The sequence below is a fragment of the Marivita sp. genome (assembly GCF_051859345.1).
Classification (GTDB): domain Bacteria; phylum Pseudomonadota; class Alphaproteobacteria; order Rhodobacterales; family Rhodobacteraceae; genus Marivita.
Window position 1 is genome coordinate 1 of the sequence record NZ_JBHYFV010000020.1, and the last position, 57,158, is coordinate 57,158.

Annotated in this window: 51 protein-coding genes and 2 tRNA genes (1 of these 53 running past the window's edge); 26 read left to right on the top strand and 27 right to left on the bottom strand. The window is 60.8% G+C overall.

Annotation, left to right across the window (positions count from 1 at the left end; translation table 11 throughout):
• The 3 genes from ACTIEN_RS13390 to ACTIEN_RS13400 form a co-directional block, all read left to right on the top strand.
• Window positions 1–279, top strand: a 279-nt coding sequence (locus ACTIEN_RS13390) for a YitT family protein (RefSeq protein ID WP_439523651.1), incomplete at its 5' end; no start/stop codon positions are given.
• A gap of 236 nt (window positions 280–515) precedes the next feature.
• Complete coding sequence (locus ACTIEN_RS13395; protein ID WP_439523652.1) at window positions 516–2,051, top strand: trimethylamine methyltransferase family protein; 1,536 nt, start codon at window positions 516–518, stop codon at window positions 2,049–2,051.
• 75 nt (window positions 2,052–2,126) lie between these two features.
• Window positions 2,127–2,456 carry a DMT family transporter gene (locus tag ACTIEN_RS13400; protein WP_439523653.1) on the top strand — a complete coding sequence of 110 codons (330 nt, stop codon included), beginning with the start codon at window positions 2,127–2,129 and terminating at the stop codon, window positions 2,454–2,456.
• 57 nt (window positions 2,457–2,513) lie between these two features.
• Here ACTIEN_RS13400 and ACTIEN_RS13405 read toward each other — a convergent pair whose 3' ends face one another.
• Window positions 2,514–3,095: an outer membrane protein gene (locus ACTIEN_RS13405; RefSeq protein ID WP_439523654.1), complete on the bottom strand. Its 582-nt coding sequence runs from the start codon at window positions 3,093–3,095 to the stop codon at window positions 2,514–2,516.
• 320 nt (window positions 3,096–3,415) lie between these two features.
• Here ACTIEN_RS13405 and typA point away from each other — a divergent pair, with 320 nt between their 5' ends.
• Window positions 3,416–5,236, top strand: a complete 1,821-nt coding sequence (gene typA, locus ACTIEN_RS13410; protein ID WP_439523655.1) for a translational GTPase TypA — start codon at window positions 3,416–3,418, stop codon at window positions 5,234–5,236.
• A 69-nt stretch (window positions 5,237–5,305) separates the two neighbouring features.
• Here typA and ACTIEN_RS13415 read toward each other — a convergent pair whose 3' ends face one another.
• From ACTIEN_RS13415 to recA, 3 genes are all read right to left on the bottom strand, one after another.
• Window positions 5,306–5,593, bottom strand: a complete 288-nt coding sequence (locus ACTIEN_RS13415; RefSeq protein ID WP_439523656.1) for a DUF1330 domain-containing protein — start codon at window positions 5,591–5,593, stop codon at window positions 5,306–5,308.
• 3 nt (window positions 5,594–5,596) lie between these two features.
• On the bottom strand, window positions 5,597–8,272 hold the full coding sequence (gene alaS, locus ACTIEN_RS13420; RefSeq protein WP_439523657.1) for an alanine--tRNA ligase: 2,676 nt from the start codon (window positions 8,270–8,272) through the stop codon (window positions 5,597–5,599).
• A gap of 192 nt (window positions 8,273–8,464) precedes the next feature.
• Window positions 8,465–9,544: a recombinase RecA gene (recA, locus tag ACTIEN_RS13425; RefSeq protein ID WP_439523658.1), complete on the bottom strand. Its 1,080-nt coding sequence runs from the start codon at window positions 9,542–9,544 to the stop codon at window positions 8,465–8,467.
• Window positions 9,545–9,725: 181 nt separating this feature from the next.
• Here recA and ACTIEN_RS13430 point away from each other — a divergent pair, with 181 nt between their 5' ends.
• A complete protein-coding gene (locus ACTIEN_RS13430; protein ID WP_439523659.1) occupies window positions 9,726–10,331 on the top strand; it encodes a gamma-glutamyl kinase in 606 nt (201 codons plus the stop codon).
• A gap of 15 nt (window positions 10,332–10,346) precedes the next feature.
• On the opposite strand, the gene ACTIEN_RS13435 is transcribed toward ACTIEN_RS13430, so the two are convergent.
• The 3 genes from ACTIEN_RS13435 to guaB form a co-directional block, all read right to left on the bottom strand.
• Window positions 10,347–12,674, bottom strand: a complete 2,328-nt coding sequence (locus tag ACTIEN_RS13435; RefSeq protein ID WP_439523660.1) for a hybrid sensor histidine kinase/response regulator — start codon at window positions 12,672–12,674, stop codon at window positions 10,347–10,349.
• Between the two features lie 90 nt (window positions 12,675–12,764).
• Window positions 12,765–13,922, bottom strand: a complete 1,158-nt coding sequence (locus tag ACTIEN_RS13440) for an RsmB/NOP family class I SAM-dependent RNA methyltransferase (RefSeq protein WP_439523661.1) — start codon at window positions 13,920–13,922, stop codon at window positions 12,765–12,767.
• A gap of 18 nt (window positions 13,923–13,940) precedes the next feature.
• The gene (gene guaB, locus ACTIEN_RS13445; RefSeq protein WP_439523662.1) at window positions 13,941–15,389 is read right to left on the bottom strand and encodes an IMP dehydrogenase; all 1,449 of its coding nucleotides are present in this window, start codon (window positions 15,387–15,389) and stop codon (window positions 13,941–13,943) included.
• A 145-nt stretch (window positions 15,390–15,534) separates the two neighbouring features.
• On the opposite strand from guaB, the gene ACTIEN_RS13450 reads away from it, so the two are divergent.
• The 4 genes from ACTIEN_RS13450 (at window position 15,535) to ACTIEN_RS13465 (ending at window position 20,606) form a co-directional block, all read left to right on the top strand.
• Window positions 15,535–16,494, top strand: coding sequence for an agmatinase (locus ACTIEN_RS13450; RefSeq protein ID WP_439523663.1), 960 nt, complete (start codon window positions 15,535–15,537; stop codon window positions 16,492–16,494).
• 114 nt (window positions 16,495–16,608) lie between these two features.
• Complete coding sequence (locus ACTIEN_RS13455; protein ID WP_439523664.1) at window positions 16,609–17,760, top strand: CaiB/BaiF CoA transferase family protein; 1,152 nt, start codon at window positions 16,609–16,611, stop codon at window positions 17,758–17,760.
• A 438-nt stretch (window positions 17,761–18,198) separates the two neighbouring features.
• Window positions 18,199–20,247, top strand: coding sequence for an ASKHA domain-containing protein (locus ACTIEN_RS13460; RefSeq protein WP_439523665.1), 2,049 nt, complete (start codon window positions 18,199–18,201; stop codon window positions 20,245–20,247).
• A 285-nt stretch (window positions 20,248–20,532) separates the two neighbouring features.
• Window positions 20,533–20,606 (top strand) — tRNA-Gly (locus ACTIEN_RS13465).
• Window positions 20,607–20,744: 138 nt separating this feature from the next.
• Here ACTIEN_RS13465 and ACTIEN_RS13470 read toward each other — a convergent pair.
• On the bottom strand, window positions 20,745–20,954 hold the full coding sequence (locus ACTIEN_RS13470; RefSeq protein WP_439523666.1) for a hypothetical protein: 210 nt from the start codon (window positions 20,952–20,954) through the stop codon (window positions 20,745–20,747).
• Window positions 20,955–20,978: 24 nt separating this feature from the next.
• Window positions 20,979–21,710: a DUF4214 domain-containing protein gene (locus ACTIEN_RS13475; protein WP_439523667.1), complete on the bottom strand. Its 732-nt coding sequence runs from the start codon at window positions 21,708–21,710 to the stop codon at window positions 20,979–20,981.
• 371 nt (window positions 21,711–22,081) lie between these two features.
• Between ACTIEN_RS13475 and ACTIEN_RS13480 the strand changes: the two genes are divergently transcribed.
• Window positions 22,082–22,999 carry a hypothetical protein gene (locus ACTIEN_RS13480; protein WP_439523668.1) on the top strand — a complete coding sequence of 306 codons (918 nt, stop codon included), beginning with the start codon at window positions 22,082–22,084 and terminating at the stop codon, window positions 22,997–22,999.
• A 13-nt stretch (window positions 23,000–23,012) separates the two neighbouring features.
• Here ACTIEN_RS13480 and mfd read toward each other — a convergent pair whose 3' ends face one another.
• Both mfd and ACTIEN_RS13490 read right to left on the bottom strand, forming a co-directional pair.
• On the bottom strand, window positions 23,013–26,501 hold the full coding sequence (gene mfd, locus ACTIEN_RS13485) for a transcription-repair coupling factor (RefSeq protein WP_439523669.1): 3,489 nt from the start codon (window positions 26,499–26,501) through the stop codon (window positions 23,013–23,015).
• Between the two features lie 33 nt (window positions 26,502–26,534).
• Entirely contained in the window at window positions 26,535–27,062 is a 528-nt protein-coding gene (locus tag ACTIEN_RS13490; RefSeq protein WP_439523670.1) for a component of SufBCD complex, read from the bottom strand.
• Between the two features lie 174 nt (window positions 27,063–27,236).
• Between ACTIEN_RS13490 and thpD the strand changes: the two genes are divergently transcribed.
• The 3 genes from thpD (at window position 27,237) to ACTIEN_RS13505 (ending at window position 29,951) form a co-directional block, all read left to right on the top strand.
• Complete coding sequence (gene thpD, locus ACTIEN_RS13495) at window positions 27,237–28,178, top strand: ectoine hydroxylase (protein ID WP_439523671.1); 942 nt, start codon at window positions 27,237–27,239, stop codon at window positions 28,176–28,178.
• A 94-nt stretch (window positions 28,179–28,272) separates the two neighbouring features.
• Window positions 28,273–29,274 carry a porphobilinogen synthase gene (gene hemB / locus ACTIEN_RS13500; protein ID WP_439523672.1) on the top strand — a complete coding sequence of 334 codons (1,002 nt, stop codon included), beginning with the start codon at window positions 28,273–28,275 and terminating at the stop codon, window positions 29,272–29,274.
• A 119-nt stretch (window positions 29,275–29,393) separates the two neighbouring features.
• A complete protein-coding gene (locus ACTIEN_RS13505; RefSeq protein WP_439523673.1) occupies window positions 29,394–29,951 on the top strand; it encodes a YSC84-related protein in 558 nt (185 codons plus the stop codon).
• A 158-nt stretch (window positions 29,952–30,109) separates the two neighbouring features.
• Here the strand turns inward: ACTIEN_RS13505 and ACTIEN_RS13510 are convergent, their stop codons facing one another.
• Entirely contained in the window at window positions 30,110–30,733 is a 624-nt protein-coding gene (locus ACTIEN_RS13510; protein ID WP_439523674.1) for a thiamine phosphate synthase, read from the bottom strand.
• A 133-nt stretch (window positions 30,734–30,866) separates the two neighbouring features.
• Here ACTIEN_RS13510 and ACTIEN_RS13515 point away from each other — a divergent pair, with 133 nt between their 5' ends.
• The 3 genes from ACTIEN_RS13515 (at window position 30,867) to ACTIEN_RS13525 (ending at window position 34,291) form a co-directional block, all read left to right on the top strand.
• A complete protein-coding gene (locus ACTIEN_RS13515) occupies window positions 30,867–31,610 on the top strand; it encodes an RNA methyltransferase (protein ID WP_439523675.1) in 744 nt (247 codons plus the stop codon).
• Between the two features lie 63 nt (window positions 31,611–31,673).
• Complete coding sequence (ctaA, locus tag ACTIEN_RS13520; protein WP_439523676.1) at window positions 31,674–32,822, top strand: heme A synthase; 1,149 nt, start codon at window positions 31,674–31,676, stop codon at window positions 32,820–32,822.
• Window positions 32,819–34,291, top strand: coding sequence for a carboxypeptidase M32 (locus tag ACTIEN_RS13525; protein WP_439523677.1), 1,473 nt, complete (start codon window positions 32,819–32,821; stop codon window positions 34,289–34,291). Before ctaA ends, ACTIEN_RS13525 begins: the two co-directional genes overlap by 4 nt.
• 35 nt (window positions 34,292–34,326) lie before the next feature.
• On the opposite strand, the gene ACTIEN_RS13530 is transcribed toward ACTIEN_RS13525, so the two are convergent.
• Window positions 34,327–34,599 carry an usg protein gene (locus tag ACTIEN_RS13530; RefSeq protein ID WP_439523678.1) on the bottom strand — a complete coding sequence of 91 codons (273 nt, stop codon included), beginning with the start codon at window positions 34,597–34,599 and terminating at the stop codon, window positions 34,327–34,329.
• A gap of 204 nt (window positions 34,600–34,803) precedes the next feature.
• Between ACTIEN_RS13530 and gyrA the strand changes: the two genes are divergently transcribed.
• A complete protein-coding gene (gene gyrA / locus ACTIEN_RS13535; protein WP_439523679.1) occupies window positions 34,804–37,536 on the top strand; it encodes a DNA gyrase subunit A in 2,733 nt (910 codons plus the stop codon).
• Between the two features lie 509 nt (window positions 37,537–38,045).
• On the opposite strand, the gene ACTIEN_RS13540 is transcribed toward gyrA, so the two are convergent.
• From ACTIEN_RS13540 to ACTIEN_RS13550, 3 genes are all read right to left on the bottom strand, one after another.
• Entirely contained in the window at window positions 38,046–38,873 is an 828-nt protein-coding gene (locus ACTIEN_RS13540) for a lysophospholipid acyltransferase family protein (protein WP_439523680.1), read from the bottom strand.
• Complete coding sequence (locus ACTIEN_RS13545; protein ID WP_439523681.1) at window positions 38,870–39,640, bottom strand: GNAT family N-acetyltransferase; 771 nt, start codon at window positions 39,638–39,640, stop codon at window positions 38,870–38,872. Before ACTIEN_RS13545 ends, ACTIEN_RS13540 begins: the two co-directional genes overlap by 4 nt.
• A gap of 127 nt (window positions 39,641–39,767) precedes the next feature.
• A complete protein-coding gene (locus ACTIEN_RS13550) occupies window positions 39,768–39,950 on the bottom strand; it encodes a DUF3553 domain-containing protein (protein ID WP_439523682.1) in 183 nt (60 codons plus the stop codon).
• A gap of 33 nt (window positions 39,951–39,983) precedes the next feature.
• Here ACTIEN_RS13550 and ACTIEN_RS13555 point away from each other — a divergent pair, with 33 nt between their 5' ends.
• Window positions 39,984–40,613 (top strand): histidine phosphotransferase family protein, encoded by a 630-nt coding sequence (locus ACTIEN_RS13555; protein WP_439523683.1) that lies wholly within the window; start codon window positions 39,984–39,986, stop codon window positions 40,611–40,613.
• Here ACTIEN_RS13555 and ACTIEN_RS13560 read toward each other — a convergent pair.
• From ACTIEN_RS13560 to ACTIEN_RS13575, 4 genes are all read right to left on the bottom strand, one after another.
• Entirely contained in the window at window positions 40,593–41,696 is a 1,104-nt protein-coding gene (locus ACTIEN_RS13560) for an acetoin utilization protein AcuC (protein ID WP_439523684.1), read from the bottom strand. The genes ACTIEN_RS13555 and ACTIEN_RS13560 overlap by 21 nt on opposite strands.
• 87 nt (window positions 41,697–41,783) lie before the next feature.
• The gene (locus ACTIEN_RS13565) at window positions 41,784–43,598 is read right to left on the bottom strand and encodes an ABC-F family ATP-binding cassette domain-containing protein (protein ID WP_439523685.1); all 1,815 of its coding nucleotides are present in this window, start codon (window positions 43,596–43,598) and stop codon (window positions 41,784–41,786) included.
• A 9-nt stretch (window positions 43,599–43,607) separates the two neighbouring features.
• Window positions 43,608–44,408 carry a GNAT family N-acyltransferase gene (locus tag ACTIEN_RS13570; protein WP_439523686.1) on the bottom strand — a complete coding sequence of 267 codons (801 nt, stop codon included), beginning with the start codon at window positions 44,406–44,408 and terminating at the stop codon, window positions 43,608–43,610.
• Window positions 44,408–44,863: an outer membrane protein assembly factor BamE gene (locus ACTIEN_RS13575; RefSeq protein WP_439523687.1), complete on the bottom strand. Its 456-nt coding sequence runs from the start codon at window positions 44,861–44,863 to the stop codon at window positions 44,408–44,410. The genes ACTIEN_RS13570 and ACTIEN_RS13575 overlap by 1 nt, the downstream gene beginning before the upstream one ends.
• An 87-nt stretch (window positions 44,864–44,950) precedes the next feature.
• On the opposite strand from ACTIEN_RS13575, the gene ACTIEN_RS13580 reads away from it, so the two are divergent.
• The 8 genes from ACTIEN_RS13580 (at window position 44,951) to ACTIEN_RS13615 (ending at window position 50,568) form a co-directional block, all read left to right on the top strand.
• Window positions 44,951–45,508: a YceD family protein gene (locus ACTIEN_RS13580; protein WP_439523688.1), complete on the top strand. Its 558-nt coding sequence runs from the start codon at window positions 44,951–44,953 to the stop codon at window positions 45,506–45,508.
• Window positions 45,509–45,674: 166 nt separating this feature from the next.
• Window positions 45,675–45,881: a 50S ribosomal protein L32 gene (rpmF, locus tag ACTIEN_RS13585; RefSeq protein ID WP_085630687.1), complete on the top strand. Its 207-nt coding sequence runs from the start codon at window positions 45,675–45,677 to the stop codon at window positions 45,879–45,881.
• A gap of 25 nt (window positions 45,882–45,906) precedes the next feature.
• A complete protein-coding gene (gene plsX, locus ACTIEN_RS13590) occupies window positions 45,907–47,016 on the top strand; it encodes a phosphate acyltransferase PlsX (protein ID WP_439523689.1) in 1,110 nt (369 codons plus the stop codon).
• Window positions 47,013–47,984: a beta-ketoacyl-ACP synthase III gene (locus ACTIEN_RS13595; RefSeq protein ID WP_439523690.1), complete on the top strand. Its 972-nt coding sequence runs from the start codon at window positions 47,013–47,015 to the stop codon at window positions 47,982–47,984. The genes plsX and ACTIEN_RS13595 overlap by 4 nt, the downstream gene beginning before the upstream one ends.
• 93 nt (window positions 47,985–48,077) lie before the next feature.
• Window positions 48,078–48,380, top strand: coding sequence for an integration host factor subunit alpha (gene ihfA, locus ACTIEN_RS13600; RefSeq protein ID WP_085630683.1), 303 nt, complete (start codon window positions 48,078–48,080; stop codon window positions 48,378–48,380).
• A 5-nt stretch (window positions 48,381–48,385) separates the two neighbouring features.
• On the top strand, window positions 48,386–49,240 hold the full coding sequence (locus ACTIEN_RS13605; protein ID WP_439523691.1) for a MerR family transcriptional regulator: 855 nt from the start codon (window positions 48,386–48,388) through the stop codon (window positions 49,238–49,240).
• A 70-nt stretch (window positions 49,241–49,310) separates the two neighbouring features.
• A tRNA-Pro gene (locus ACTIEN_RS13610) sits at window positions 49,311–49,387 on the top strand.
• Between the two features lie 101 nt (window positions 49,388–49,488).
• Window positions 49,489–50,568, top strand: coding sequence for a 2'-deoxycytidine 5'-triphosphate deaminase (locus tag ACTIEN_RS13615; protein WP_439523692.1), 1,080 nt, complete (start codon window positions 49,489–49,491; stop codon window positions 50,566–50,568).
• Here the strand turns inward: ACTIEN_RS13615 and ACTIEN_RS13620 are convergent.
• The 7 genes from ACTIEN_RS13620 to ACTIEN_RS13650 all read right to left on the bottom strand — a co-directional run.
• A complete protein-coding gene (locus tag ACTIEN_RS13620) occupies window positions 50,565–50,714 on the bottom strand; it encodes a hypothetical protein (RefSeq protein ID WP_439523693.1) in 150 nt (49 codons plus the stop codon). The genes ACTIEN_RS13615 and ACTIEN_RS13620 overlap by 4 nt on opposite strands.
• Window positions 50,715–50,816: 102 nt before the next feature.
• Window positions 50,817–51,428: an SMC-Scp complex subunit ScpB gene (gene scpB / locus ACTIEN_RS13625; RefSeq protein ID WP_439523717.1), complete on the bottom strand. Its 612-nt coding sequence runs from the start codon at window positions 51,426–51,428 to the stop codon at window positions 50,817–50,819.
• Window positions 51,429–51,468: 40 nt separating this feature from the next.
• Entirely contained in the window at window positions 51,469–52,263 is a 795-nt protein-coding gene (locus ACTIEN_RS13630; protein ID WP_439523694.1) for a segregation and condensation protein A, read from the bottom strand.
• Window positions 52,260–53,273, bottom strand: a complete 1,014-nt coding sequence (locus ACTIEN_RS13635; protein ID WP_439523695.1) for a glycoside hydrolase family 3 N-terminal domain-containing protein — start codon at window positions 53,271–53,273, stop codon at window positions 52,260–52,262. Before ACTIEN_RS13635 ends, ACTIEN_RS13630 begins: the two co-directional genes overlap by 4 nt.
• Window positions 53,270–54,256 (bottom strand): SPOR domain-containing protein, encoded by a 987-nt coding sequence (locus tag ACTIEN_RS13640; protein WP_439523696.1) that lies wholly within the window; start codon window positions 54,254–54,256, stop codon window positions 53,270–53,272. Before ACTIEN_RS13640 ends, ACTIEN_RS13635 begins: the two co-directional genes overlap by 4 nt.
• A 74-nt stretch (window positions 54,257–54,330) precedes the next feature.
• A complete protein-coding gene (gene argS / locus ACTIEN_RS13645) occupies window positions 54,331–56,076 on the bottom strand; it encodes an arginine--tRNA ligase (RefSeq protein ID WP_439523697.1) in 1,746 nt (581 codons plus the stop codon).
• A 56-nt stretch (window positions 56,077–56,132) separates the two neighbouring features.
• On the bottom strand, window positions 56,133–57,158 hold the 3' portion of the coding sequence (locus ACTIEN_RS13650) for a cation:proton antiporter (protein WP_439523698.1). 804 nt of this gene lie beyond the right edge of the window; only the last 1,026 of its 1,830 coding nucleotides appear in the window; its start codon lies beyond the right edge, outside the window; the stop codon is at window positions 56,133–56,135.

Sequence of the window (57,158 nt, forward strand, 5' to 3'; positions counted from 1 at the left end):
GGGGCCGTGCTGGGCGGTGTGCTGGCGGGCATCGGTCTGCTGTCGCTGTTCCGGCACGGGGCGACGCTGGGAGGTGTCGGGATCGTTGCGCTATGGTTGCAGGACACGCGCGGCATTCAGGCGGGCAACACGCAACTGATGTTCGATGTCTTCGTGTTCGGTTTGGCCTTCTGGATTCTGCCCGCGCCCGTGGCGATCTGGTCGCTTCTGGGGGCGGTGATTCTGAACATGATCGTCACGGTGAACCACCGCCGCGACAGGTATGTGGCGCGGTCCTGACTCTGTTCTGCTCAGAAAACTGTCAAAAACGACACATTGTCGCAATCAGCACAGATTGCACGCATCGCTGAAGGCAGCATTTCCGCAACATGACGGAGAAGCAGATGCGCGGTGATCGTTCCGCCCTGACACTTGTTCTGCGCACCATCGGGGCGCGACGGGGACGCGCGGCACGCGGACGGCCCTGATCGGGGTCTTTCCGTCACCGTCCCCATCCCCTTCAAAAGAGTTTTCCCATGACCGATCTGTCCCCTCGTCGCGCCGGTGGCCGTGCTGCCCGGCGTCATGCGCGTGCCAACCCGCTGGCCGACAACCTGCGCCCGATCCGCCCGGGCATGTCCGGTGGTCGCTATGATCCGCTTGATGCGGCGGATCTCGACCGCATCCACAACGCCGCCCTGACTGCGCTTGAAGAAATCGGCCTGTGCGACGCACCGCCTTCGGGCATCAAGATCATGACCGACGCCGGTGCGATCCTCGGCGACGATGGCCGCATCCGCTTTCCGCGCGCGCTGGTCGAAGACATGCTGGCCTTCGCCAACCGATCGGTCACTCTGTGCGGCCGCGATCCGCTTTATGACCTCGACCTGTCGGGCACGCGGGTGCATTACGGAACCGCCGGTGCGGCGGTGCATATGGTCGATGTGGACACCGGCCATTACCGCGAAAGCACGGTTCAGGATCTGCATGATGCTGCCCGCATCGCGGACCAACTGGACAACATCCATTTCCTGCAACGCCCGATGGTGGCGCGCGACATTCCCGACAACAAGGAGATGGATCTCAATACCATCTACGCCTGCTGTTCGGGCACCTACAAACATGTCGGCGTGTCTTTTACAGAACCGTCTTTCGTGCCGGATGCGTTTGAACTTCTGCACCTGATCGCGGGCGGCGAGGACGCATGGCGCGCCCGACCGTTTGTGTCGAACTCCAACTGTTTTGTCGTGCCGCCGATGAAATTCGCCACCGAAGCCTGTCAGGTCATGGAGGCCTGTATTCGGGGTGGCATGCCGGTTCTGCTGCTCAGCGCGGGTCAGGCCGGGGCCACCGCGCCCGCGTCGATCGCCGGAGCCATCGTGCAGGCGGTTGCGGAATGTCTGGCGGGCGTCGTCTATGTCAACGCGATGGCGCCGGGCTATCCGGTGATCTTCGGCACATGGCCCTTCGTGTCCGACCTGCGCACGGGCGCGATGTCCGGGGGGTCGGGCGAACAGGCGCTGCTGACGGCGGGCTGCGCGCAGATGCACCGCTATTACGGGCTGTGCGGCGGTGCTGCGGCGGGGATTGCCGACGCCAAGCTGCCGGACATGCAGGCAGGCTGGGAACAGATGTGTTCCAACGTCATGGCGGGGCTGTCGGGCCTCAACATGGTCTACGAGGCCGCCGGCATGCATGCGTCGCTTCTCGGTTTCTGCCACGAAAGCCTGATCCTTGGCGATGACCTGATCGGCCAGGCGCTGCGCTGTGTGCGCGGCATCGACGTGACCGAGGACGATCTGAGCATTGAGGTCATGCGCGCCACCTGCCTTGGCGGTCCGGGCCACTACCTTGGCAGCGATGACACGCTGAACCGGATGCAGCGCGACTACGTCTATCCGGCACTTGGCAACAGATCCTCACCAAAGGAATGGGTTGAACAGGGGCAACCGATCCTGGTGAACAAGGCGACCGAGCGCAAGGAGATGATCCTGTCGAAACCCGCCCGCGCCCGTCTTGCGCCCGATGTCGATGCAGCGATCCGCGCGCGGTTCAACATTCACCTGCACTGACAGCAGATAACGGTTCGGGGGCTGGCCCCCCGGCCGCTGATGCGCCAATAAGACCCGGTCGGTCAGGAGGTCGCCATGCCCTATCTCATTCTCATGTTCGCCGTTCTGGCGGAAACCATCGGCACAACCGCGCTTCAGGCCAGCCAACAGTTCAGCCGCCCCTTGCCGTCGGTCATCGTGGTGGTGGCCTATGGTGCCGCGTTCTACCTGCTGGCCATTGCGCTCAAGACGTTTCCGGTGGGTATCGCCTATGCGATGTGGTCCGGCATGGGGATCGTGTTTATCGCGATCATCGGCTTTGCGGTCTTCGGTCAGAAACTGGATATGGCGGCCATTCTGGGCATCGCCCTGATCATAACGGGAATCGTGGTGATCAACCTCTTTTCAGGCACCGCCATGCACTAAAAAACGCGCACCCGAGGGAAGGTGCGCGTTTCAGTGCCTTACGAAAAGCAGCAGACGTTAGAAGCGGAAGCTGCCCCGGAGAGACACTGTGTCCGCGTTGACGTCAACGCCAGTGTCGTCAAAGTCGTCGAATTTGTGTGCGAGGTATTCGCCACCCAAGGTGAACCGCTCGGTTACCTTGTATTCAACGCCCAGACCGCCAACAATACCGGTGTCGTCACCGACATTGGTGTTCAGCTGTGCCGCGCCAAGCGTGCCGTAAACCAGTGTACGGCCAAGATCGTAACCGCCGCGGACTTTCGCACGCAGGATGTCGTCAACCTCGATGCCACCCAGTTCGATGCTGTCGCCGGTCTGGTAGTCAAGTTCGCCACCAACGACAAATTGACCAAAGTCATAGTCGTAACCGCCATAAACCCCGTAGACGCTTTCATTGTCGTCAAAGTCATCTGCGTCTGCGGACAAGTTGCCAAAGCTCAGACCGCCATAGCCACCTGTCCAGTCACTCCCCATTGGGGCGGGGGCGGCGGCCACCGGTTCTACAACCATCGGCTCGACCACTGCGGTGTCAGCGCTGCCCGCATATCCTGCGGAACCGGCTGTCGCCAAAACGGCCGTGCTCAATAGAAATCGTTTCATGAGATGTCCTTTCTCTCGGGTTTGTCTCTTGCTGCGACCACAGAACACGGCTGTGTCCTGCGCCTCGTTGGATCAACGTCGGATGTCTTGGACTGGTTTCAATGGGAGCGCCTCAACATCCCGCGCGCACCCTGGTTTCAGGCTGTTCCCCGCCGAAAAACCCCACGGCATCAGAGCATTATTGCCGGTTCCGTGTCACGGTCCTGTGAGGCCTCTGTGGTCTCTCTGCGGCAACACAAAAATGCGCGGGCTTTTTCGCTGGTGTTCCCGGACTGGGCCTTGTAACCCCCGGCCAAATCATTCCTGCACGAGATAAAGACATGGACCTTCGCAACATTGCGATTATTGCTCACGTTGACCACGGCAAGACGACCTTGGTGGATGAGCTTCTGAAACAATCCGGTGCGTTCCGCGCCAATCAGGCTGTGGCCGAACGTGCCATGGACAGCAACGACCTCGAACGCGAACGCGGCATCACCATTCTGGCCAAGGCAACCTCGGTCGAATGGAAAGGCACGCGCATCAACATCGTCGACACTCCCGGCCACGCCGATTTCGGCGGCGAGGTGGAACGCATCCTGTCGATGGTCGATGGTGTTGTCCTGCTGGTGGACGCCGCAGAAGGCCCGATGCCACAGACCAAGTTTGTGACCTCCAAGGCACTGGCCCTGGGGCTGCGCCCGATTGTGGTGCTGAACAAGGTCGACAAACCTGATGCCGAACCCGACCGTGCGCTGGATGAATGCTTCGACCTCTTTGCGAACCTCGATGCAAACGAAGACCAGCTTGATTTCCCACATATGTACGCCTCGGGCCGGTCCGGCTGGGCTGACACCACGCTGGAAGGACCGCGCAAGAACCTTGATGCGCTGTTCAAACTGGTTGTGGATCACGTCCCCGCGCCGAAGCAGATCAAACATCAGGACGAAGATTTCCGCATGCTGGCGACCACGTTGGGGTCTGATCCGTTTGTCGGGCGCATCCTGACAGGGCGCGTTGAATCCGGTCGTCTCAAGGTTGGCCAGACCGTTCAGGCGCTCAGCCGCATTGGCCAGAAGATCGAACAGTTCCGCTGCACCAAGATTCAGGCGTTCCGGGGTCTGGGTCCGCAAGACATCGAAGAAGCGCTGGCAGGCGATATCGTCAGCCTTGCAGGCATGTCCAAGGCCACTGTGGCCGACACGATCTGCGCCTTGGCGGTGGACGAACCGATCGAGGCACAACCGATTGATCCGCCCACCATCACCGTCACGTTCGGCATCAACGACAGCCCGCTCGCGGGTCGTGACGGCAAGAAGGTGCAGTCCCGCGTGATCCGCGACCGCCTGATGAAAGAGGCGGAATCCAACGTCGCAATCAAGATCAAGGACACCCCTGGCGGCGAAGCTTTCGAAGTGTCGGGCCGTGGCGAACTCCAGATGGGTGTTCTGATCGAAAACATGCGTCGTGAAGGCTTCGAACTGTCGATCTCGCGCCCGCAGGTGATCATGAAGGAAGGCGAAGACGGCAAGATGCTGGAACCCGTCGAAGAAGCCACAATTGACGTGGACGATGAATATTCCGGCGCCGTGATCGAAAAACTGACAGGTCCGCGCAAAGGCGAATTGGTCGAAATGCGCCCCGCCGGTGCCGGCAAGACCCGCATCATCGCGCATGTGCCGTCGCGTGGCCTCATCGGGTATCACGGCGAATTCCTGACCGACACACGCGGGACAGGTGTTCTCAACCGCGTGTTCCACGGCTGGACACCACACAAGGGTCCGATTCCGGGCCGTCGCGCTGGTGTTCTGATCTCGATGGAAAACGGCACCTCCGTGGCCTACGCCCTGTGGAACCTCGAAGACCGGGGCCGCATGATGATCGGCGCGCAGGAAGCGATCTATACCGGCATGATCATCGGCGAGCACAGCCGCGAAAACGATCTCGAGGTGAATCCGCTCAAGGGCAAGAAACTCACCAACGTGCGCGCCTCCGGCACCGATGACGCGGTGCGTCTGACCACGCCGATCACGCTCTCTCTGGAAGAGGCGATTGCCTATATCAACGATGACGAGCTGGTAGAAGTGACGCCGAATTCGATCCGCCTGCGCAAGCGCTATCTTGATCCGCATGAACGCAAGCGGATGTCGAAAGGCAACTGACGCTTTTCAGGTTCAAGACCGGAAAAAAAGCGGCGCGCACCATCCGGTGTGCGCCGCTTTCGTTTGGCGCTATTCCGTCGTTTCGACGATCAGCAATTCGCGCTTGGACGCGTCGCGGGCGTGGTTCAGCGCGATCTGGTATTCGGCGCTGTGATAACAGGTCTCCGCAGCCTCGACCGACGGAAACTTGGCCACCACGTTGCGTGGCCGTTCCTGCCCTTCAAGCTGCACATACCGCCCACCACGGGCGATGAAATGCCCGCCATGTTTGGCAATCGCCGGTCCCGCAAGTTCAGCGTATTTCGCGTAGGCGTCCGGGTCCGTGACGGTCACATGGGCAATCCAGAGTGCAGGCATGTCTTATCCTCCCAAAACAGCTTCGGCAGCCTTGATGGCGGCGTCGGCATTCTCTGCCGATGCCCCACCGCCCTGCGCCATATCCGGACGACCACCGCCGCCCTTGCCGCCCAATTCTGGCACGGCCGCTTTGACCAAATCAACAGCCGAAAGCGTTCCTGTCAGGTCCGACGTCACACCCGCCGCGACTGCCGCCTTGCCACCGGTATCCGCGATCAACAGAACCGCCCCCGAGCCAAGACGTTGTTTATGCTCGTCGATCAGCGGCGGAAGGTCTTTTCCGGACACCCCGGACAACACCTGAGCAAGGAATTTCACCCCATTGATCTCGCGCGCCTCGGCACCGCCGCCCTGCCCGGACCCACCGGCCATCGCCAGTTCGCGGCGCAACTGCGCCACCTCGTTGGACAGCGCCTTGCGTTCGTCCAGCAGCGCCTTGACACGCGCCGGGACATCCGTGGCCTGAGCCTTCAACTCCAGCGCAATCTCGGCCAGGCGATGATCCTGCTCGGACAGATACCGGAATGCATCCGCCCCGGTCAGCGCTTCGATCCGGCGCACACCCGCGCTGGATGCGCTGTCGCCCAGCGTGACGAATACACCGATATCGCCCGTTCGGCGCACATGGGTGCCGCCACACAACTCCAGCGAATAGGTGTTGCCATTGGTGCCTTTGCCGGACCCCGACTGTTCCCCCATCGACACGACGCGCACCTCGTCGCCGTATTTCTCGCCAAACAGTGCCTGTGCGCCAATCGCACGCGCATCGTCCGGTGTCATGATCCGGGTCTCGACCGGCGCGTTCTGGCGGATGTAGGCGTTGACCTCTGCTTCGACCTGCTTGAGTTCATCCATGGTCAACGCCTTGCCGTGGCTGAAATCGAACCGCAACCGGTCCGGCGCATTGAGAGAGCCGCGCTGTGCGACATGATCGCCAAGCGCGCGGCGCAGCGCCTCGTGCAGCAGGTGGGTCGCCGAATGGTTCGCCCGGATCGACGCGCGGCGGGAATGATTCACCTCGAGCTGGACCGCTTCGTTCTTTTTGAACGTCCCGCGTTTGATGGTGACGTGATGCGCAAACACCTTGCCGCCGCCCATCCGCTGGGTATCCGTCACCTCTGCCTGATCATCTTCGTTCTCAAGACGCCGCAGCCAGCCGGAGTCACCCACCTGGCCGCCAGATTCGCCATAAAACGGCGTCTGGTTCAGAACGATCCAGCCGCTCTCTCCTGCGGACAGGCTTCCCACCTCGGCGCCGTCCTTGATCAAGGCGAACATCTGCCCTTCGGCAGCTTCGGTGTCATACCCAAGAAAATCGGTCGCCCCAAACGTTTCAGCCAGATCAAACCAGATCGCGGCATCCGCAGCTTCCCCTGTGCCCGACCATGCCGCACGCGCCTTGGCCTTTTGCTCGGCCATGGCTGTGTCAAACCCGTCCGTGTCCACACTCCGGCCTTTTTCGCGCAGGGCATCCTGCGTCAGGTCCAGTGGAAATCCAAACGTGTCATATAGCTTGAAGGCCGCCGCACCCGGAAGCGGTGCATCCTCGGGCAATCCACCCAATTCATCGTCCAAAAGCTTCAGCCCGCGTTCCAGCGTCTGCTTGAAGCGCGTCTCTTCATTGCGCAGGGTTTCTTCGATCAGCGCTTGCGCGCGCGACAGTTCGGGATAGGCCGCCCCCATCTGGCGCACCAGCGCCGGCACCAGGCGGTGCATCATCGGGTCCTGCGAGCCCAGCAAATGCGCATGTCGCATGGCCCGCCGCATGATCCGGCGCAGCACATACCCACGCCCGTCATTGCTCGGCATCACACCATCTGCAATCAGGAACGAGGTCGACCGCAGGTGATCCGCAATCACCCGGTGATGCGTCTTGCCCGGTCCATCGGGATCCGAAGACGACACGTCCGCCGACGCTTCGATCAGCGCGCGCATCGTGTCAGTGTCATAATTGTCATGGCTGCCCTGAAGCAGCGCGCCGATCCGCTCCAACCCCATGCCGGTGTCGATCGACTGCATGTCGAGCGCCTTCATGGTGCCGTCTTCGAACTGTTCGTTCTGCATGAAAACGATGTTCCAGATCTCGATGAACCGGTCGCCATCTTCCTCGGGGCTGCCCGGAGGGCCACCCCAGATGTGATCGCCGTGATCATAGAAAATCTCGGTGCAGGGGCCGCAGGGACCGGTCGGCCCCATTTGCCAGAAATTGTCCGAGGTGGCGATGCGGATGATCCGGCTTTCCGGCACGCCGACCTTTTTCCAGATCTCGAATGCCTCGTCGTCGGTGTGATAGATGGTGACGTACAGCCTTTCCGCCGGGATCTGGAACTGCTTGGTGATCAATTCCCATGCAAACGGAATCGCCTCTTCCTTGAAGTAATCCCCAAAGCTGAAATTCCCGAGCATTTCGAAAAACGTATGGTGGCGCGCGGTGTAGCCGACATTGTCGAGGTCATTGTGCTTGCCGCCGGCGCGCACACATTTCTGCGCTGTGGTGGCACGTTGATAGTCGCGATGCTCGACCCCGGTGAACAGGTTCTTGAACTGAACCATGCCCGAATTCGCAAACATCAGCGTCGGGTCATTGCGCGGCACCAGCGGGCTTGAGGCCACAATCTGGTGGCCCTGTTTTTCGAAGTAATTCAGGAATGTGGAGCGGATATCGTTCAGCGTGGGCATGTGGGACCTGACCTAAAGGTATGTGGGGCGGGCTTTTCCGGTTCGGCCTGAAATAGCCCCTGCCAGAGGGGCTGTCCACAGCAGAGGTCATGCTGAAACGGAAACAGGGTGGCACATAGCCACCCTGTCCGGGATATTCTTGAACCCGTCACCGGATTCCGGGCGTTTCTGCAGTCGCCGTCCTACAAGTCGTCAGGATTCGACGATGTCATCCTCGGTATCATCGCCGTGCGATGACATGTCGAATTCCAGGCCGTGCGCCGCGCGAATTTTGTCTTCGATTTCAAGCGCGAGCTTGGTGTTCTCACGCAGGAAGGTCTTGGCGTTCTCACGCCCCTGCCCGATCCGTTCATCCCCGTAGGAATACCACGCACCGGATTTCTCGACGACACCCGCCTTTACGCCAAGGTCGACCAGTTCACCCATCTTTGAGATGCCTTCGCCATACATGATGTCGAATTCGACCTGCTTGAACGGCGGTGCCACCTTGTTCTTGACCACTTTGACCCGTGTCGCGTTTCCAACAACCTCATCACGGTCCTTGATCGCGCCGATGCGACGGATATCAAGCCGCACAGAGCTGTAGAACTTGAGCGCGTTGCCACCGGTCGTTGTTTCGGGAGAGCCGAACATCACGCCGATCTTCATCCTGATCTGGTTGATGAAGACCACCATGCAGTTCGAGCGTGAGATCGACCCGGTGAGTTTGCGCATGGCCTGGCTCATCAGACGGGCCTGAACGCCCACGCTGCTGTCCCCCATATCGCCTTCGAGTTCTGACTTGGGCGTCAGCGCCGCCACCGAATCCACAACCACCATGCTTACGGCACCGGATCGGACCAACGTATCCACGATCTCAAGCGCCTGTTCGCCCGTGTCGGGTTGCGAAATCAGCAACTCGTCCAGGTCAACACCCAGTTTGCGGGCATATTGCGGGTCCAGCGCGTGTTCCGCATCCACAAAGGCGCACACTCCGCCCTTTTTCTGTTCTTCCGCCACACAATGAAGCGTAAGCGTCGTCTTGCCCGAACTTTCGGGGCCATAGATTTCGATGATCCGCCCTTTCGGCAGGCCACCGATGCCAAGCGCGATATCCAGACCCAGGGATCCGGTTGATGTCGACTCGATATCCCGTATGACGTTTTCGCCACCCAGCTTCATGATAGAGCCCTTGCCGAACTGGCGTTCGATTTGAGCCAGTGCCGAATCGAGGGCTTTTTGTTTGTTCGCGTCGCGCTTGCTGTCCATTGTCAGAAGATCTGCCGTTGCCATTGCTTTTGATCCTTATTCCACACCCAGAGAGGGGCGGCAATTGCTGCTTTCGTTCACCTCTTGTTCTCGGGCTTTATGAGATCAAAACGCGAACATTTCAACTTTTATTTTCAAGGGCAGTGTTGCGCGTTTCGGTTAAGGAGTGGTTTATGAACGCGCGGAACCGGGCGGAGCGATAATCATGTTGGTGTTTTGGAACGAACGTCTGGTCCTGCTGTCGGTGCCAAAGACCGGGACGCACGCCTATACGCTGGCTCTTGGCGCGCGCGCCTCCATGGTTGTGAGCGATCCGCCGGAGCTCAAACATGCGCCGGTCTATCGCTACAACCGGTTTTTCCGGCCCATGTTCGAAAAGATGGGGGCGGCTGATCTTGAACTTGCGGCGGTCATTCGCGAACCCTTCAGCTGGCTGGGCAGCTGGTATCGGTATCGCCAGCGCCCCGCTCTGGACGGTCGGCCCGCGTCGACCAAAGGGCTGACATTCGATGCGTTCCTGCAGGCAAGCTGTAAGTCCGATCCACCCGCCTTCGCCAATGTCGGCTCACAGGCAAAGTTTGTCGAGGCGCGCCCGAACGGCACCGCGGTGACGCACTTCTTTCGCTACGAAGACCAGTCCGGGTTGCAGGCGTTTTTGCAAAGCAGGCTTGGCGCTCTTCCCGAAATACCAAACGCAAACGTATCCCCCAGATTGTCCCTGTCCGTGTCACCCGAGGTTGAGATCATGGTCCGTCGCCACCGCGCAGGGGACTTTGCGCTTTGGGACTCGATCCCTGTGCGCGCAAGTTGATCCCAATTGCGCGGATCAGGGGGTTTGCGCGTTCTTGACCTCTGCGTCTGAGGTGAGCAGTTGCTGGCTCACGATGGAAGTCAGATCGGTCAGCGAAAAGGGTTTCGCCAAAAAGGCCGACGATTCAATGCGTGCGCCCTGCGATTTGAAGACATCTTCGGCATATCCGGACATGAAGACCACCGGCACATCGGGGCGGGTTGCGCGTGCCTTGCGCACCCAGCTTGGGCCATCCAGCCCCGGCATCACAACATCCGTGACAAAGACATCCACCTTGAGGTCCGCATCCTGAAGAAGCGCCAAAGCGTCTTCGGCATTGCCGGCCTCGATCACCTTGAACCCGCGATGCGCAAGGGCGCGCGACGCAAAGGCACGCACGGGAGCCTCGTCTTCGACCAGCAACACGACGCCATCGCCAAACCGCGCTGGCTGCACTTTGGGTGGGTCCAGGACAATGGGCGGAACCGTCAATGGTTCTTCACAGATCGGGAACATCAGGGTGAACACGCTGCCCTTGCCCGGCGTGCTGTCGACGAAAATGAACCCACCGGATTGTTTGACGATCCCGTACACCGTGGACAGGCCAAGTCCGGTGCCTTCTCCGGTGCGCTTGGTTGTGTAAAACGGCTCGAAGATCTTTTCGAGCTTGTCATGCGGGATGCCAACGCCTTCGTCCTGAACGCGCACGACGACATACGCCCCGGCCGGCACCTTTGCGCGACCGTTTTTCATGGGTTTTTCCAACACCCGCTCATCGGTTTCGATCAGGATCGTGCCGCCAGAGGACATTGCATCGCGCGCATTCACCACGAGGTTCATGATCACCTGTTCCAATTGCCGCTTGTCCGCCCGGATCGCCGGAAGAACCGGGTTCTGGCGCAGGTCAAGCATCACTTTCTCGCCGACCAGTCGATTGAGAAGATGCGTGAGGTCCGACAGGATGTCGCGCAGGTCCAATCGTTCCGGGCGCAGCGTCTGTTTGCGCGAAAATGCCAGCAATTGTCCCACCAGACCCGCCGCGCGATTGGCATTCTGATGGATCTGGATCAGGTCGCCGTATTCCGGATCACCCTGATCATGGCGCAGCAGCAAAAGATCACAATGTCCCGAAATTGCGGTCAGCAAATTGTTGAAATCATGCGCAACCCCACCGGCCAATTGACCGATTGCCTGCATTTTCTGGCTTTGGACAAATTGCGCTTCAAGGCTCTTGAGCTCTGTTGCATCATTCAGGACGGCCACAAGAAGGATCTGCCCCTCTTCCACAACGCGGGTCAGCGTGACCTGAACAAAGACTTCCTGTTCGGGGCGTGTCAGACGCAGAAATTCCGAGCGCCCCAGGCCTTTTCCGCTTGCTGCGTCCGCCAGCCAGTCGGGAATGGATCGACCAAGCCCTTCCATCAGATCCGAGATGCATCTGTCTTCATCCTGGCTCGCATGCAGCAATGTGCGGGCAGATCGGTTGGCAGTGACGATTTGCCCTTTCGGCGTCACCTTGAGCAACGGGACAGGCAGTGCTTCGAACCCGGCGTCGTCATTCGAGGCGGCGTCAGATGCGGATTTGGGCATCAGCACAACCTCTTCCCGACCGACACCCGCTTCGTGAACGAAGACACTATAGTGCGTGACGGGACCGTCAGACTGGATCTGATGCACCTCACCCGGACGCAGAGGGGGATCGGAAATCAGTTCTTCAATGGTGCGCACACGTCCCCCGGCCAAGGCGCGTGCGGCGCCGTTCATCCAAAGAACCGTCCCGCCCCGCCCAATTGTCAGGGCCGGATATTGACCTTTTCCTGTCTCACCCGAGACATCCCTGCTTTCAAACAATTCAAGACGCCACAAGAGCGCATCGGGCCCCACCTGATGGGCAGACACCCGCAAGTGCCTGTCCGGCAGGACGACCTTTTCAGACGCAATTCCGTCTGCAATCGCGCTGCTTTGGACCCGGTGGATCAAACCCGACGCGTCGGCGACGTGGCCACCGACAATGTTGCGCAGCGTCTGGCCTCGCGACGCTTTCAGAGTCTTCTGCGCGGTCCTGTTACACGACAGGATGTTGCCGTCGTGATCCGTCAGCAGGCAGGCCGCCACATCATGTTCAACCAGCAACGCCAGGTTATCCAAAGCTTTTGTATGCTGACGACCGCGCCATTTGTGCAGGATTGCGGACCCAAGGAACACCCCCCCGAACGCAATTGCCGCCGCGCCGAAACCCGCACGCAGCGCCGCATGCGGGGCCACGAGGGCAAGAACCCCACTTGTCAGCGCAAAGACAAGTAAAACCGATTTTGCGGAATAGAGCCGTTGGGACGCTGGTGCAGAACGGTCGAAATAAGTCATCAAAGCAGCCCTTGGGGACATCTGGTTTCCGCCATTTGACCGCATGAGGATTAAGCGACACTTAAAACGACGCCTTCTTAAAGTTGTAATTTATCCTGAAATTCGCGTCAAGGTGGCTACAAAAAAGCCATCGCCGCCCTGTTCAAGTCCAAATCGATGTTGCAAGGCGCACGCCCATCCGGGATTGCGCACCAGGAAGGCGTCAATTTGATCTTCATTTTCACAAGAAAGGAGCGAACAGGTCGCATATGCCAGTGTGCCCTCTGGCCCAACCAGATCGGCAACCTTGTCGAGTATGTCACCCTGCACCTGCGTCAGGGCCTCAAGCCGCTCTGGCGTCAAACGCCATTTGCCTTCCGGCGCGCGCCGCCATGACCCGCTGCCGGAACAGGGCACATCGCAAAGGACAAGGTCATATTCAGGTCCTGGATGGTCGATCAGATTGATCAACACCCCTGCCCGTTCTGCCCGCGCTGGCAGGTCGGACATGCGGCGCGGCTCGGCGTCATGCGCCGCGACCGGACCACCCAGCCTGGCGACCATCGCAAGGGTTTTGCCACCACCGCCGGCACAGTAATCCAGAACGCGCATCCCCGATGTCAGCGGCAAGGCATCAACGACAGCCTGGCTTGCCACATCCTGAAGCTCTACCAGACCAGTCTTGAACGCCTCTGACTGCGCCACCCGCCGCGCGCCGTCGCGCACTTCCAGTGCGGTTGGCGAAAGGCCATGTGGGACAGTGTCCACACCTTCGGCGGCCAGTGCGACCTGTGCTGCATCGCGATCCGTCTTCAGGGAATTGGTGCGCAGGAACACGGCCGCGCGGTGGCGCAAAGCCTCGGCCACTGCATTCGTATTCACCCGTAAGTCATTGTTGAACAATTCGAATAACCAATCGGGAAGGTCACAGTATTCTGCTTCCTCGGGAGTCGTCCCGGCCAGTTTTTCTGTCTCCGCCAAGGGCGCAAGCGCGTATCCTTCGCCTGTGAACACGGCTTCCGGATCACTGTCGGTCTGGCGCAACCTGCCCAACACGCGCGCGCGCCCGGTTGTTCCACCGCCCACGGCCGCGGTGCTGCGCCAGCAGCGCAGGATGTCGAACACATGATCCCGGATGGCGGCACGGTCCTTGGACCCGGCAAAGCGCGACCGTCTTGCCCAGTTGGTGAGGGCTTTTTCCGCCGCTTCACCTGCCGTGATCTGATCGATGATCTGCGCTGCGGCTGCCCAGCGTGCAGCAGGGGTCACGCCGCACGCTGGGCGTTGTTACGCCATTCGGTAATTCGGCGATTCACGCGTGATTTGAACGTCATGCACATGGCTTTCCTTAAGACCTGCCCCGGTGATTTTCACAAAGCGGCAGTTCCGGCGCATCTCTTCTATGGTGGCGCAACCTGTATAGCCCATCGCGGCGCGCAAGCCGCCGACCAACTGATGCAGAACCGCATTTGCAGAACCCTTGTACGGCACCTGCCCTTCGATGCCTTCGGGAACCAGCTTGTCGCTTGCCGCGTCTTTCTGGAAATAGCGATCCGCCGACCCGCGCGCCATGGCCCCGATCGACCCCATGCCGCGATAGGATTTAAAGCTGCGGCCCTGGTACAGGATCACATCACCCGGCGATTCGTCGGTTCCGGCGATCATGCTGCCCACCATCGCACAGGACGCACCTGCCGCGATGGCCTTGGCAAAATCGCCCGAGAACTTGATGCCACCATCGGCAATCACCGGAATATCACCCGCTGCTTTCGCGCAATCCATGATCGCAGTCAGCTGCGGCACACCGACCCCGGCCACCATGCGCGTGGTGCAGATCGACCCCGGACCGATGCCGACCTTGACCGCATCCGCCCCTGCGTCGATCAGGGCGCGTGTGGCTTCTGCCGTGGCGACATTGCCGGCAATCACCTGAACGTGGTTGGACAGGGTCTTGGCACGGGTGACCGCTTCGATCACACCCCGGCTGTGGCCATGTGCGGTGTCGATCACCACGATATCCACACCAGCGGCCACAAGGGCCTCTGTCCGCTCGAACCCCGCATCCCCGACAGAGGTCGCGGCGGCGACGCGCAGACGTCCCAGTTCGTCCTTGCACGCCGTCGGATTGAGAACCGCCTGCTGCGTGTCTTTCAGCGTCAAAAGTCCGGTCAGCTTGTCATCGCCATCCACCACAAGCAGCTTTTCGATCCGGCGAGATTTCATCAGGCTGATCGCCTCTTCCCGGTCCGCAGGTTCCCGCAGAATGGCAAGGTTGTCCGAGGTCATCATGACCTTGACCGGCGTGTCATCCGACGTCGCGAACCGCATGTCGCGATTGGTGACGATGCCGACCACCCGGCCTTTGTCGTCGACCACCGGAAATCCGGTGAAATTATACCGTTCAATCAGCGCTTTGGCGTCCGCCAGGGTCTGATCCGCGCGCAGCGTCACCGGGCTGTAGACAATGCCGGATTCAAACCGCTTGACGCGCCGCACTTCGCGTTCCTGCTGATCGACGCTCAGGTTCTTGTGGATCACACCGATGCCACCGGCCTGCGCCAGAGTGATGGCCATACGGCCTTCGGTCACCGTATCCATCGCGGAACTCAGCAGCGGAATGTTGAGCGCAATGGATTTCGTCACCCAGGTACGGGTGTCTGCGGTGGCAGGCAGCACGTCTGAGGCACCCGGCACCAGAAGAACATCATCAAAGGTGAGAGCCTCGCGAATCTCCATCGGAATCCCTTTCCACGGACAGCATCGTTAGGCACGTCCCTATCGCATGGGTTTTCCCAAGTGGAAAGACCCAATCGCCCTTTACCCCTGCGAAGCGCTGCCGCAGTCTGCGCCACGTCACGCAGGACCAAAAGGAGCGACGGATATGGCACATGGATACGAGTCGGGACGCCTTGATCTGCCCTTTACCGGCATCTGCACATTCGCACGCAGCCCATATCAGCCAGACTGGGGTGCGATCGACGCCGATGTGGCGATCCTTGGTGCGCCGTTTGATGCGGGCACGCAATGGCGTGCTGGTGCGCGGTTCGGCCCGCGCGGCGTACGCGAGGCGTCGACCCTGTTCAGTTTCGGCCATGCCGGGGCCTATGACCACGAAGACGATGTGACCTACCTTGCCGAAACCCGGATCGTTGACCTTGGGGACGCTGATATTGTCCACACCGATACGGTGCAAAGCCATGCCAACATTGCCGACGGCGTGCGTGCCGTCCGGGCCTCGGGGGCACTTCCTGTGGTGATCGGGGGGGATCATTCGATCAATATTCCCTGCATTGACGCGTTTGAAGGCCATGCGCCGTTCCATATCCTGCAAATCGACGCCCATCTGGATTTCGTCGATGAACGCCACGGAGTCCGCCACGGCCACGGCAACCCGATGCGCCGCGCCTCGGAAAAACCGTGGGTGTCTGGCATGACGCAGGTCGGCATCCGCAATGTCAGTTCGACCGCTCGCGATGGCTATGCGGATGCGCGCGCAAGGGGATCGGACATCCTGTCGGTCCGGCAGGCGCGTGCGCTGGGACCAAAAGGCGTGTCAGCTCGCCTTCCCGACGCGGTTCCCGTCTATATCACCATCGACATCGACGCGTTCTGCCCGTCGATTGCGCCGGGCACCGGCACACCCAGCCATGGCGGGTTTCTTTACTACGATGTTCTGGAACTGCTGCAACAGGTGGCGAACACGCACGACATCGTCGGCATCGACCTTGTCGAAGTCGCTCCGGACTATGACCCGACCGGGTCAACCTCGATCCTGGCGGCACAGGTGCTGATGAACCTTCTGGGCTTTGTCTTTCACGCACGCCAGCAGCGCGCGGCATGACCCGACCGTCGGGTTTCCGCCGACCGAGAGGCCGATAGGAAAACCCCGGTTGCACTTGAGGGCGGGCCTGCGTTCATAAAGGAAAACCGACTCGGCTGGCACAGGCAGACAGGCATGACACAACCGCTTTCCGGCATCACCCTCGTGGATCTGACGCATGGTCTGGCGGGCCCCTTCTGTTCGATGACGCTGCGCGATCTCGGCGCACATGTGATCAAGATCGAACGCCCCGGAAAAGGTGATGATACGCGCAGCTTTCCACCGTTCTCCAGCGGCAGATCCGCGTATTTTGCAGCCCTTAACCATGGCAAGAAGTCCATTGCCCTGAACCTCAAGGCCGACCCGGACCGACACATCTTCGAACGGCTTCTGGGGCGCGCCGATGTGATCCTCGAAAACCACCGCCCTGGCGCGATGGAGCGACTGGGCTATGGCTGGGACGATCTGCACGCGCAGTTTCCCAGGCTGATCTATGGCGCGGTTTCGGGTTTTGGTCACACCGGACCGGATGCCAAACGACCCTCCTACGATATCGTCGCGCAGGCGCGTGGCGGCGTGATGTCGATCACCGGCGAAAAGGGCCGCGACCCGGTGCGCGTGGGCGCGTCTATCGGAGATATCGCGGCGGGCATGTTCCTGAGCCAGGGTGTGCTCGCTGCCCTCATGGATCGCGACCGCTCCGGCATCGGGCGCAAGATCGACGTGTCGATGCTGGACAGCCAACTGGCCCTTCTGGAACAGGCCATTGCCACCACCACGCTCACCGGAACCCCACCGAAGCCCTCGGGCGCGCGCCACCCGTCGATTGCCCCGTTCGAGACGTTTCATGCCTCTGACGGTCTGTTCGTGATCGCCGCCGGCAACGATGTGCTGTTCGAAAAACTCTGTGTCGCGTTGGACCTTCCCCTGTCCGATGATCCCAGATTTGCCACCAACCCGTCGCGCGTCGAAAACGCCCGCCTGCTCAAACGGCTGATCGAGGCGATCACCATCGACAAGACCCGTGCCTATTGGATCGCGCGGCTTGGCGCGGCGGGGATTCCCAGCGGTCCGATCCAGAATGTCGAACAGGTTCTGCGCGACCCGCAGATCCTTGCGCGCAACATGGTGGTGGATGTGCTTGACCGCAACGGACGCCCGGCCTTCAAGGCGGCGGGCAACCCGATCAAGATGACCGGACTGGGTGATCCCAGCGTGCGCTCGGCCGCACCCGATCTGGACGGCGACCGGGGCGAGATCCTGCGCTGGCTGGGGGGCAAGGATTAAGCCCGTTCAACGGGCTTGCCCGCCCCACCGAACGCCGGGTTTCCAAATCCTTAACGCTCTGGCTGCACCTTCCCCCACACAAAAGCTTTTGAGCGGGAAGGGTCACTCCCATGCCGCGACATGTGAACTGACATCGCTCTCAATCGCCCCAACCGGGGCCGACCATGAGAGACCGGTCCCAAAAGGCCCCTCACCGGGGGTACAGGTCCAAAGCCATTGGCTTTGCGGAACGAGAGCAGTGTCAGGCCCAAGGGGCGGCGCCGCTTCCATGACCACCATACGACCTGAGCACCGGGCGGTTCCCTCCGCACCGGCGCGCAGGCATGTCCGGCGTTAAGCCAAGTCATGCCGCTCTGCATAAACATTATGACGCAATTCACCTTTTTCCCGGCGCGCGGACCGCTATGGTCCCGAACAACCGTGAACAAAGGGATTCCCATGTCCAGCCAAGACCCGCTCGTCGTCTTTACCCCCTCCGGCAAACGTGGCCGGTTTCCCGTCGGCACCCCGGTGTTGACGGCCGCACGGCAGCTTGGGGTCGATCTCGACAGCGTCTGTGGCGGGCGGGGCATCTGTTCCAAGTGCCAGATCACGCCGGGCTATGGCGAGTTCTCCAAACACGGAGTCACCGCCCGTGACGGCGCGCTGTCGGACTGGAACGCGGTCGAGGCGCGGTACGACGAAAAGCGCGGGCTGAAGCAGGGCCGCCGTCTGGGCTGCCAGGCACGCGTGCAGGGCGACATCGTCATCGACGTGCCGCCCGAATCCCAGGTCCACCGGCAGGTCGTGCGCAAGGCCGCAAGCGCCCGCGTGATCAAGATGGACCCGGCCACCCGGCTTTACTACATCGTCGTCGATGAGCCCGATATGCACACGCCCACCGGCGATCTGGAACGTGTCGCGCGCGCGCTCAAGGACCAGTGGGAGATCCCCGAGATCACCTGCGCCTTCCCCGCTCTGACCAAGCTGCAAACCACTCTGCGCAAAGGCAAATGGGCGATCACCGTGGCGCTACACAAGACCAGCGCCGACGCCACGCCGCAGATCATCGCGACATGGCCCGGCCTGCATGAAACCGGGCTCTACGGGCTGGCCATCGACCTCGGCTCCACCACCGTCGCCGCGCACCTGACCAATCTCGACACCGGCGAAGTGGTGGCAAGCTCGGGCATCATGAACCCGCAGATCCGCTTTGGCGAAGACCTGATGAGCCGCGTGTCCTACGCCATGATGAACCCCGGCGGCGACGTTGAGATGACCCGCGCGGTGCGCGATGCGATCAACGTCTTGGCCGAGGAAATCGCCAAGGAGGCGGGCATACCGACCAGCCTCATTCTGGAAACCGTGTTTGTCTGCAACCCCGTCATGCACCACCTGCTGCTGGGCATCGACCCCGTCGAACTCGGCCAGGCACCCTTTGCGCTGGCCACGTCGAACCACCTCAACCTGACCGCCCGCGATCTGGACCTGACCACCCTGCCCGCGTCGGCGCAGATCTACATCCTGCCCTGCATCGCGGGCCATGTCGGGGCCGATGCCGCCGCGGTGGCGCTGTCGGAGCAGCCGGGCAATTCCGAAGACCTCGTGTTGATCGTCGATGTGGGCACCAATGCGGAAATCCTGCTGGGCAACACCACCCGCGTGCTGGCCTGTTCGTCGCCCACCGGCCCCGCCTTCGAAGGCGCGCAGATCTCAAGCGGCCAACGCGCCGCCCCCGGTGCCATCGAGGCGATCCGCATTGACCCCGAAACCCGCGAACCGCGCTTCCGCGTCATCGGCTGTGACAAGTGGTCGGATGAGGACGGCTTCTGGGACGAGACCGCCGCCACCGGCATCACCGGCATCTGCGGCTCTGGCATCATCGAGGCGGTGGCCGAACTGCGCATCGCAGGGCTGCTCGACCCCTCGGGCCTGATCGGATCGGCGGCGCAGACCGGGACCGACCGCTGCTTTGCCGAAGGGCGCACCAACGCCTACCTGATCCATGACGCCACGGACCAAGGCGGACCGCGCATCACCGTCACCCAAGGCGACATCCGCGCGATCCAGCTGGCCAAATCCGCGCTCTACGCGGGCGCGCGGCTGCTCATGGACGAGATGGGTGTGGACGTGGTGGACCGCGTGGTGCTGGCGGGTGCGTTCGGCGCGCATATCTCAGCGAAACACGCGATGGTGCTGGGGATGATCCCGGACGTGCCTCTGGACAAGGTGAGCAGCGCCGGCAACGCCGCAGGCACCGGGGCGCGCATCGCGCTCTGCAATCTGGCCGCACGGGCCGAGATCGAACGCATTGTGCGCCAGATCACCAAGGTCGAAACCGCCATCGAGCCGCGCTTTCAGGAACATTTCGTCGCCGCCAACGCCATCCCCCACGCCACCGACCCGTTCCCCGAACTGGGCAAGGTGGTGACGCTGCCCGTCGTCGGGTTCAACACGCAGGGGGATGGGAGTGACGGCGGTCGGGTGAGGAGAAGGCGGCGGGGGTGATGGGCTTGGCGTAGGGTGGGTTTTCGACCCTTTTGCTGAACTTAGATTTTCCAATTCATTGCATGGCCACAAACTAACTGACACCCGCCGTCGCGCTAGCGGCGGCGACGCGTCCGCCCGCCCGCCCCACGGCGGGCGCGTTCCGCACCCGCCCAGGCGAACGCTTGTTCTGCGATCCATCGTGGCGGCAAACTGTAGGGTGCGTGATCTCACGCACCACCCGATCCCCCTCACCCCCCACCTCTTGACGCCCCACACACCCAAGCGTATCTCAGCCTCCAGAGCGCGGGTATGGTGAAAAGGTATCACGCGAGCTTCCCAAGCTTAAGTTACGGGTTCAATTCCCGTTACCCGCTCCAGATACCCCGCATAAGACGCTAATTGGTAAATTTGACGCTTTTAGAAGCGCACCAGATACCATGGTGGGAAAATCTGGAACGCCTTGGGCAGTCCTGGAGCACGATCCCCAGAGGAATCTCCAGAGTGCCGGCAGGTCATTAGGGCGTGGAGATGTCATGAGACGTGAGATTTGCGCTGCTATCCGCCAGCGCAAGCTGGTATCCTTCCTCCCCAAGGGAAGCCGCCGCGATCAGACCGTCCAGCGGATTATCTTCCGTCACGAGACGTACAGAGTTCGATTGCCCGGTGGCATACTGATGAGAACCGACAATCAGTGTGGCGTCAGCGGACCAAAGCCGAAAGCTCATGATAATGACCAACGTTGACCTCGACTAGACGTCCGGTTCCGAAGGTGTCAGTCCAATCAGCGCGACGCTTTCACTGGGGTCACTGGCGACGAGGGCGGGTGCAGCGGTCTTATACATCGGCACTGTGTCATCGTGGACATCCGCAATGTCAAACACTTCCGTCCGATCGGTCGTGAAGTAAATGAAGTCGCCCAAGTCCGCCTTGGCTGAGTCCACAGAGTTCCTGTCATCGGTGACGTCCGCGATGATCACGTTTGCGCTTGCGCGGGCGGGCGCATCGTTCTGGTAATCGACTTCCGCTTGTTCTGCTGCGTCCGTCCAATAAACCGCAACTTCGATCTTGTTTTGAATGGTGGTCAGATCATTGCCCTCAGTCGAATTTTGGGCGCCGCCGACGATCTCAAGAATAATTTGGCCAATGTCGACCCCACTGTCGTCGCCAATTCTTTGCTGTAGAACATCGCTCCAGAATTTTCGGCCGGCAGGATCAGGCGGGCGATTGAACAGGTTGAGATAAACCTGGGTGATAAAGTCATTCGCGGACGTCGAAGATGGATTTGACAGGAAATCGAACGCGTCCAAGGCTTCGGGTTGAGACGCAAAATCTGTTGCGGCTTCAGTCAGCGAAAGGGCTTGTGACGTGTAAACCGCGCTCCAGAAATCGAGGCCTTCCGGATCTGCTGCTCGCTCAAAATATCCAATATAGATCGCCGAAAGCGCTTCTGCAGCTGGCAAGTCTCCAAGATTCAAGACCATTCTGAACTCCTTGGTTACACTATTCATGACAAAGAGCAGCAGCTCCCGTTACGCCTATGTAGCCATCATCCTTTTGGAATGCGACCATTCCAGGGGCAGGATTGGCAGCCAATCAGGTCCGATGCACCGTCCGAGACCTCAAGGCACATGTGTTGAATGATTGGCTAACGGAAAAGACCTTTTGTCCATCAAACATGATGGATCGGTCATGCAAAGACTTGCGCCCCGCCGAGGTGTCATGTTCTCGGTCCCCGCAGACAGGGTTTGGCACGGCGCTTCTTTTCTGCAAAACTCGGTCACATTGTATCTTGTCGATTATCGGCGGTGCCTGCCGTCGACAAAGTTGTTGGTCTCCTGAAAGGCCGGTGCGCATGCCCATACCTGTTTTTGCAAAACCCCGTCACGGTCCTCCTGCGACCTGCGCCTTTTGTCGGCGCGTCCTGCAAGACACCGATGACGCAGAGGCCGAAATCTGCGGACGGCCCGAATGCCAGACACGCAAACGTGTCCACGAATCCACGGCATTGGCGCGTGAAAACACCAGGATCTACGCGCTTTGGCTCAAGCGCACCAAACGCCGGACGCGGGGGGTGATCAAAAAGGCTGCCGCTGACATCGGTCAACCGGATTTGCGGAACATCGCCTATGGTCTGGCCCCTCATATCGATATGCCGATGGAGGCACTGCCACCGGACCGCCGCGCCGCCTTTGAAGCCCATCTGCGCAGTGTCATCGCCGAGAGCTTCGACACATCTCCCGAGCCACCGGCCCCTCCGGATGCGGACCCCGACTACACGCACCGCCGCGCGGAAGAGGTGCCGGACCCGTTTGTCATCAATGCCAGCTGCATCGCCTGTCAGGGGAGCTGTTGCATGCAGGGCGGCGGCAGCCATGCCTTCCTGACGAAAGAAACCATTGCCTACACCAGGTGGCGCCGTCCGGATCTGTCGCAGGACGAGATCTTTCAGACCTATCTTTCCTATTTCCCCAAAAGATCCACCCTGGGCAGCTGTGTCTATCACGGCGAACAGGGCTGTACGCTCGAGCGGCAGCTGAGAGCGAATATCTGCAACAGCTTCCAGTGTTCGTTCCGCCGTTCCCTGATGGCGGAACATGCCCGAAAACCGCAGAACGGCGCGGTTGTGGCCGGGATTTCGCGCGACCATACCGATGACCCCTCGGCGGGGGCACCCTATCTGCGGGTTGTGTCGGTGTCGGCCAACAACGAGGTCCGGGTTCATACCGAACTGAGCTTGCCGCAGCTGCGCAAGGATCGCGAGACGCCATAGACGGAGGTCGGGGTCAGGCTTTCGCGGTCTGCGCCTCTTTGACCTTCTTCGCCAGATCCTGCGCAATCGAGAACGCACCCTTGATCTTGTCGCTGTCCTTGGCCCAGTCGCGGCGGACGACGATCTTGTTGTCCTTGACCTTGGCCAGCCCACGTTGGTCATGGATGAACGCGACAAGCCCCTCTGGAGACGCGAACTTGTCCTTGTGGAACTGGATCGTCGCGCCCTTGGGCCCGCCGTCAAGCTTGGCAATCCCGGCGCGTTTGCACATCGCCTTGATCCGCACCACCAGCATGAGCGTGTTCACCTCGCGCGGGAGTTTGCCGAAGCGGTCGATCAGCTCGGCGGCAAAGCCCTCCAGCTCTACCTTGGTCGACAGCGACGACAGGCGACGATACAGGCCAAGGCGCACGTCGAGATCCGGCACATAGGCTTCGGGGATCAGCACCGGCACGCCGAGGTTGATCTGTGGTGCCCATTGATCATCCGCCTCTGACAACCCTTCCATCTCGCCGGACTTGATCTTGGCAATCGCCTCTTCCAGCATGGATTGGTACAACTCGTACCCCACATCGCGCATCTGGCCGGATTGTTCTTCCCCCAAGAGGTTGCCCGCACCGCGAATATCAAGGTCCTGGCTGGCCAGCGTGAAGCCTGCCCCCAGCGTGTCGAGGCTGCCCAGAACGCGCAGGCGCTTCTCGGCGGCAGTGGTCAGCTTGGCACGCGGTTTCGTCGTCAGATAGGCATAGGCGCGGGTTTTCGAGCGCCCCACCCGGCCGCGGATCTGGTAGAGCTGGCTGAGGCCGAACATGTCCGCACGATGAATGATCATGGTGTTGGCTGTCGGGATATCCAGACCGGATTCGACAATTGTGGTCGCCAGCAGCACATCGTATTTGCCATCGTAAAACGCGTTCATCCGCGTATCCAGTTCGCCCGCCGCCATCTGGCCATGGGCGATGACATAAGACACCTCGGGCACCTGGTCGCGCAGGAAATCCTCGATTTCGGGCAGGTCGCTGATGCGGGGCACCACGAAGAAGCTTTGACCCCCGCGATAATGTTCCCGCAGCAGCGCCTCGCGGATGGTGACCGTGTCGAATTCGCTGACATAGGTCCGGATCGCCAGACGGTCCACCGGTGGCGTGCCGATGATGCTCAGATCACGCACACCTGACAGCGACAATTGCAGCGTGCGTGGGATCGGCGTGGCGGTCAGCGTCAGCACATGGATGTCCGTGCGCAACTGCTTGAGTCGCTCCTTGTGGCTCACCCCAAAATGTTGTTCCTCGTCGATGATCAGCAGGCCGAGGTTCTGGAACCGGACGCCTTTGGCCAGCAGCGCGTGTGTGCCGACCACGATATCCACCGTGCCGCGCGCCATACCGTCCTTGGTGGCTTGTGCATCCTTGGTGGAAACAAACCGCGACAAGGGTCTGACTTCCAAAGGAAATCCGCGAAACCGTTCAGCAAAACTCTTGTAGTGCTGACGCGCCAGAAGCGTGGTCGGCGCGATCACCGCGACCTGCACACCGGACATGGCGGCGACAAAGGCCGCGCGCATCGCAACCTCGGTCTTGCCGAAGCCCACATCGCCACAGATCAACCGGTCCATCGGTTGGCCGGAATGCATGTCTGCCATCACGTCTTCGATTGCGCGCAGCTGATCGTCGGTTTCCTGATACGGGAACCGGGCCGAAAACGAATCCCACGCGCCCGGTGGCGGGTCCATGATCGGGGCCTTGCGCAAGGCACGTTCGGCCGCCACGCGGATGAGCTTGTCCGCCATTTCGCGGATACGCTCCTTGAGCTTGGCTTTCTTGGCCTGCCACGCGCCACCCCCCAGCTTGTCGAGCAAGCCTTCGTCATGGCCATAACGCGACAAAAGCTCGATATTCTCGACCGGAAGGTAAAGCCTTGACCGTTCGGCGTATTCCAGCAGCAGGCATTCATGCGCAGCACCCGCCGCAGTGATCACCTCCATGCCCAGATAGCGTCCGATGCCGTGATCCACATGGACCACCAGATCGCCAGGAGACAGGGATTGCGTCTCGGTCAGGAAATTCTCGGCCTTGCGCCGTTTCTTCGGGGACCGGATCAGACGGTCGCCAAGAACGTCCTGTTCAGAAATGACCGTGATCCGCGCGTCTTTGCCAACAACGCCCCAAGGCGCCTCGAACCCATGTTCCAGCGGCCAAACCGTCAGGTGAAGCCCGCGTTTGCCAACCCGCGTCGCGTTGTTGACCGGGATTGCCTCGGCCAGCCCTTCGTCTTCGATCAATCCGGTCAGCCGTTCGCGCGCCCCTTCCGAATAAGACGCGATCAGGACCGGACCATCCATCATCTTCTTGCGCACATGATCGACTAACGCGCTGAAAAGGCTTATATTTTCCTGTTGTCTCTCAGGTGAAAAATTGCGCCCGATGCGCCCACCTGCATCCACCACACCGGGGCCAGAGGCCTGCGGCAGCGGATGAAACTGCACCACACGCCGGTCGCCAAGGGCTTTGATCCAGGCCGCATCGTCCAGATAAAGCTGATCTGGCGGCACCGGTTTATACACCGTGTCCATGCGCGATTTCTGCGACAGGGCCACCTTGCGGGTCTCGTATTGATCCACGATCCCGTCCCAGCGCGACAGCCGCGCGGCGGTGATCTGATCGTCCTGCGTGATCGGAACTCCGGGTAGGTAGTCAAACAGGGTCTCGAGCCGTTCGTGAAAGAACGGAAGCCAATGTTCCATCCCCTGCTGCTTGCGCCCTGCGCTGACGGCTTCGTAAAGCGGATCGTCGCTGCCTGCCGCGCCGAATTCGATCCGGTAATTCTGCCGGAACCGGGTGATCGCGGCCTCATCGAGGATGACCTCGGAGACCGGTGCCAGTTCCACCACGTCAAGTTTCTCGGTGGTCCGCTGGGTCGCCGCGTCAAACCGGCGCGCACCGTCCAGCACGTCTCCAAACAGGTCCAGACGCACCGGCCCGCCTTCACCCGGAGGAAAGATGTCGATGATGCCACCGCGGATCGCATAGTCGCCGGGTTCCAGAACCGTCGGGGCCTGGCTGAAGCCCATGCGCACAAGGAAATTGCGCAGCGCCTGTTCGTCCACACGGTTGCCGACCCGCGCGGTAAATGCCGCCTCGCGCAGCACGTCGCGGGCCGGCACACGTTGCGTGGCCGCGCTCATCGTGGTGAGCAGAACATAGCGCGAGGGCATCGCATGGGTCAGCGCCGCCAATGTCGCCATCCGCGCCGCCGAAATGTCTGGGTTGGGGGACACCCGGTCAAACGGCAGACAATCCCATCCGGGAAACAGGAACACCGGCATCTCCGGCGCGAAAATGCGCAGCGAATCGCGCATTTGTGCAAGGCGACGATCATCGCGTGCGATATGGCACACGGCCCCGCCGGACTTTTCCGCCTCGGCAAGAACCAGACGCGCGTCGAATCCTTCGGGCGCACCGCCCATGGTGACATGCTGTGGAGAGTTCTGGGATGTGTTCATAGCGCGGTCATTTGGCCCGCGCACCTTCTGGCGTCAACCGCCAAGGACACCGATGCTGAGGTTTACATACATCCCCCACATCGCCGTGATGAAAATCGACACCATGCCGATGGCCTGCACCATCAGGCGGTGCCGACCCAATCGTCGATAGACCGCGTCAAGATCATGGTCCTTTTCGTGCAGGGCACGCGCCGTGCGGACACTCATCAGACTGATGATCGACATGGGAAAGGCGAGCAGAAACAACGCCTGCGCGATCTCGATATCATAGACCCAGCCCAGAACCGCAAACCCCGTGAGGAAAAAGGCCCCGGCCGCAATGATCCAAAGCCCGGCCTCTTCGGCGATAAACAGCAGACGGCTGGTGTTGATCCGCAACAGATCCGTCAGGTCGTCCGCCGCCTTGCCGCCTTTGCGCCGTGCGCGCGCCACCATGTCAGAGGGCACACCCAGCACCCAATGGCTGGCCGATGACCACGCCACAGCCAGTACGATCCAGAACCACAGATTGGAAAAGGACCGCATATCAATCAGTTCAAAGACAGTGCTGTACCAGTCCAAGCTGTCGTCCCCGTTCGCCTTCGAATCCTCTCTAGCTTGACATCGGGCGTTTGCCCAGAGGTAGGGGCCGCCATAGGCGTTCACGCCGTCGTCGCATTCGTTTTGGAACTTCGGCGGCCGTCGCACATTCTTCTGACACATATCTTTTCGAGCATGCAAAAAAAGGAGCGAACAATGCCACTCGAATACACCAACGCGGAAAGCGACGTCAAATCAGACGCTTACCCCACACGTCAACCCGACCGAGAGACATGGCGTGAACGCACCGACCCGGTCTTGTGGCAAAGCTGGACCGAGCAGGCTCCGATCACGCCAGCTCAGGCTGAAACCTTTGATCGGGACGGATTCCTTGTGGTGCAGGACATGTTCTCGCAAGACGAAATTTCCGCTCTCGTCGATCAGGCTGCGACGCTGCGCCGCGATCTGGCCGGCAGCGACGCGTCCGAGGTGGTGACTGAACCCGGATCGGACGCGGTGCGCACGGTCTTCAACTTGGAGACCCACCATGCGCTGATGGACCACCTGTCGCGCGACACGCGGCTGGCCGGGATCGCCCGCTTTCTGCTGGGTGACGAGGTCTATGTCCATCAGAGCCGACTGAATTACAAACCGGGCTTCACCGGCAAGGAGTTCTACTGGCATTCCGATTTCGAGACCTGGCATGCCGAGGACGGGATGCCCCGGATGCGGGCCGTGTCGGCGTCGCTTCTGCTCACCGACAACCGTGCCCATAATGGCGCGTTGATGCTGATGCCCGGCTCGCACAAGACCTTCGTGTCCTGCCAGGGCGAGACGCCGGATGCCAACCACAAAAACTCTCTCAAACGGCAAGAGGCCGGCACCCCGTCGCAGGAAACGCTTCGCGACATGGCGAAGATGTATGGCATCACCGATGCCGAAGGCCCGGCGGGCACGCTGGTCCTGTTCGATTGCAACACGATCCACGGATCGAACGGCAATATCACGCCGGACCCGCGGTCGAACGCGTTCTTCGTCTACAACGCCGTGTCGAACGCGCTTGTGGATCCCTTCGCGGGGCAGAAACCGCGGCCCGATTACCTTGGACATCGCGGCACACCAACACCGCTCCAGCTGCGCAGCGGCGCGCTGGTCTGAGGCCGATCAACACCACCGCGCGCAGGCTCCGGGTCTGGACATGCGCGCGGCGGGAGTGCATCCCTTTCTGGTTGAGATCAGACAGGTATCACCGATGCACCCAATCACTCCCCCCTTCCCCGCCACACGCCTGCGCCGGTTGCGCCGCAGCGAAGGTCTGCGCGCCATGGTGCGTGAAAACACGCTGACACCGGATGACTTCATCTGGCCGGTCTTTGTGCGCAACGGTGACGGGATCGAAGAACCGGTGGCGTCTATGCCGGGGGTTGTGCGCCGCTCGGTCGACAAGGTGGTTGCAGCGGCACGCGAGGCGCATGCGCTTGGCATCCCGGCGATCTGCCTGTTTCCCTATACCAACCCCGCGCTCAAGACCGAGGATTGCGCCGAGGCATGGAGCCCCGAGAACCTGTCCAACCGTGCCACACGCGCGATCAAGGACGCGGTGCCTGATATCATGGTGATGACGGATGTGGCCCTGGATCCGTACAATATCACCGGCCATGACGGCTACATGGACGAGGACGGCTATATCGTGAACGATCGCACCGTCGAGGCGCTGGTCAGGCAGACCCTGTCGCAGGCGCGCGCCGGGTCCGACATCATCGGCCCGTCCGACATGATGGACAGCCGCATCGCCGCGATGCGCGGGGCCTTGGAGGGCGAAGGCTTCTCGAATGTCGCCATCCTCAGCTACGCGGCCAAATACGCCAGTGCCTTTTATGGCCCGTTCCGCGATGCGGTGGGCGCGTCCGGCGCCTTCAAGGGTGACAAGAAGGGCTACCAGATGGACCCCGGCAATTCCGACGAGGCGATGCGTCTGGTGGCGCGCGATCTGTCCGAAGGTGCCGACATGGTGATGATCAAACCCGGCATGCCCTATCTCGATATCTGCCGCCGCACCAAGGACATGTTCGGCGTGCCGACCTTTGCCTACCAGGTGTCGGGCGAATACGCGATGCTTGCGGGGGCAGCCGAGCGCGGCTGGCTGGATCACGACCGGGTGATGCTGGAAAGCCTGATGGCATTCAAACGCGCCGGCTGTGACGGAGTTCTGACCTATTTTGCACCGGCGGCGGCCCGGTTGCTCAACGGGTAGCGGTGCGTCGCTTATCGTGATCCATCCTTAGTGACAGAGCGCGTGTCTGCCGCTATACTCGCCCACAATCGGCGGCACAGCCGGATTTCAGAGGCATCGGCAAAGAAAGAGCAGAGACAATGACATCCCTGACACGACGCGAACTGGCCTTGGGCCTTGGCGGCACATTCCTATTGGGTGCCTGTAACAACGCGGTCGGCGGCAATGGCGGCGCGCGGATCGACGCGCGGGTCGATGCGACGCTGGCCGAAATGTACCGCCGCTTTCCGGGCACGCAGAACCTTGCGGCCAATGCCAACGGATTGCTGGTCATGCCATTGGTGACCGAGGCGGGCCTTGGCATTGGCGGTGCATTCGGACGGGGGGCGCTGCGGGTTGGCGGCGTGACGGTCGATTTCTACTCCACCACCAAGGCCAGCGCGGGGTTGCAGATCGGTGCGCAGCAATATGCGCATGTGCTGTTCTTCATGACCGAAGACGCGCTGATGAATTTCCGCCGCTCGCCCGGTTGGGCTGCTGGTGCCAACATCGAATATGCCATCCCCGAAGGCGGCGAGACCATCGCGGCCGAGACCACAACCTCGCTGGCCCCTGTCATCGCGGTGATCTTTGGTCAGGCCGGATTGCGGATCGGCGCTACACTGGAAGGTGTGAAATACACGCGGATCATTCCCTGATGTAATGCTTGGGGGCTCTGCCCCCAAACCCCCGAGGTATTTTCAGCCCAAAGAAGCGGGCCGTTTGCGGCTTGGCGACAGCCGGTTTCTTTGGGCAGGAAATACCTTCGGGGGTGAGGCGCGCATGCGCCGAGGGGGCAGACAGCCCCCTTGCCCGATCAGCCAGCCATCGCTGTCTTCAGGTTGTTCAGCGCCCCCACCGGATCATCCGTTCGCCAGATTTCTTCGCCAATACCGAAGAAATCCGTCATCGGCGCGAGGCTGCGCACGATGTCGGTATCAAGACCCCCTTCGGCGACCACGGGGATCTCGATCATTTCGGACCACCACTCGAACAGTTCTGCCTCGGCGCGGGAACCGTCGCCCAGGGTGGTTGTCCCCACCGGGCCAAAGCTGACGTAATCCGCGCCCGCCTCGCCCGCGCTCATGCCATCATGGCGCAGCTGGCCGCAGAACGCGCCGACGATGGCATCTGCGCCCAGTTCCTTGCGCGCCATGCGCACCGATCGCGCGCCGTCCGTCAGGTGGACGCCGTCAAGGCCAAGGCGCTGGGCCAGGACCACATGGGTGTCGATCACCAGCGCCACGTCGAACCGGTGCGCCACCTCGCGCACGGCATCAGCGGCGCGCAGGATCAGATCTTCGTCGCGGGTGGCCAGCGACAGGCGGATGCAGGCGATTTCGGCGGCATCCAGAACGCGCGCCAGATCAGAGGGAAAATGGCTGAGTTCGATCTCGGGTGGTGTGATCAGGTAAATCTGTGGCTGCTCGGTATCGGACATCTGCGGCCCCTTCCTCGTTGGTCGTGACCCTATACCGTGATTTCATACTTCGCGCCAAGGGGTTGCACGGGTTGCCCTTTTGACAGGGGCGCAATAGTCAGGCGCGACCCCTTGGATCAGTGAGGTTTCTGCCATGCCAAGCGACACACCGCAGCCCCTCTTTGTGCTGGTGCGCCCCCAGATGGGCGAAAACATCGGTGCCGCGGCGCGGGCGATGCTGAATTTCGGGCTTGAGCGGATGTGTCTTGTGGCCCCGCGGGATGGCTGGCCGAATCCGAAAGCGGTGGCGATGGCGTCCGGCGCGGGGCGGTTGTTGGATGACGCGCTTCTGGCCGAGCGCACGGTCGATGCGGTGGCCGAGTGTTCCTATGTATTCGCCACGACCGCCCGGCAGCGCGACATGACCAAGCCGGTGATGACGCCGGAACGGGCGATGAACGTGGCGCGCGAGAAGATCGCGGCGGGCGAGAAGGTGGCCGTTCTGTTCGGGCCAGAGCGCGCCGGGCTGGAGAACGAGGACATCGCACTTGCGAATGCGATCATCTCGGTGCCGGTCAATCCGGAGTTCGCCTCGCTGAACCTTGCGCAATGCGTATTGCTGACCGGGTATGAGTGGCGCCGGCAGTCGGTCGAGAGCCTGCCCGAGGCAACCGAGATGGCAGGTACTGACTGGGCCACGGCGATCGAGATGGACAAGTTGGCCGGGCATTACCAGGACACGCTGGATGAGGCGGGATTTTTCTTTCCCGATACCAAGGCGGACAGCATGAAGCTGAACCTGCGGAACATGTGGTCCCGCATGCCCCTCACGCGCGCTGATGTGCAGATGCTGCATGGCATACTGCGGCAAATGGTGCGCTGGAGGACCAGGGGCTGAGCCCGCGCCTTGAAGCGGCCCTGCCCCAAGCCTAGTGTTTCGGCCAACAAGGAGATCCCGTGAATGAGCCCCAAACGCAGCATCTTTGAAGAGGTCGGTGCAGAGGCACCGCGCACAGACACACCCAAGGGAGGCATGATCGACGCGGGCAGGCGCGGGGCGCGGGGGGCGATCCGCATCTGGCTGATGATCCTGTTCGGGCTGGTCATGGTGATGATCGCCGTCGGTGGGTTGACCCGGCTGACCGACAGCGGCTTGTCGATCACCGAATGGCGGCCTCTGAGCGGGGCATTGCCGCCGATGACGGTCGAAGACTGGCAGCGCGAGTTTGATCTTTATCGCGCAATTCCCGAGTATCAATTGCAGAACAAGGGCATGAGTCTTGCGGAGTTCCAGTTCATCTATTGGTGGGAATGGGGTCATCGCCAACTTGGCCGGGTGATCGGGCTGATCTGGGCGCTGGGCTTTTTCGGCTTCCTGCTGGCGCGCAAGATCCCGACGGGTTGGACGGGTCGGCTGATCTTTATCGGTGTGCTGGGAGGGATTCAGGGCGCGATTGGCTGGTGGATGGTGTCCTCTGGCCTGAGCGGGACGATGCTGGATGTGGCCTCCTATCGTCTGGCGACGCATCTGGGACTGGCCTTTGTCATTCTTGGCTTCATCGCGTGGTACACGTTTGAACTGGGCCGCGAAGACCGCGACCTGATGCAGGCGCGGCGGTCGCGTGAGGGCAAGCTTTATGGTCTTGGCACGGGGCTTTTACACTTCTCGTTCCTGCAAATCCTCCTAGGTGCCTTGGTGGCCGGGATCGACGCCGGGCGGACCTACAATGACTGGCCGCTGATGGCCGGGGCCTTCCTGCCGCCCTACCCGTTCGAGTTGGAGCCGATGTGGCGCAACTTCTTTGAAAACGCCGGTCTTGTGCAGTTCATGCACCGCATCGCGGGGTATCTGCTGCTGGTTTTCGGCATCGTCGTCTGGCTGCGGGCGCGCAAATCGCCGAATGTCGACACGCGGTTCCGGTTCAACGCGGTCTTCGCGATGCTCTGGGTGCAGATGGCGCTGGGCATCGTGACGGTGCTTTACATGGCGCCATGGCAGATCGCGATTGCGCATCAGGTGGGGGCTGTGATCCTGTGGGTGCTGATCCTGCGGGCCCGGTTCGGCGCGCAATATCCGGTGCAACAATCCATCCGAGGAGCAAAAGCATGAGCACGGCTTATGACGCATTGATGGCGTTCACACGCGAAACCGAGGCGCTGGGCCAGATCGCCGGACGTCTGGCATGGGATCAGGAAACCACCATGCCACGGGGCGCTTCGGCGCAACGGGGTGAAGAGATGGGGGCAATTGAATCCGTGTTGCATGCCCGTCGCATGGACCCGCGTGTGGGTGAGTGGCTGGAGGCGGCGACGCCGACGGACGACGAGGCCACCGCCAACCTGCGTCATATCCGGCGGAGTTTCGAGCGGGCCTCGAAGGTGCCCGCCGATCTTGCGGCGGAACTGGCGCGCACGACGTCTGTGGCGCAGGGCATCTGGGCAGAGGCGCGGGCAAAAGACGATTTCGCCGCCTTTGCGCCAACACTGGAGCGGGTGCTGGATCTACGCCGACAGGAAGGTGAGGCGCTGGCCGATGGGGGGGATCCCTATGACGCGTTGCTTCTGGACTATGAGCCGGGGGCAACGGCGGCCGAGTTGGACGCGATGTTCGGCGCGTTGCGGCCGCGGCTGGTTGCACTGCGGGACACCGTGCTGGGCGCACCTGCGCCTGCTGCATTGACCGGTACGTTTGACGAAAGCGCGCAGATGAGGTTGTCGCGCCAGATCGCCAAGGTGTTCGGTTATGACATGAGCCGGGGGCGCGTCGACAAGGCGGTACATCCGTTCAGTTCGGGGTCAGGAAATGATGTGCGGATCACCACGCGGACCAATCCGGCCGATCCGTTCAACTGCATCTATTCGACGATTCACGAGGTTGGTCACGCCGGTTATGAACAGAATATCGATCAGGCCTATCTGCTGACTCCGTTGGGGCGTGGCGTTTCGATGGGGGTGCATGAAAGCCAGTCGCGCATCTACGAGAACCAGATGGGGCGCTCGCGCGCCTTTACCGGCTGGCTGCATGGACAGATGGTCGAGGCGTTCGGCGATTTCGGAATCAATGACCCCGACGCGTTCTTTGCCACGGTGAATCGCGTGCATCGCGGCTTTATCCGCACGGAATCCGACGAGGTGCAGTATAATCTGCATGTGCTGCTGCGCTTCGATCTGGAACGGCAGATGATCGCCGGATCGCTGGACGTGGTGGACCTTGAAGAGGCCTGGAACACGCGGTTCGAGGCGGATTTCGGCTATGCCGTGGACAGACCGTCAAACGGCGTGTTGCAGGACGTGCACTGGTCGGTGGGTCTGTTTGGCTATTTCGCCACCTATTCGCTGGGCAATGTCTATGCGGGCTGCCTGAACGAAGCGCTGCGCAAGGCAGTGCCGGATATGGATGCCCAATTGGCGGCTGGGGACACTTCGGCGGCGACAGGGTGGCTGCGGGACAATCTGCAACGGCATGGCGGGCTGTATGAGCCGCGCGAGGTGATCGAGCGGGCCTGCGGGTTTGCACCGAATGAAGCGCCGCTGTTGGCCTATCTCGAGGCGAAGTTCGGCGCGATCTACGGCGTGTGACGGGAAAGCCCGTTGAAACGGGCTCTCCCTCGGTTTCAATGGAGCGTGAATTCCCCCACCACCTGTTGCCATTCACCGGACGACAGCATCTTGCGGTGGGTATACTGCACCGAATGCAGCGGGCCGTCGATGCTGTCCTGCCAGAACTCGATGAACTCGAACAATTTGGGGTGATCCGGGGCAAGATCGTACTCCTGCCAGACAAACGTGTTCAGGACATGCCTGTAATCGGGCATCCTGTAATACAGTTGCGCGGTGGTCAGGCCATAGCCCCGCAGCATCAACTCGGTTTCACTCATGTCAGTCATGCAAACCTCATTCTTTTTTTCTTGTAAGGGCGAGTTTGCCATGGATTCGTTGCTTTTCAATGAAAACAATATGTTAGCCAGCACATGATCCGAGTGCCAATGTTGTTCTGCCACTAATTTGGTCTAGTGGATTGCAGCCTACATCCTGTCTCTGATATACAGACAGATAACAAAATATAGAAAAACAGATAGCAGGCTATCCTCGTGAGCGACACGCCAGAAACACCTGATAACACAGAAGATATGCCGCCGGAGCGCCCCAAGTATTCGGGACCGCAGGTGTCGATCACGGACGAGATGAAAACGTCCTACCTCGACTACGCGATGAGCGTGATTGTGAGCCGGGCGATTCCCGATCTGCGCGACGGATTGAAACCGGTGCATCGGCGCATCCTTTACGCGATGCACGAATCCAACAACGGGCATGACAAACCCTACCGCAAATCGGCGCGTCCCGTGGGCGACGTGATGGGGAAATACCACCCGCACGGCGATGGCGCGATCTATGATGCACTGGTGCGGATGGCGCAGGATTTCTCGATGTCGCTGCCGCTTCTGGACGGTCAGGGCAATTTCGGGTCGATGGACGGCGATAACGCGGCGGCCATGCGGTATACCGAAGTGCGGATGGACAAGCCGGCCGCCTTTCTGCTGGCGGATATCGACAAGGAAACCGTTGATTTCCAAGACAATTACGACGGCAAGGACCGCGAACCCTCGGTCCTGCCAGCGCGCTTTCCCAACATGCTGGTCAACGGCGCGGGCGGTATTGCCGTGGGTATGGCGACCAACATCCCGCCGCACAATCTGGGCGAAGTGATCGACGCCACGCTGGCCCTGATCGACGAGCCGGATCTAAGTTCCGAGCAACTGATCGAGTATGTCCCCGGCCCCGATTTCCCGACTGGCGGCATCATGCTGGGCCGGTCCGGTGCCCGCAAAGCCTATCTCGAGGGGCGCGGGTCAGTGGTTGTCCGCTCCAAGACCCGGGTTGAGGAAATCCGCAAGGATCGCTGGGCCATCGTCATCGACGAAATCCCCTATCAGGTGAACAAGGCCACCATGATCGAACGGATCGCCGAAGCGGCCCGCGAAAAGCGGATCGAGGGCATCGCCCATGTGCAGGACGAATCCGATCGCAACGGCGTGCGGGTGGTGGTCGAGCTCAAGCGCGATGCAACCGCCGAGGTGGTGCTGAACCAACTGTTCCGGTTTACGCCGATGCAGACCTATTTCGGCTGCAACATGCTGGCGCTGAACGGCGGTCGGCCAGAGCAGTTGACCCTGCGCAGGTTCCTGACTTCGTTCATTGATTTTCGCGAAGATGTCGTCGCCCGGCGCACCGCGCACCTGCTGCGCAAGGCGCGCGAGCGGAGCCATGTTCTGTGTGGTCTGGCTGTTGCTGTCACCAATATCGACGAGATTGTCGCGACGATCCGGTCCTCTGCGGATGCGGCCGAGGCGCGCGAACGGTTGATGACGCGGCGTTGGCCTGCCGCCGAGATCCTGCCCTATATCGCGTTGATCGACGATCCGACCCATACCGCGAACGACGACGGAACGTATAACCTGTCCGAGATTCAGGCGCGGGCCATTCTGGAACTGCGGCTTCAGCGCCTGACCCAGATCGGGGTCAAGGAAGTTACCGACGAGTTGGAAGAACTGGCGGGCAAGATCCGGGAATACCTGGAAATCCTGGGCTCGCGTGACCGGATCATGGGCATCATTGCGGACGAACTGCGCGAGGTGAAAGATCTGTTCGCCGTGCCACGCCGCACCGAGATCGTAGACTGGTCGGGTGACATGGAGGACGAAGACCTCATCGAGCGCGAGGACATGGTCGTCACCGTCACCCAGTCCGGCTATATCAAGCGCACGCCCTTGGCCGATTTCCGCGCGCAAAAACGCGGTGGCAAGGGGCTGTCGGGCATGTCGACCAAGGATGATGACGTCGTCACCACCCTGTTCGTCGCCAATACCCATACGCAGCTTTTGTTCTTCACCACCGAAGGCATGGTCTACAAGCTCAAGACCTGGCGTTTGCCGCAGGGTGGGCGCACGGCCAAGGGCAAGGCCATCGTCAACATCCTGCCCATTCCGACGGGTGTGTCGATTGCGGCCATCATGCCGGTGGATCGGGACGAAAAGCATTGGGACGACCTTCAGATCGTCTTCGCGACCAGTGCCGGAGACGTCCGCCGCAACGCGCTGTCGGACTTCACCAACGTGATGCGCAACGGCAAGATCGCGATGGATCTGCCCGAGGGTGTGGAACTGGTCAATGCACGCATCGCCTCCGAGGATGACGATGTGATGCTGGTCACTGATTCCGGCCGGGCGATCCGCTTTCCGACCACGGCTGTGCGCGTGTTCAAGGGGCGGAAATCCACCGGGGTCCGGGGCATCAGGCTCAACAACGGGGATCGCGTCGTCAGCATGGCCGTGATCCGCCATTTCGAGGCCGATCCGGCAGAACGGGCAGCCTATCTCAAGATGCGCCGTGCTGTGGCCGGTCTGGCCGACGATGCCGAGATCGAGGATGACGAGGACGGGGCAGCGCCCGGTTCGATCACGCAGGAACGGTATGCCGAGATGTCGGCGGCGGAAAACCTGATCCTGACGATCACCGCCAAAGGCGCGGGCAAGCTGTCCTCCTCGCATGACTACCCGGTTCGGGGCCGTGGTGGTCAGGGGGTACAGGCCATCGACAAGTCATTGCGCGGTGGGGCCATCGTGGCGTCTTTCCCGGTCGAAATGGATGACCAGATCATGCTGGCGACCTCAAGAGGGCAATCCATTCGGGTGCCGGTTGAGGGGATTTCCTTCCGCTCGCGCAGCGCGGGGGGTGTGAAGGTGTTCAACACCGGCGCCGACGAGGTGGTGGTGTCCGTCGCCTGGATCGCGGATCAAGGGGATGAGGACGTTGCGGAAATCTGACCGATTTCCACTTGAGGTTTGGTCTGCAACCCTCTGACCTAATTGCATTACAAAACGGTGCGAGATTTTTCTCGCGCCGTTTTGCATTTGTGTTAAGCAACGCGACTATTTTCGCCGCCGAGGCAGTGTTCAAGAAATAACGCGTGGCGCACCCCCAGCTTTCACGCCGATTTCACGGGGAAAAGTGTCCCGAGGTCAGGTATTCCTTACCTGCGCTTACTTTGCGTCAGGTGTAGACAGATCAAGTTAGAATGGTTCGAAACGGCATGTTGATCCGACACAATATTTCCTTGGGGCGGATCACCCATCAAATTCATGTCGTGGGGAGTAACGAGTTTTAAATTGGACCTTTTCAAATTCCGCGTCTGTGGCGGCCCTCATCCACTGCTGACGCTCTATTTCAAACGTTTGGCCCGACTTCCCGCACAGGTGGGGGTCGGGTCTATTTTTCTGGCCCCGGCTTTCAGCCCAACCCGATCTGATTTGCAAAATACCATCCAGACAACAGCTTATTCAATCAGTCGGCTATGTGCAGACCGGACCTGTTCTTCGAGATAGCGCGCAAGCGATTTGCGATTGGGAAAATCGTCAACCCGAACCGGTGCGTGATAGACCAATTCAACCGTCCCCTGTTTTCGTTGGGCAAGCACCTTGAGCAGATGTTCACCAAAACCCATATCGCCCCACCAGCCATAAAATCGGGGATCGGTGCCGTCGGGGGGATGGTAGATCACCGTGACCGGCTGAATATGCATGTCATGCACAATCGCGTCTGAAAAGAAGGGGGCAAAAAGAGTCGGTTTGAACGGCAAGACCCGAAGCGAATCCGTGGATGTCCCTTCGGGAAAGAAGAGCAGGCGGTGGCCATGCGAAAGCCGTTCTTCGAAAACGAAAACCTGGTTTTTTACATCACGCGGATCGCGTTTGATGAACACCGTTCCCGTGGCGCGGGCAAGCCAGCCGATTCCGGGCCATGATGCGACTTCGGACTTGGATACAAAATAAACGTTCTTGCGCGCGTTGAGCGCAAAGATATCAAGCCATGAGCTGTGGTTTGCCACCACCGCCCCCGGCACCTTCAAGCGCGGCCCCCGGACCAGCAGTCCGAGCCCCATGATCACAAAGGTCGTGCGGCAGACCGCCTGCGTGATATAGGGGGTGACAGGCCGATCAACACCGAAGAGCGGTTTTTCAAAAAGCCGTGCAATGAGCAAAAGCGCCAATCCGCCAAACACCACAAGACCAAGCAATGCGCCACGCAGCACCACGCGACCCCATCCAAGAGCCGAGACGGGTTCAGGTGCAATCGGGTCGCCGTTGTTCCAGGTCGGGCTCATGACCCGCGCCGGGGCGCACGCCGAAGCGCAGCGGAATCAAGCTGTGATGTCTCAAGGATGAGACAGACATCTGTCGTATTGAAGGCATGATCGACAAAGACCCCCTGCCCGATTGTGCCCCCCAGTTTCAGATAGGCTTTGATCAGCGCAGGCGTGGCGCGCATGGCGGCTTTTTTGTCGATACGCTCGGGTGACAAGATCGGCTCGGACTGTGGCATCCGCGATGTGACGCGCAGCTTTGGCGGTGCCAGATAAGCAGTGTGCAGATGCGATATCGGCTGTCGCAGTTGGGTCAGATCGGTGCCGTGAAAGCTTGCTGTGCCGAACAGGATTTCGATGTCGCGGGCGGCGACGTAGTCGGCCAGACCCTGCCACAAGGCCATCATCCCCGCCCCGCCGCGATGATCGCGATGCAGGCAGGTCCGGCCCAGTTCCAGCAACGGGCGACCCGAGTGTTGGAGCAGCGACAGGTCAAATTCCGACGCGGAATAAAACCGCCCGGCACCGGCAGCATGATCCTGCGTCATCAGACGATAGACTCCGACAACGCCATCGGTGTCGGTTTCAGGATGCCGCGTATCGCGCAAAAGAAGGTGATCAGCGTGGGAATCAAAACAATCGGTCTCTAATCGGAGCGTATGGTCCACACCGGCGCCGCCGCCGCCCAATTCTGCAACGAACACGTCATAACGCAACCTTTGCGCCGCGCGGATATCGTCTTCCGACTGCGCCAGGGACACATGAAAAGAAGGTGCGTTCTGAAGCATGGGGACTGCCAATCTCTGTCGCAGCCACTGTAATGCGCGCCTTGGTGACGCGCAACGGCGTCGGGCTGATCGAAAAAACCGTTCTGCTCGGAGAAATTAAGGTTTTATCAACTCTTGGTTGCCATGTTTACTCATCGAAGACAGGAAGCAGTGTAATTCGGGATCCATCGATCACCACTTTGCCAACTTCGCGGAAATTCACGGTGATCCTGTCACCGATATTGGACTGGACCTGGCCGATGCCCCATTCCGGTTCTGCGGGATGGCGGACAAGGGAACCGGGTTCCAACAGGCCGTTGAGGTCAGACATAATCGGGCTCCTTGGTGTGTATTGGAGGATATAGTGCGTCATGACGACCCTTCACTGGCTGCATTGATCGGATCGCGGATTTGCCACGATCTGATTAGCCCAATTGGCGCAATTTCCAATGGGTTGGAATTGTTTGGTCTGGCGGGCGCGGCACCGGATGGTCCGGAAATGTCCCTGATCCAGCAAAGCTGCGACAACGCCACCGCGCGAATCCGCTTCTTCCGCATCGCTTTTGGCAGCGCCGGGGATAGCCGGCCTGTACCGGCCACAGAGGCGCGCAAGACATTGGCCGATCATTACGCAGCAACGCGGATCGCCACCGATTGGCATGTCACGGCGGATCTGGGGCGGGACGTGACCCAGTTGGCGTACCTGTCCGTTCTATGTCTCGAATCCGCCCTGCCAAAAGGCGGTCTCTTGTCGGTTGCGCTGGACGGATCCGCCTTGGTGAGCACGGCAGAGGCTGATATCGTGCGGACCGATACATCCCTCTGGACCGATCTGACCAATGGCTGCACCGGCGGACCGAAACACCTGCTGCCTACCGATGTGCAGTTTGCGCTGCTTGCCCGCCTCTGCGAGGATCACGGCATCACACCCGTGCTTGGGACACAGGCGGGACTGGCGCAATTGACACTCGCCCTACCCGGCAAGGACAGCTGAGCGCGCTTTCAGCATGGCAACCGTATGGCGCACCTGATCCGAAACCGGACCATGGCGCGGCGGATCAAGAAGCGTCGTCAACAGCGCCTCTGACGGTTGGGCTTTGCGGGTCCAGCCAAGGGCGCGCAAGATATCGGATGCGGGCGCGGGCAGTTGATCGGGAATGTCGTGCCCGGCGATGGTTGCCCAGACACAGGTCCAGGCGCGACCTACACTCCATGGGTTATAGCCTCCGCCTCCGGACACGATGAGCCGCGGTGCGAGGGACCGCAGCGCCGTTACGGCCCCAACATGGCAACGGTTTGAAAGAGCCAGCCGCGACAGCGGATCTTCGGTCACGGCATCTGCGCCACATTGCAGGTAAACCGCATCCGGCCTGTGACGGGACACGGCGGGCAGGATCACCTCGTTCAGGATCAGGTCGAACTCGGTATCATTGAACCCACTCGGCACGGGGATGTTGATGGCAGCGCCTTCACCATCATCGTCCAAAGCGCCCGTAAACGGCCAGCGCCGGTCTTCATGCACCGAAATCATCCGCACCGCCTCCGATCCGTTGAAGGCAACCGCCACCCCGTCGCAATGATGCGCATCAATGTCCACATAGGCGATACGGCGCAGCCCCATCGCGCGCAGACGCTGGATCGTCAGGACCGGTTCGTTGACATAGCAAAAGCCGTTTGCGCGATCCGGCAACCCGTGATGTGTGCCGCCGCCTGGGTTGTAGGCCACCCCACCGGTGCGCACGATCTCTGCCGCCAGCAGACCACCACCCGCCGCCGTTGCCGGACGGCGATAAACTTCGGGGAAAACCGGGTTCGACAAGGTGCCAAGCCCATGTGCGAGGTTTGGGCGCTGCGTGTCTTCCGCGGTCAGGAGCGCGTCGATATAGGCGTCGGTGTGAAAGCCCGAAAGCGCACCTGGCTTGGCGCAGGGGCTGGTGCGGTAACGCTCCGGGGGCAGCCAGTCCAGAGCCCGGCACAGGTCCATCACGGTCGGCACACGCGGGATCGACAGCGGATGACGCGCGCCATAGCTTGAGCCGCGATAAATCCGGGCGCCGATGAAGATGGGGTCACTCATGCGACGTCAGATAGGACGGTGCGCCACAGCGGCCATGCGGCGGATCAAAACGCGTCACCGCGTTTTGACCCTCCGTTGACGGAGGGTTCACCCGGCCTCGGCCTTTTCCGAAAGTTCCAGCCAAAGATCTTCTGCTTCGGCCAGCGCAGACTGACGTGCAACAAGCGCCTCGCTTGCTTTCTTGAATTTCAGCGGTTCCCGGCTGAACAGGTCCGGATCGGACATCAAGGTTTCGAGCTTGGCGATTTCCGCGGTCAGGCGGTCAATCTCGGCTGGCAGTTCTTCAAGTTTGTGTTTCTCGGTAAAGCTGAGACCGGATTTGGTTTTCTGCGCAGGCGCCGGTTTGGAGTTGTGCTTTGGCGCCGCGCGGGACGGGCTGTTGTCGACATCACCTTCGCCCCGCTGCGCGCGATAGTCGCTCCAGCCGCCGGCATAGACAGTGGCGCGGCCCCTGCCCTCCATCGCGATTGTGGTTGATGCGACGCGGTCCAGAAAATCGCGGTCGTGGCTGATCAGCAGGACGGTGCCGTCATAGTCGCCCAGCAGATCCTGCAACAGGTCCAGCGTTTCAACATCCAGATCGTTGGTCGGTTCGTCCAGAACAAGCAGGTTCGATTCCCGCGCCATGATCCGGGCCAACAGCAGACGGGCTTTCTCGCCGCCTGACAAGGACCGTACGGGCGCACGCGCCTGCGCTTCGTCGAACAGGAATTCCTTGAGATAGCCGACAACATGTTTGGGCATGCCGCGCACCATGATCTGATCCGCCTTGCCGGACACCCGCATCTCGGGATCCCCGGTCAGGTTCTCCCACAGGCTCAGATCGCCATTCAGCTGCGCGCGGGCCTGATCGAAGATGGCGGGCACAAGGTTCGTGCCCAGCCGGACCGATCCGGAATCGGGTTCAATCTCGCCGATCAGCATCTTGATGAGCGTGGTCTTGCCGACGCCGTTGGGGCCGACAAAGGCCACCCGGTCGCCGCGTTGCACCGTCAGAGAGAAATCGCGCACGATCACGGTGTCGCCGAAAATCTTGGTCAGGCCTTTGGCCTCGATCACCTTGCGGCCGGATTTCGGACCCGATGCAAGATCCATCGCCGCCGTGTCCTGCCTCTTGATCATGCTGCTGCGCTCCCCACGCAGCTCTTGCAGGGCGCGCACCCGGCCCATGTTGCGTTTGCGCCGGGCGCTGATGCCTTCGACGGCCCATCGTGCCTCGGACTTGATCCGGCGATCCATCTTGTGGCGCTGGAGATCTTCCTCTTCCCAGGTCTTGTCGCGCCAGACTTCGAAGTCCGAGAAGCCCTTTTCCCGGCGGCGCACCTGCCCCCGGTCAATCCACAGCGTGGCGCGGGTCAGTTCCGACAGGAACCGTCGGTCGTGGCTGATCAAGACAAAACCCTTGCGGGTGCGTTTGAGTTCTTCTTCAAGCCAGCCGATGGCCTCGATGTCGAGATGGTTTGTCGGCTCGTCCAGCAGCATCAGTTCGGGATCCTGCGCCATCAAGCGGGCCAGGGCCGCGCGGCGACGTTCGCCGCCCGACGCGGTGCTGACCAGACGGTCAGGATCGAATTTCAACCCCTCACCTGCGCGTTCGACCTTGTAAAGTTCGGACGGCTCCAGCCCGTGCATCGCAAACGCACCCAGCGTTTCGAATTCGCTGAGGTCGGGATCCTGTTCCATGTAACCGACGCTGACGCCGGGAGACACGACGCGGTCGCCTTTGTCTGCCTCGACCAGCCCGGCCATCACCTTCATCAGGGTGGATTTGCCCGACCCGTTGCGCCCGACCAGCGCCACCCGATCGCCGGGTTGCACCACAAGGCTGAGGTCGTGAAACACAGGGTCACCACCGAAGGTGAGCGAGATTTCGTTGAGTTGAAGAAGGGGGATGCTGGCCATGGCCTCGCGCTACGGCGCGGCGGGCGCAAGGTCAAGGGGCTTGGGTCGTGCAGATCGGGCAAGTTTCGCCAAAGCGCGCAGGCGGTGTTTGCGTGGTTCGGGAATGGCGTCGACGCACAGACCTGTGAACACATGCAGCGTGTCAAGCTGGGTGTCCTGCACCGCATGGTCGCTGACCCAGCCGCCCATGTTGAGATAGCTGCGCAAGAGGTGCGGAAGGGATGCCGGTCCAGCGCCGGTGCGTGGCAGGTCAATCGCCGTTGGGGACATCCGGTGCGGGCGCAGTGGGACCGGGCCGAGATGGTTCTCGCGCAACGCCGCAAGCGCGCTGCGGTGCTTTTCGGGCTGCGCGCCGCGAAACGAACTGCATCCGATCAGCATTCGCACACCCAGCGCGTCAACCATCGCGGCCAGTGCCGCCCATGCCAGTCGCAAGGCCGTTGCGTCTGAAGGACCGTCGCTTTGACAGACGCGACCAAGGTCCAGAAAGGGGCCCTGTAGCGTCGTCAGCGGGCTGAGATCGTAAAACTGGCCGGTATAAGTGTCTGCAAGGCCAGAGGCGTTTGGGATCAGACGCGCGCGGAACGCGACCTTCACCTGACCCGGAGGGGAATCGACCAGTCCGTGCAGGCAATCTGCGTCAAAGCGATCCTCATCCGGCTTGCCTTGTCCAAATGCCTTTGTCCGCAGGACCAGCGCCTGTTGACGGATGTCGGCGTCGCGGCTGATGACCGCGCGATATGCACCAAGCTGCAGACAGATCGAGTCGTCCCTGGCAGCGACAGAGCGCGCCGCTGCCGAGAGGGTCATCAGTTAAAGAAGTCAGCAGCGTTGATGCCGCCGATATTGCCGAACAATTTGCGGATGAAGCTGATATCGCCATCGCCGGACCGGGTGATGCGGCGTGTCAGTGGCACGACCTGTCCGTCTTCCAGACCGTAACGTTCGATGTTCTCGACCACGCCATCTGCGTCAAAGGTGATGGCCAGCACTTCGCGATCCACCACTTCGGGGCGTTGCCATGCAAAATGGCGCACATCGCTTTCGATGTAATAGAAGCCGGATTCGTTCAGGGTGCCGGATGTCGATGGCACGCCGATCAGGTCTTCCACCGTGCCGCGCGTGTCGACGCCCGGAACGATCTGCTGCAAGTCTTCTTCGGACGGGACATAGCCATGCGAGCGATAGCGCGCCGTGCAACCGGCAAGCGATATGCACAGAAGCGTCACAAGCCCGATCCTGAGTGTCGATCTGATGCCCTGCATGGCGCCTCTCTTGCGTTGGCGTTCACTGCCTTCTATCCCGATTACACGGCCTTGGGCCTGTGTTCAAGCAAAGGGTGCACACAAGATATGCCACAACAGGTTCCGAAACCCGGAGAATTTCGTGTCAGCGACTTGTCGGAGCAACGCGCGACGCCGTTCGATCTTCAACCTGACGCCGCGATGCGAGACGCAATCGGCGCGCAATTGACCCTGTCCGCGCTCAGGAAATTGCGCTTTACCGGTGAAATTTCGCCTGCTGGCGCGCGCGGATGGACCTTGACGGCCAAGCTGGGGGCGACGGTGGTGCAGCCTTGCGTTGTCACCTTGGCGCCGGTCACAACGCGGATCGACGAAACGGTGGAACGGGTCTACATGCCTGCCGATTATTTTGATCACCACGAGGCCGGGGCCGAAACGGAAATGCCCGAAGACACCAGCACCGAACCATTGGGCCACATCATTTCTGCCCATGCCGCGATGATCGAATCGCTGTCTCTTGCGCTGCCGCAATATCCCCGGTCACAAGAGGCGGAACTGGGGGAAGCGGTGTTTGCAGAAGACGGTGTGACACCTCTCAGGGACGAGGACACGAAACCCTTTGCAGGCCTGGCCGGGCTGCGGGACAAGCTGGATAAAAAGTCCTGAAGCAAGGCACCAGAAAACGCTTGCGGATTTCCCGTTTGCCCCTATGTTCGCGCCTTCATCCGAGGTGGGGGTTGTCACCCGGCCCGGTTTCCCCGTATGAGGCCGGACACACCCGAAACGCGGCATGGCGAGCATGCCACAGATTATATATAATTGAGGTTGAGACATGGCTGTCCAACAGAACAAAGTATCCAAGTCACGTCGCAACAACCGTCGCGCGCATGACGCTCTGGTTGCTGCGAACCCGAATGAATGTTCCAACTGTGGCGAACTGAAGCGTCCGCATCACGTTTGTCCGTCCTGCGGTCACTACGCGGATCGCGAAGTGATTGCACAGGCCGACGAAATCGACCTGGACGAAGACGCGGCATAAGCAACGATTGGGCGTATCCCTCCGAATGACCTCATCGCAGGATCATAAAAAGGTGGGTGATACGCCAATTGTGCTATCTATTGACGCTATGGGCAGCGATCTTGGGCCGGAGGCGATTGTCTCCGGCATGTCACGTTCTGCCAAGGCGAACCCGAATATCCGGTTTCTTGTCCACGGCCCGGAAGAAAAGCTGTCCAAGCTGATCGACCGAAGGAAGGCCTTGGTCGGACGGTGCGATATTCGGGATGCGTCCGGCGTGGTGTCGATGGAAGACAAGCCCAGCCAGATCATGCGCCATGGTCAGGAGACGTCGATGTGGGCGGCGATCGAATCCGTGCGCAACAAGGAAGCCACCGTGGCTGTCTCCTGTGGCAACACCGGTGCGCTGATGGCGTTGTCGATGATCCGATTGCGCAAATTGCCGGGTGTGAATCGCCCGGCCATTGCGATTCTGTGGCCGTCGCGCAATCCGCAGGGGTTCAACGTGATGCTGGATGTTGGCGCGGATGTCCGGGCCGATGCCAAGGACCTGTTGCTGTATGCGTTGATGGGCGTGTCCTATGCCCGCAACGGACTCGAGCTTGAACGCCCGCGGGTCGGATTGCTGAATGTCGGCACCGAAGAGCACAAGGGCCGCGCCGAACTGAAAGAGGCGCATGAGCTGATTTCCAAAGCGGCAGAGCGCGCCCAGTATGATTTTGTCGGTTTTGTCGAAGGCGGCGATATTCCCGGTGAAGCCTGTGACGTGATTGTCACTGATGGCTTCACCGGAAATGTCGCGCTGAAGACCGGTGAAGGCACTGCCTCGTTGATCGGGGACCGGCTGAAAGAGGCGTTTGCCCATTCGCCTTGGTCGCGACTGGCCTCTTTGCTGGCTCTGACGTCTTTGCGCCGCCTGAAGAAAAAGATTGATCCCCGCCGGGTCAATGGCGGGGTTTTTCTTGGCCTGAACGGCACGGTTGTCAAATCGCACGGATCGGCGGACGCGACCGGCGTTTCTGCCGCGATCAAGCTGGCGTTTCAACTGGCCCAATCCGGGTTTTCAGAACGGCTGGCCGCAAGATTGGCGTCGATCACAGATATTGCGTCGGACGCGACTGCCGATCCATCCACAACCGAGGAGAGCCCTAAATGACCACACGCGCGGTTGTCATAGGGCTGGGTCACTACCTGCCCGAGCGGGTTGTTCCAAATTCCGAATTCGAGGCGTCGCTCGACACGTCGGACGACTGGATCCGGTCGCGGTCCGGGATCGAACGTCGTCATTTCGCGGCTGACGGTGAAACCACCTCGGACCTTGCCACACATGCCGCGAAAAAGGCGCTGGCCGATGCCGGGCTTGAGGCAAACGACCTCGACGCGATCATCCTGGCCACATCGACCGCCGATCTTACCTTTCCGTCCGCTGCCACGATGGTGCAGGCATCTTTGGGCATGACACGCGGCTTTGCCTTTGATGTGCAGGCGGTGTGTGCCGGGTTCATCTATGCGATTGCGAATGCAAATGCGCTGATCGTGTCCGGTCAGGCCAAGCGGATCATGGTGATCGGGGCCGAGACCTTTAGCCGGATCATGGATTGGACAGACCGGTCCACCTGTGTCCTGTTCGGGGATGGGGCCGGTGCCGTGATCCTCGAGGCGCAGGACGGCGTAGGCGACAAGACAGACCGGGGCATTCTGTCGATTGATCTGAATTCCGACGGGCAACACCGCGATATCCTTTATGTCGATGGCGGCGTCAGCACGCAGACCACAGGGTTTCTGCGGATGCAGGGCAAAGAAGTCTTTCGTCACGCGGTCGAAAAGCTGGCTGCGACCGCAACCACTGCGATGGGCAAGGCCGACATTTCCAGCGAAGAGGTCGATTGGGTGGTCCCGCACCAGGCCAATGTCCGCATCATTCAGGGCACGGCGAAAAAGCTGGGGCTGTCGATGGACCACGTTGTCGTCACCGTTCAGGATCACGGCAACACCTCGGCAGCATCGATTCCCCTTGCCCTGTCGGTGGGCGTCGAACGCGGCCAGATCAAGCGAGGCGACGTGGTTGTCACCGAAGCGATTGGCGGCGGTTTGGCATGGGGCGCGGTTGTGCTTCGCTGGTGAGCGATTTCCCTCCAAAATCCTTCTCGCAAGCCATTGATATTGACTCGGAAAATCGCAAGGCTCATGTTGGTGCGAACTGAGGGGGTGTGGGTTATGGGACAAAAGACATTGACGCGGATGGACCTGAGCGAAGCGGTGTTTCGCGAGGTTGGACTGTCTCGCAACGAAAGCGCCGATCTCGTGGAAACGGTCTTGAACCACATGTCGGATGCCTTGGTCGAAGGTGAGCAGGTCAAGATATCGTCCTTCGGCACGTTTTCCATCCGTGACAAGGCGGCGCGCGTCGGGCGCAATCCGAAGACCGGCGAAGAGGTTCCGATCAACCCACGCCGTGTTCTGACCTTTCGCCCGTCGCATCTGATGAAAGACAGAGTGGCCGCAGGCAACAAGGGCTGACGGCCATGAGCAAATCCGCAGACGCCTTCCGCACCATCAGCGAAGTGGCTGAATGGCTGGACACGCCGGCCCATGTTCTGCGGTTCTGGGAAAGCAAGTTCACACAGGTCAAACCGGTCAAACGCGCTGGTGGCCGACGGTATTACCGCCCGGCTGACATGCGGCTGCTGGGCGGGATCAAAAAGCTGCTGCACGACGATGGCATGACAATCAAAGGTGTGCAGAAAATCCTTCGTGAACAAGGGATTAAGCACGTCTCCTCACTTTGTGCGTTAGATATGAGTGAAGAGGACGAAGCCGACCTGATCATGCTGGAAGAGGTGCCCGCCTCTGAACCTGTGGACACGGTCATTCCTTTTGCCAAGCCCGAAGTCGAAGAGATTGCAGAGCTGCCGGTTGCAGATGAACCGCTTGCCGAACCGCCTGCACTGGAAGACACGTCCGATGAGACCCCGGACCATTCGGAAACCGCAGAGCCGGTCAGTCATGGCGATGTGGCCGAAGAGGTGTCCGAAACTCCGGATCTGGAAGAACCGGAACCAGATCAGGACGCGGTAGAAGCCGCCCCAGAGACGCCCCCCGAAATGGAGGGCGATCAGCACGAAGAGGGTGAACCCGAGGACACGACCGAGGCCAACGCCCTGCCCGCCTTCTTGCAGCATTCAATGGATGACCGACGTTCAGAGGATGTCGAAGCTGAGACCGAAGTAACCACGCCACCGGAACCTGTCGCGCCGCCTGCCAGTATTGATCCAGTGCCCGGTGCCTTGACCCACCTATCCAGAATCACACGATTGTCCGCCGAATCGGCGCGCCAGATTGCACCGATGGCAGAGAAGCTGAAGGCACGCGCCGGTTAAGTGTCTGTCGGTGACGGACCGGAATTTCACACTTGCGGCCCGATCCAAAACCGTTATGACAGGCAGCAGTCGGGCTATGGCGCAGCCTGGTAGCGCGTCCGTCTGGGGGACGGAAGGTCGCAGGTTCGAGTCCTGCTAGCCCGACCAATCACATCATCCGCTATCACATCCACGCCTTTGCGAAATTCACCTCGCAAGGCGCGCAACCGCTTGCTATGCAAGGCAGAACGCGGATGGGGAATCCTGATATGACGGGCGTGTTGGCCAACCAGCAAATCACAGCGCTGATGGATCAGGGCATCATTGCCTCTGAGACGCCTTTCGTTGACGGGCAGGTGCAACCCGCCAGCCTTGATCTGCGGCTGGGCACAATCGCCTACCGTGTGCGGGCGTCGTTTCTTGCGGGCAAGGGGCGACGGGTTGAAGATCGGCTTGCGGACTTTGAGATGCACCGCATATCGCTGGACGGTGGCGCCGTCCTGGAAAAAGGCTGCGTCTATCTTGTGCCGCTGATGGAGCGGTTGGCACTGCCATCCGATATCAGCGCAGTGGCCAATGCCAAAAGCTCGACCGGACGGTTGGACCTGTTGACCCGTACGATCACCGATGAAGGCACCGAATTTGACCGTGTGACGCCGGGCTATTGCGGACCACTTTACGCGGAAATCTGCCCCCGCTCGTTTTCGGTTCTGGTGCGTCCGGGGATGCGGCTGAACCAGATCCGGTTCCGCAACGGGCAGTCCATCCTGACGGACGACACGCTAACCGCGTTACATGAAGAACAGACGCTTGTGACCGGCGGACCCGCTGTCATCAGCGATGGTCTGGGGTTTTCCGTTGATCTGAAACCCGAATCCGGCGATCTCGTCGGGTATCGCGCCAAGCCACATACCGGTGTGATTGATCTCGACAAGCTGGGTCATTACGCGCCGTCGGACTTCTGGGAAGAACTTCACACGACAAACGGGCGACTGATCCTTGATCCGGATGCGTTTTACATTCTGGTGAGCCGCGAGGCGGTGCATATTCCGCCCGACTATGCCGCTGAAATGGCCCCGTTTCTGGCAATGGTCGGGGAATTCCGCGTGCATTATGCCGGGTTCTTCGATCCGGGCTTTGGCCATGATGCGGCGGGCGGCACAGGATCGCGCGGTGTGCTTGAGGTGCGCTGTCACGAAGCGCCATTTGTGCTGGAACACGGGCAGATCGTCGGACGGTTGGTCTATGAACAAATGGACCAGTCCCCAAGCCAGCTTTATGGCGCGGGGATTGCATCGAATTATCAGGGACAGGGTCTAAAGCTGTCCAAACATTTCAAAGCGGATTAACGCTGCACGTCGTCGGGATGCTGCGGTGCCTTGCCTTGCGGTTTCTTGCGGCTTGAAAACGCGCTCATCCCGGCGTTGATTCCCGAATTCACCACGCGCCGCATCACCGTGCGCATCACCATGTTTATAATCGTATTGAGGTTCATGTCGTCCTCCTTTTCCTGCGTTTCAGACTGCCTCGACGCATTAGATAGTGGGAAAATACGTCCATTCTTTGGCAGTTTCCCTAACCTTTCCGTGAACCCGCGTCAGTCTTCGAACAGTTCGGACTGCCCTTCTTCGGTCTCTTCCTCGGCATCGACGTCGCCTTCGCCCATTTGAGGCATGAGGCCCGGTGGTGGGCGATTTTCCAGAAGACCCGCTGCACGCAGTTCCTTGAGGCCCGGCAGATCACGCGCCGATTCAAGGCCGAAATGGTCGAGAAAATCCTGCGTGACGACAAACGTCACCGGTCGCCCCGGCGTCATGCGACGGCGACCAAAGCGGATCCACTCCATCTCAAGCAGCTGATCCACCGTGCCGCGGCTGACCGAGACCCCCCGGATTTCTTCGATTTCAGCGCGGGTGACGGGTTGATGATAGGCGATGATAGCCAGCGTTTCAATCGCGGCGCGGCTGAGTTTTCGGGTCTCAACCGTCTCTTTTTGCATGAGAAACCCAAGGTCAGGTGCCGTGCGGATGGCCCAGGCATCGCCCACTTTGACAACGTTGACACCCCTGCCCTCGTAGCGTTTGCGCAGATAGACCAGCGCTTCGGCGGCGTCCGATCCGTGCGGCATGCGGTCGTTCAAGTCCTTCACCGTGACGGGTTCGACCGTGGCGAACAGGATGGCTTCGACCATCCGTTCCTGTTCGCCCATCGGGGGCGCTTCGAACAGGCTTTCTTCGATGTCAGGGATATCAACCACCGCGCGGCTCCCTTCGGCGCAGTTCAATGGGCGCAAACATGTCCGACTGGCGCAGTTCGACCTTGCCCTCTTTTACAAGCTCAAGCGACGCGGCAAAGGTCGAGGCTGTGGCGGATCGCCAACGCCCCGGATCAGCGTTCCAGCCCTCGGGCATGTAGGACGAGATATCTGTCCAGGTGCCAGCAAATCCGATCAGGCCGCGCATGCGCTCAAGCGCCTGCTCCATGGTGAACACCGCGTCGCGATCCATCACGAAGGGGCGGAATTCGTCTTTGGTGCGGATCCGGGCATAGCCCTGCATCAGGTCAAGCAGCGTCGCGGTGTAATGTACCTTGCGCACCCGTGCGACCCCTTCAGGCAGGCCACGGGCGAAGAAATCACGCCCCATCTGGTCCCGACCCATCAACCGGGCCGCCACGTCGCGCATCGCCTGAAGCCGTTCAAGCTGAAACGCCAGGTGCGCGGCCAAATCTTCGCCAGTCGGGCCGTCCTCGGTTGGATCGGGGGGCAGAAGCAGCCGGGATTTCAGGAAGGCCAGCCATGCCGCCATCACCAGATAATCCGCCGCCAGTTCGATACGCAGCGCCTTGGCCTGTTCGACAAAAGCCAGGTATTGCTTCGCCAGTTGCAACACGGACACCTTGCGCAGATCGACTTTTTGCGTGCGACTGAGGGACAGAAGCAGATCAAGCGGGCCTTCGAATCCGTCGACGTCGACAATCAGCGCCTCGGCCGCAAGCCGGTCCGCAACTGTTGTATCAAAGTCGTCTGATGTGGCTTCGCTCATGCACCGCGCCCTTGCTCCAGTTCTGCAAGCTTGGCTTTGAGCGCTGCAATGTCAACATCCTCGGGCGTTGGGCGGCGCGCCAATGTGGCTTCTGCGCGGGTCTGACTTGCCGGGGGCATCGTGCCGATCCGATCCATCAGGGCGATGCGTTCCTCAAGATCGCCGTTGCAATGCAGGATCACGTCACAGCCGGCCTGCATCGACGCCGCGCCCCGTTCCGGGACCGTTCCCGACAGCGCCTGCATCGAGATGTCGTCGGTCATCAGGAGACCGGCAAACCCCAGGTCCTCGCGGATGCGGCGGATCATGCTGGCGGATGTGGTGGCGGGTTGGGTTTCGCCCAAAGACGTGTAGACCAGATGCGCGGTCATCCCCATCGCAACATCGCCAAACGGCGCGAAGGCGGCAAAGTCGATGGCGGTCAGGGTTGTTTCCGGGGCGTCGATGCGCGGCAGGTCCAGATGGCTGTCCATCTGCGCCAGCCCATGTCCGGGGATGTGTTTCACAACCGGGAACACGCCGCCTGACAGGTGTCCCTCGACAACGGCCCGCCCAATTTTTACCACTTGGTCAAGATGTGACCCATAACAGCGATTGCGCAGGAACGGGTGCGTTTCGGGACGCGCAATATCCAGCATCGGCGCGCAATTTGCGTCTATGCCAAGTTCTGTCAATTCATGGGAAATGATCTGGTAACGCAGGCGCATGCCGTCAACGGCGTGATCGCCCAGCAGTGTCACATGATCCAACGGAGGCAGCCAGTCGGTTGCCAAAGGCGCGCGCAAGCGTTGAACGCGGCCGCCTTCCTGATCAATGAAGATGGGCGCGGCCCACCCGACGGTGTCGCGCAAGTCCGAGGTCAGCGCACGGATTTGATCGTGGTCTTCGAGATTGCGATCAAACAGGATGAACCCGAACGGATTGGCTTTGGCAAAGAACGCCCGCTCATCCGATGTCAGGTGTGCGCCGTCACAGCCATAAATCGCAGCGCCGAACGGTTTGGATGTCACCGGCTGACCACGGGAATGCAGTCTGCCCCTTCGGCCACAAGCGCAGCACAAAAGCGGCGCGAGTCGCTCAGATCGGCGAAACCGTGTGCGCGCAGGCGATAGAAAATCCGTCCACCCGACGTGGCCTCTTCGACAACGCGTTCCTTGTCGTCAAGGTATTCACCAAAGCGCGCCATCAGGGTGGCCCATTGCTCGCGCGCGATTTCGGGACTGTCATAGGCCCCGAATTGCACCAGCCGTGTGCCGGCGGGAATGTCGCCCGGATCGCGTTCGGCAACGCCCGGATCAGAGGACGGTTGCACCGGCATGGACAGCGAGGCCAGTTGCAGACCATCGGGGCGCTGCGCCGGACGCAACGAACGGGCAACCCCAGGAACGGACATCGGTATGGTGTTTGTTGCCGACGCCAGCTCTTGCGTGTCGTCGGATTCATCGAACAGTTCGGTTTCAGGTGCTGGATCAAGCTGTTCAAACGGTTTGGCATTTGCCGCGATCTGATCGGCAAGTGCCTTGATCGGATCGTCAGCATTGGCGATATCGGTGAGGGCCAGCGCAGGTGCCTCGGTCACGGCATCCTGGCGCAGCGACGCCAGCGCCACTTCTTCACGTTCGCTGAGATCAGAGGCGTCGGGCGCTTCTGCAACAACGGTGTCTTCTTCCGTGATGTCCAGCGGACGCGGGGCAAGAACGATCTGTTCCGGAGGCGGCGCTGAGGTGCCGGTGCCTGCGATGTTGTTCACGGCCAGGCCTTCGTGACGTGCGATCTGACCTCCCGGATTGTCGGGGGCAACGCGCATCGGTCCTTCGATGGCCTGCACCACCGGAACACCCGAGACATCGCGCACGATCAGCCGATATCCCCAGACCGCCACTCCGACAACCAAGGTCAGCGAGAGTGCTGCGCCAGCCCAGTTTGCCGCCGAGGCCAAGTTGCCCGACGTGCCTTCCCCGCGTGCGGGGCCCGTCATATGCGTGTTTGCCATGTCCGCCTCATTGCCCGGCGGTCAATGCCACCGGTGGTTTCTTGCCTTCGCCTCACCCAGCCATGGCGCTTTTGTCAGCGCATTTCTTCGACTGGAGTGACACCCAAGATACCAAGGCCTGCGGAAATAACAACAGAGACAGCCCGCGCGAGGGCGATTTTCGCCTGTGTCGCGTCGGTGTTGCCTTCCTGCAAAAACCGCAGGCCGGGCACATCGTTGCCCTTGTTGTAAAGCGCGTGCAGATCGGACGAAAGTTCGTAGAGGTAGAACGCGATCCGGTGCGGTTCATTTGTACGCGCCGCGATTTCCACCAGACGCGGCCATTCGGCCAGTTTGCGCGCGACGGCGAGTTCGCTGTCGTGAGTCATGTCCGACAGGTCGATCCCGGCCAGCGTGACATCGCCCACGTCGATCCCGGCATCGCGTGCCTTGCGCAGAACGGAATGCACACGGGCATTGGCGTATTGCACATAGAAGACCGGGTTGTCCTTGGACTGTTCCAGCACCTTGTCGAAATCGAAATCCAGCGGCGCGTCGTTCTTGCGGGTCAGCATGTGAAAGCGGGTCACGTCCGGGCCGACCTGTTCGACCACATCGCTCAGGGTGACAAACGTCCCTGCCCGCTTGGACATCTTGAACGGCTCACCATTCTTGAACAGCTTCACAAGCTGCGTCAGCTTGATGTCCAGCGGTGTCTTGCCATTCGACAACGCCGAAACAGCCGCCTTCATCCGCTTGACGTAGCCGCCATGATCCGCGCCAAAGACGTCGATCAAAAGGTCATAGCCGCGCTGCACCTTGTCATAGTGATAGGCGATGTCGGGCGCGAAATAGGTCCAGGCGCCGTCCGATTTCATGATCGGCCGGTCCACGTCGTCGCCATGTTCGGTCGACTTGAACAGAGTCTGTTCGCGCGGTTCCCAGTCTTCGGGTTTCTTGCCCTTGGGTGGCTCAAGCGTGCCGCGATAGATCAGGCCCTTGCCGTCCAGATCCTTGATGGCAGCTTCGATCAGGCCGGTGCCGTACAGCGATTTTTCACTGAAGAAGCGGTCCATCTCGACACCCAGCATGCCAAGGTCGGCCCGGATCAGCATCATCATCGCGTCGGTGGCGAAATCGCGCACCTCTTCCAGCCACACCTCTTCGCGCTGGCCGATATAGGCGTCGCCCACCTTGTCCTTGAGCGCCTCGCCGACCGGGATCAGGTAGTCGCCGGGATAGGTGCCGTCTTCGAAGGCCACATCCTGCCCATGCGCTTCGAGATACCGCAGGTAGACTGACCGGGCGAGCACATCGACCTGTGCGCCGCCATCATTGATGTAGTATTCGCGCGTGACGTCATAGCCAGCGTAATCCAGCAAGGACGCCAGCGCATCGCCAAAGACCGCACCGCGCGTATGGCCGACATGCAACGGGCCGGTGGGGTTGGCGGACACATATTCCACGTTGACCTTTTTGCCCTGCCCCATGGTGGATTTGCCGTAATCGACACCCGAGGTCAGGATCGCCTTTGGCAGTACCTGCCAGACCGCATTTCCCAGACGCAGGTTGAGGAACCCCGGACCGGCAACCTCGGCGCTGGCGACGCGCGGGTCGGCGGACAGTCTGGCGGCCAGCGCCTCGGCGATATCGCGTGGTTTCTGTCCCGCAGGCTTGGCCAGCACCATCGCGGCATTGGTCGCCATGTCGCCATGCAACGGATCGCGCGGCGGTTCGACCGTTACATTGGCAAAATCCAGACCGTCCGGCAGCGTCCCATCGGCCACCATCGCGGTCAGGGTGTCGATCACAAGCGCCCGGATATCGGAAAAGAGGTTCATGTCATGCGTCCTTTGTTCGGCATGTCCTCTATCACCTTGGCGCGCGGCGTCAAATGTCAGGCTTGCCCTTCGGCTTTTGCGCGATGCTCTTTCATTGGAAGCATCGCGATCAGGCGGGTTCCCTTGGTCTCTTTCGGATCATCCTTGGGGCCCAGAATGCGCAATGTGCCACGCGGACCGATATCGGCAAGGGGAATGCCTTTGGGATGGATGTCACGCCAATCCTGCAATGTGAATTCGTCAGACAAGGTGGTCGACCGGAACTCCCAGCCATCCCACATGCGCCGTTGCACCTGCCAATAGGTTTCGCCGGAGCCAATGGCCCGCCCACCCAGTTTCGGCGGCAAGGCATAGCGCGCAGATTCCGAAGTGTCGCGGTTGAGTTGAAACACGTTCTCGCGCCCGAATTCCGGCGCAAGATCGGTGGCGACAAGGGTGTTGTAGGCGTCATTGTCCGTGGCGGCGATCACCGTTGCATAGGCCATCAGGTCAAGCCGGTTCTCTGCCCCTTCGGACAGGATATCCCCGGTGTAGATTTCAAGCCCGGCTTCGCGGGCTTCGCGCAGGTGGCTGCGGTTGGGGTCGGAAATCATCACCGGCATGTCCAGCTTTTTCAAAAGCGTACCCAGTTCAACCGACCACCGGTTTCCGCCAACGATCAGAACGCCGGGTGTGCTTGACGCGTTCAGGCCCAACAGGCGCGCAATCGGTTTGAGCGTGAAACCGTGCAGCACCACCGTGCCTGCAACCAGCGCAAAAGCGAGACTTGAGATCTGCGCCGCGTCTTCGATGCCCGCCTGCACCAGTCGATCCCCGAACAGTCCGGCCACAGCCACAAGGACAACGCCGCGCGGACCGGTGAAGGCGACAAGCAATCGTTCGGCCCACGGGACGTTCGAAAACGCCAGCGAGACAAGCACCGTCACAGGACGCGCGATCAGGATCACCGTCACAACTGTCGCCACGGTCTGCCAGTTCATGCTTTGCAGGGTTTCGCGGGTCATGTTGGCGGCCAGCAGGATGAAGACGCCCGACACCAGCAGGATCGTCGCGTGTTCCTTGAAACGGTGCATCTCGGCATG

What these genes read in the sequence shown, in the direction of transcription:
- ACTIEN_RS13630 (WP_439523694.1), bottom strand. Translation starts at nt 52,263, where the DNA reads ATGAGCGAAGCCACATCAGACGACTTTGATACAACAGTTGCGGACCGG.
- ACTIEN_RS13395 (WP_439523652.1), top strand. Translation starts at nt 516, where the DNA reads ATGACCGATCTGTCCCCTCGTCGCGCCGGTGGCCGTGCTGCCCGGCGT.
- ACTIEN_RS13565 (WP_439523685.1), bottom strand. Translation starts at nt 43,598, where the DNA reads ATGGCCAGCATCCCCCTTCTTCAACTCAACGAAATCTCGCTCACCTTC.
- ACTIEN_RS13455 (WP_439523664.1), top strand. Translation starts at nt 16,609, where the DNA reads ATGACACAACCGCTTTCCGGCATCACCCTCGTGGATCTGACGCATGGT.
- ACTIEN_RS13540 (WP_439523680.1), bottom strand. Translation starts at nt 38,873, where the DNA reads ATGAGCCCGACCTGGAACAACGGCGACCCGATTGCACCTGAACCCGTC.
- typA (WP_439523655.1), top strand. Translation starts at nt 3,416, where the DNA reads ATGGACCTTCGCAACATTGCGATTATTGCTCACGTTGACCACGGCAAG.
- ACTIEN_RS13470 (WP_439523666.1), bottom strand. Translation starts at nt 20,954, where the DNA reads ATGAGCTTTCGGCTTTGGTCCGCTGACGCCACACTGATTGTCGGTTCT.
- alaS (WP_439523657.1), bottom strand. Translation starts at nt 8,272, where the DNA reads ATGCCCACGCTGAACGATATCCGCTCCACATTCCTGAATTACTTCGAA.
- ACTIEN_RS13400 (WP_439523653.1), top strand. Translation starts at nt 2,127, where the DNA reads ATGCCCTATCTCATTCTCATGTTCGCCGTTCTGGCGGAAACCATCGGC.
- ctaA (WP_439523676.1), top strand. Translation starts at nt 31,674, where the DNA reads ATGAGCCCCAAACGCAGCATCTTTGAAGAGGTCGGTGCAGAGGCACCG.
- mfd (WP_439523669.1), bottom strand. Translation starts at nt 26,501, where the DNA reads ATGAACACATCCCAGAACTCTCCACAGCATGTCACCATGGGCGGTGCG.
- ACTIEN_RS13605 (WP_439523691.1), top strand. Translation starts at nt 48,386, where the DNA reads ATGAGCAAATCCGCAGACGCCTTCCGCACCATCAGCGAAGTGGCTGAA.
- ACTIEN_RS13580 (WP_439523688.1), top strand. Translation starts at nt 44,951, where the DNA reads ATGCCACAACAGGTTCCGAAACCCGGAGAATTTCGTGTCAGCGACTTG.
- ACTIEN_RS13530 (WP_439523678.1), bottom strand. Translation starts at nt 34,599, where the DNA reads ATGACTGACATGAGTGAAACCGAGTTGATGCTGCGGGGCTATGGCCTG.
- ihfA (WP_085630683.1), top strand. Translation starts at nt 48,078, where the DNA reads ATGGGACAAAAGACATTGACGCGGATGGACCTGAGCGAAGCGGTGTTT.
- ACTIEN_RS13505 (WP_439523673.1), top strand. Translation starts at nt 29,394, where the DNA reads ATGACATCCCTGACACGACGCGAACTGGCCTTGGGCCTTGGCGGCACA.
- ACTIEN_RS13450 (WP_439523663.1), top strand. Translation starts at nt 15,535, where the DNA reads ATGGCACATGGATACGAGTCGGGACGCCTTGATCTGCCCTTTACCGGC.
- argS (WP_439523697.1), bottom strand. Translation starts at nt 56,076, where the DNA reads ATGAACCTCTTTTCCGATATCCGGGCGCTTGTGATCGACACCCTGACC.
- ACTIEN_RS13480 (WP_439523668.1), top strand. Translation starts at nt 22,082, where the DNA reads ATGCCCATACCTGTTTTTGCAAAACCCCGTCACGGTCCTCCTGCGACC.
- ACTIEN_RS13545 (WP_439523681.1), bottom strand. Translation starts at nt 39,640, where the DNA reads ATGCTTCAGAACGCACCTTCTTTTCATGTGTCCCTGGCGCAGTCGGAA.
- ACTIEN_RS13435 (WP_439523660.1), bottom strand. Translation starts at nt 12,674, where the DNA reads ATGACTTATTTCGACCGTTCTGCACCAGCGTCCCAACGGCTCTATTCC.
- guaB (WP_439523662.1), bottom strand. Translation starts at nt 15,389, where the DNA reads ATGGAGATTCGCGAGGCTCTCACCTTTGATGATGTTCTTCTGGTGCCG.
- ACTIEN_RS13415 (WP_439523656.1), bottom strand. Translation starts at nt 5,593, where the DNA reads ATGCCTGCACTCTGGATTGCCCATGTGACCGTCACGGACCCGGACGCC.
- ACTIEN_RS13525 (WP_439523677.1), top strand. Translation starts at nt 32,819, where the DNA reads ATGAGCACGGCTTATGACGCATTGATGGCGTTCACACGCGAAACCGAG.
- ACTIEN_RS13615 (WP_439523692.1), top strand. Translation starts at nt 49,489, where the DNA reads ATGACGGGCGTGTTGGCCAACCAGCAAATCACAGCGCTGATGGATCAG.
- ACTIEN_RS13595 (WP_439523690.1), top strand. Translation starts at nt 47,013, where the DNA reads ATGACCACACGCGCGGTTGTCATAGGGCTGGGTCACTACCTGCCCGAG.
- rpmF (WP_085630687.1), top strand. Translation starts at nt 45,675, where the DNA reads ATGGCTGTCCAACAGAACAAAGTATCCAAGTCACGTCGCAACAACCGT.
- thpD (WP_439523671.1), top strand. Translation starts at nt 27,237, where the DNA reads ATGCCACTCGAATACACCAACGCGGAAAGCGACGTCAAATCAGACGCT.
- ACTIEN_RS13460 (WP_439523665.1), top strand. Translation starts at nt 18,199, where the DNA reads ATGTCCAGCCAAGACCCGCTCGTCGTCTTTACCCCCTCCGGCAAACGT.
- plsX (WP_439523689.1), top strand. Translation starts at nt 45,907, where the DNA reads ATGACCTCATCGCAGGATCATAAAAAGGTGGGTGATACGCCAATTGTG.
- ACTIEN_RS13560 (WP_439523684.1), bottom strand. Translation starts at nt 41,696, where the DNA reads ATGAGTGACCCCATCTTCATCGGCGCCCGGATTTATCGCGGCTCAAGC.
- ACTIEN_RS13430 (WP_439523659.1), top strand. Translation starts at nt 9,726, where the DNA reads ATGTTGGTGTTTTGGAACGAACGTCTGGTCCTGCTGTCGGTGCCAAAG.
- ACTIEN_RS13475 (WP_439523667.1), bottom strand. Translation starts at nt 21,710, where the DNA reads ATGGTCTTGAATCTTGGAGACTTGCCAGCTGCAGAAGCGCTTTCGGCG.
- scpB (WP_439523717.1), bottom strand. Translation starts at nt 51,428, where the DNA reads ATGGGCGAACAGGAACGGATGGTCGAAGCCATCCTGTTCGCCACGGTC.
- ACTIEN_RS13550 (WP_439523682.1), bottom strand. Translation starts at nt 39,950, where the DNA reads ATGTCTGACCTCAACGGCCTGTTGGAACCCGGTTCCCTTGTCCGCCAT.
- ACTIEN_RS13405 (WP_439523654.1), bottom strand. Translation starts at nt 3,095, where the DNA reads ATGAAACGATTTCTATTGAGCACGGCCGTTTTGGCGACAGCCGGTTCC.
- ACTIEN_RS13510 (WP_439523674.1), bottom strand. Translation starts at nt 30,733, where the DNA reads ATGTCCGATACCGAGCAGCCACAGATTTACCTGATCACACCACCCGAG.
- ACTIEN_RS13570 (WP_439523686.1), bottom strand. Translation starts at nt 44,408, where the DNA reads ATGACCCTCTCGGCAGCGGCGCGCTCTGTCGCTGCCAGGGACGACTCG.
- ACTIEN_RS13640 (WP_439523696.1), bottom strand. Translation starts at nt 54,256, where the DNA reads ATGGCAAACACGCATATGACGGGCCCCGCACGCGGGGAAGGCACGTCG.
- ACTIEN_RS13515 (WP_439523675.1), top strand. Translation starts at nt 30,867, where the DNA reads ATGCCAAGCGACACACCGCAGCCCCTCTTTGTGCTGGTGCGCCCCCAG.
- recA (WP_439523658.1), bottom strand. Translation starts at nt 9,544, where the DNA reads ATGGCAACGGCAGATCTTCTGACAATGGACAGCAAGCGCGACGCGAAC.
- ACTIEN_RS13620 (WP_439523693.1), bottom strand. Translation starts at nt 50,714, where the DNA reads ATGAACCTCAATACGATTATAAACATGGTGATGCGCACGGTGATGCGG.
- ACTIEN_RS13575 (WP_439523687.1), bottom strand. Translation starts at nt 44,863, where the DNA reads ATGCAGGGCATCAGATCGACACTCAGGATCGGGCTTGTGACGCTTCTG.
- hemB (WP_439523672.1), top strand. Translation starts at nt 28,273, where the DNA reads ATGCACCCAATCACTCCCCCCTTCCCCGCCACACGCCTGCGCCGGTTG.